Origin of the sequence: Streptomyces sp. 1331.2, from assembly GCF_900199205.1 — a bacterium.
GTDB lineage: Bacteria > Actinomycetota > Actinomycetes > Streptomycetales > Streptomycetaceae > Kitasatospora.
In genome coordinates this window covers 5,353,755-5,409,522 of record NZ_OBMJ01000001.1, presented here as the reverse complement: position 1 = coordinate 5,409,522, position 55,768 = coordinate 5,353,755, and the positions used below count along the sequence as shown (strand labels likewise).

Here is a 55,768-nt window from a genome sequence, read left to right as displayed (position 1 = left end):
TGGTTCTGGCCCTGGCCCTGGTTCTGCTCGTTGCCCTGACCCTGCTGCTGTCCGCCCTGGCCGCCGTGGCCGCCGTGCTCGCCGTGTTCCCCGTGCTCCTCGTGGCCGCCGTGCTCGCCGTGCTCGCCGTGCTCCTCGTGGCCGCCGTGCTCGCCGTGCTCGCCGTGGCCCTCGTGACCACCGTGCTCCCCGTGCTCGCCGTGGCCCTCGTGACCACCGTGCTCCCCGTGCTCCCCGTGCTCCCCGTGCTCCCCGTGTTCGCCGGGGGGGCAGATGCACTCGGGGAGCCCGTGGTTGCCGTGGGCGTCCTCGTCGCAGAACTCGCCGCCGGCCCCCTGCCCCATGGGGAGTCCGAGCGCCGACTGCTCGCCCATCGGCTGGCCGCGCTCGGGGTCGCCCTCGCCCGCCTGGCCCGGGTCACCCTGCTCGGTGGCGGCGGGCGGCTCCGTGGTGTCCGACTGCGAGATGCTGCGACCGGTGAAGGTCCAGGTTCTGGTGGAGGAGCCGGTGTCCTCCCGGGCCAGCAGCATGAGGCTGTCGACCCAGTCGCCCTGGGCCTCCGCCGACTCGGAGGCTGTGCCGTGCTCGACGAAGGTCGAAGCGTAGGCCGTGTGACCGGCACCCAGGACGAGGGTGGCCGAGGCCAGTCCGGAGAGGACCAGGGTGGTGATTCGAGTACGCATGACACTCCAGGATGATCCGCAAAACGGATCTTCTGAATACGTCCCCTCGCCACCCGGCCACGGTGCGCACCGCTGCAGAGTAATCAGATCGGCTCAACGGATTAGCGAGTACGGGCGACACTCGTCCGCACGAACAGAACGGGCCCGCTCCGACCGGAGCGGGCCCGCCTGGCGTTCGACCGACCGTCAGAGCACCTGGAGGTTCTTGCGCAACTCGAACGGGGTGACCTCGGAGCGGTACTCCTCCCACTCCTGGCGCTTGTTGCGCAGGAAGAAGTCGAAGACGTGCTCGCCCAGCGTCTCGGCGACGAGTTCGCTGCGCTGCATCAGGTCGATGGCCTCGCCGAGGTTCTGCGGCATCGGCTGGATGCCGAGGGCGCGGCGCTCGGAGTCGGACAGCGCCCACACGTCGTCGTCGGCGCCGGGCGGGAGCTCGTAGCCCTCCTCGATGCCCTTCAGGCCGGCCGCGAGGGTGACGGCGTAGGCGAGGTAGGGGTTGCAGCCGGTGTCGAGGGAGCGGACCTCGATCCGGGTGGAGCCCTGCTTGCCCGGCTTGTACATCGGCACCCGGATCAGCGCCGAGCGGTTGTTGTGGCCCCAGCAGATGTAGGACGGCGCCTCGCCGCCGGCGCCGGCGGTGCGCTGGGAGCCGCCCCAGATGCGCTTGTAGGAGTTCACCCACTGGTTGGTGACGGCGGCGGTCTCGGCGGCGTGCTTCAGCAGGCCGGCGATGAAGGATCTGCCGACCTTGGAGAGCTGGTACTCGGCGCCGGACTCGTGGAAGGCGTTGCGGTCGCCCTCGAACAGCGAGACGTGGGTGTGCATGCCGCTGCCGGGGTGCTCGGAGAACGGCTTGGGCATGAAGCTGGCGTGCACGCCCTGCTCCAGCGCGACCTCCTTCATGACCAGACGGAAGGTCATGATGTTGTCGGCGGTGGACAGCGCGTCGGCGTAGCGCAGGTCGATCTCCTGCTGACCGGGGGCGCCCTCGTGGTGGGAGAACTCCACCGAGATGCCCATCGACTCCAGCATGGTGATCGCCTGGCGGCGGAAGTCGTGGCCGACCCCCCGCGGGGTGTGGTCGAAGTAGCCGGACTGGTCGGCGGGGATCGGCGCGGTGCCGTCGCCGGGCAGGTTCTTCAGCAGGAAGAACTCGATCTCCGGGTGGGTGTAGAAGGTGAACCCCAGGTCGGAGGCCTTCTCCAGGGTCCGCTTGAGCACGAACCGCGGGTCGGCGTAGGACGGCGAGCCGTCCGGCATCAGGATGTCGCAGAACATCCGGGCGGTGCCCGGGGTCTCCGAGCGCCACGGCAGGATCTGGAAGGTCGTCGGGTCCGGCTTGGCGATCATGTCGGACTCGTACACCCGGGCGAAGCCCTCGATCGCGGAGCCGTCGAACCCGATGCCCTCCTCGAAGGCCTGTTCCAACTCGGCCGGCGCCACCGCGACCGACTTGAGGAACCCGAGCACGTCGGTGAACCACAGCCGGACGAACCGGATGTCACGCTCTTCGAGCGTCCGAAGCACGAACTGCTGCTGCTTGCCCATGGGGACAGTCTCACCTCTGCTCTTTACGCTCGTGTTACGCCCCGGAGGCCTCCCGGCGACCCCTCGCTGCGACTGCCCCCATCATGGCCGATCATCGCCCGGGACGGCAGTGCCGACCCCCTGCTCCACCCCCGGACCGACCCCCGGCCGGGACATTGCGTCAGATAGACGATTACACTTTGAGCCATGCCCAATCTCCGTCTCGCCCTGAGCCAGATCGACCCCTGGGTCGGTGACCTCGCCCGCAACAGCGATGAGGTGGTGCGCTGGACCAAGCAGGCCGTCGAGGCCGGCGCGCAGCTGGTCGCGTTCCCCGAGATGGCCCTCACCGGGTATCCGGTCGAGGACCTCGCCCTGCGCCGTTCGTTCGTGGAGGCCTCGCGCGGCGCGCTGGTCGAGCTGGCCGGGCGGCTGGCGGCCGAGGGGCTGGGCGAGGTGCCGGTGGTGGTCGGCTACCTGGGGCGCTCCGAGCACGCCTCGCCGCGCTTCAACCGGCCGGCCGGATCGCCGCAGAACTGCGCCGCCGTGCTGCACGGGGGCGAGGTGGTGACCCGCTTCGCCAAGCACCACCTGCCCAACTACGGCGTGTTCGACGAGTTCCGCTGGTTCGTCCCGGGCGACCAGCTGCCGGTGGTCCGGGTGCACGGGGTGGACGTCGCGCTGGCCATCTGCGAGGACATCTGGCAGGACGGCGGCCGGGTGACCGCGGCCCGCGAGGCCGAGGCCGGGCTGCTGCTGGTGATCAACGGCTCGCCGTACGAGCGGAACAAGGACGACCAGCGGCTGGAGCTGGTCCGCCGCCGGGCCGTCGAGGCGGGCTGCACCCTGGCGTACGTCAACATGGTCGGCGGCCAGGACGAGCTGGTCTTCGACGGCGACTCGATCGTGGTCGGCGCGGACGGCGAGGTCATCGCCCGTTCCCCGCAGTTCGAGGAGCACCTGCTGGTGCTGGACCTCGACCTGCCGCCCGCCAGCAGCGACCACACCGACGGCCTGCTGCTCAGCGACGGCCTGCACCTGGTCCGCTCCGAGCTGGGCGGCGAGCCGGGGCCCGCACCCGCGGAGAAGCTGACCGCCGAGGTCGCGCCGCGGCTGTCGGACGAGGCCGAGATCTGGGCCGCGCTGGTCTCCGGCACCCGGGCGTACGTGGAGAAGAACGGTTTCCGCTCGGTGCTCCTCGGCCTCTCGGGCGGCATCGACTCGGCACTGGTGGCCTCGATCGCGGTGGACGCGATCGGCGCCGAGAACGTGTACTGCGTCTCGATGCCCAGCCGCTACTCCTCGGAGCACTCCAAGGGCGACGCGGCCGACCTGGCCCGCCGCACCGGGCTGCACTTCCGGACCGTCCCCATCGCCCCGATGTTCGACGCCTACCTGGCCGCCACCGAGCTGACCGGCCTGGCCGAGGAGAACCTGCAGTCCCGGCTGCGCGGCACCCTGCTGATGGCGATCTCCAACCAGGAGGGGCACATCGTGCTCGCGCCCGGCAACAAGAGTGAGCTGGCGGTCGGCTACTCGACCCTGTACGGCGACTCGGTGGGCGCGTTCGGGCCGATCAAGGACGTCTACAAGTCGCTGATCTTCCGGCTGGCCCGCTGGCGCAACGAGGAGGCCGAGCGGCGCGGCGAGGTGCCGCCGATCCCGGAGAACACGATCACCAAGCCGCCGTCCGCCGAGCTGCGCCCCGACCAGGTCGACACCGACTCGCTGCCGGACTACGACCTGCTGGACAGCGTGCTGGACCGCTACATCGAGGGCGACGAGGGCCGGGACGCGATCGTGGCGGCCGGCTTCGACCCGGCCGTGGTGGACCGGGTGGTGCGGCTGGTGGACACCGCCGAGTACAAGCGGCGCCAGTACCCGCCGGGCCCGAAGGTCTCGGTGAAGAACTTCGGCCGGGACCGGCGCCTGCCGATCACCAACCGCTGGCGCCGCGGCTGAGGCTACGAGGAGTACCGGTAGGTGGCGGCCACCGCGAGGTGGTCGCTGCCGTCCCGGGGCAGGGTGCGGGAGTCGACCGGCTTGAGCCCGCCCTTGCTCATGATCTGGTCGATCCGGGCCATCGGGAAGGACGCCGGCCAGCTGAAGCCGAAGCCGTCCCCGGCGGCGCCCTGGGCCGAGCGCATCTGCGAGGTGACCGGCGCCAGGCTGCGGTCGTTCATGGTGCCGTTGAGGTCGCCGAGCAGCAGCACCTTCTTGACCGGCTCGGCCTGGATCGCGTCGCCGAGCGCCTGCGCGCTGACGTCCCGCTGGTCGACGGTGAAGCCGCCCTCGGCCTTCAGCCGCACCGAGGGCAGGTGGGCGACGTACACCGCGAGCGGGCCCTGCGGGGTGCTGACCTCGGCCCGGAAGGCCCTGGTCCAGCCCATCCTGAGGTCCACCGGCGAGATCCCCTCGATCGGGTACTTCGACCAGAGCCCGACCGTGCCCTGCACCGTGTGGTACGGGTAGGCCCCGGCGAGCCCGGTCTCGTACGAGCGCAGCGCCGTGCCGGCCAGCTCCTGCAGGGCGACGATCTGGGCGCCGGAGGCCACCAGCCCGCGGACGGTGCCCGGCACGTCGGTGTTGCCGGCGGCGACGTTGTGGCTGACCACCGTCCAGTCGCCCTTGCCGCCGTTCTTGTCGGTCAGCAGGCCGCCGAACAGGTTGGCCCAGAGCACGACGGGCAGCAGCAGGGCGAGCAGCGCGGTGGCGGAGCGGCGCAGCAGCGCGGGCACCAGCAGCACCGGGACGGCCAGGCCCAGCCAGGGCAGGAAGGTCTCCAGCAGGCTGCCGAGGTTGCCGACGCCGTTGGGCACCTCGGCGTGGAAGGCGAGCAGCGCGGCGGTGAGCACGGCCAGGGCGGCGACCACCAGGCCGCGCCGCCAGGTGGTGGCGCCGCGGGCGTCGCGGCCCCAGGTGCGCAGGCCGAGGAAGCCGCCGGGGCGGGCCGCGGGGGCCGCGTCGTCGGCTCCGCCGGGGGCCGCGATCCGTTCGGTCCTGTCCGCCTGCGCCATTCGTGGCTCCGTTCGCTCGTGCCGTCTGCCGGTCCGGAGTCCGGCCCGCGGGGTACGGGCGCAGGGCCGGACTGGTGCCGGTTCGATCGGATTCCCGGCTCAGCCTATGCCGGGACAGACGTCACGCTTTCGGAGCGGGTTCCGGCGTGGCCCGGTTTGGTGAGCCAGGCCACGTCCGAGGTGGTCAGTATCGGCACTAACGCGGTGAGAGGCCTTCGAGCAGGGAGTCGACCATCGTGCGGGCCAGGTCGGGGTCATCCAGGTCGGAGTCGTCCCACAGGATGCTGCGGTAGAGGATCGGGCCCATCAGGAGGTCTCCGAGCAGCTCCAGGTCGAGGTCGGCGCGCAGCACGCCCTCGTCCACGGCGCGGCGGATCAGGGCCAGGCCGGCCTCGCGGCGCGGCTTGATCACCCGTTCGCGGTAGGCGTTGTGCAGCTCGGGGAGGCTGTGCATCTGGCCCAGGGCGGCCTTGAGCACCCAGCGGGTGCGCTTGGCGAGGCCGCGCCGGCGCATGTAGTCGATCATCTCGATCAGGTCGTCCCGGGCGCTGGCGCCGGTCGGCTCCGGCATCGGGACCTCCAGCTTGCCGACCACGTCGACCAGCAGGGCCTCCTTGTTGGGCCAGCGCCGGTAGATGGTGGCCTTGCCGACGCCGGCGGCCGTGGCGATGCCCTCGATGGTGAGTTCGGACAGCGTCGTGCCGCCGGCCATCAGGTCCACGACCGCGGCGATGATGGCCTGCTCGGCCGCCTCGCTGCGCGGCCGGCCGCGGCGTACGGCGGCGCAGGCCTGCCCGGTGTCGGCGGTCGGGGTGTCCGTCTTCATCCCCGCTGTTCTCCCTCGCTGTCCCCGGGCGCGCGGGCGCCGTCGGTGTCGTGGGCGGTCCGTACGGCGGGCGGGGGCCCGCCGGACCGAGCCCTGCCACCCCTGGCGTGTTTCGGGGTGGCAGGGCCATTGTCACTCAGTCGTCATCGGCCGTTGGGCCGTGGGCCGTTCCGGCCCCCGTCCGGACGTCCGCGGGCGTCGGCAGACCTCCGTGGACGTGCGCCGGTCAGCGGGCGTCCGCCGGTCAGGCGTCCGCGGCCGCGGCCTGCCGGGACTGGTCGCGCTGCTCGGCGTTCGCGCCCGCCGGCTCCGCCGACCCCGCCGGGCCGCCGGGCGCGGCCGTACGGCGCGGGAGCAGGAACCAGGCGACCAGCGCACCGACCACCGAGATGCCCACGGAGACCCCGGCGACCACGTGCATGGCGTGGATGAAGGCGTCGTTCGCGGGGGTGATCAGCGCCGCGCCGCCCGGGATCCGGTCGGCGATGGCCAGGGTGGCCTCCAGCGACTCGCCGGCCTTGTCCCGCAGGTTCTCGGGCAGGTGGGTCAGCGTGTCGGCCATCCCGTCGCGGTAGACGGTGGAGAGCAGCGCGCCGAGCACGGCGACGCCCAGCGAGCCGCCGACCTGGCGGAACGTGTTGTTGACCGCGGAGCCGGCGCCGGCCTTCTCGCGGGGCAGCGAGCCCATGATCGCGACGGTGACCGGCGGCATGACGTGCGCCATGCCGGTGCCCATGACCAGGCCGAGCACCATCAGCACCCAGATCGGGGTACTGGCGGTCAGCACGGTGTAGCCGACGAAGCCGAGCGCGACCAGCAGCATGCCGCCGGCGGCGGTGGGGGCGACCCCGAGGCGGTCGACCACCAGCCGGGCCCGCGGCGCGAACAGCAGCTGGCCGAGGGCCAGCGGCAGCATCAGCAGACCGGCCTGCAGGGCGCTGTAGCCGCGCACGCTCTGGATGTAGAAGACGCCGAAGAACGAGACGCCCATCAGCGCGAAGAAGATCACGCCGACGACCACCACGGAGGCGCTGAACACCTTGTTGCGGAACCAGGTGACGTCCAGTGCGGGGAACGCGGTGCGGCGCTCGAACCAGACGAAGGCGACCAGCGCGACCACGCCGACCAGGGTCGGCGCCCAGGCCTCGGCGGCGGTGAAGTCGGCCAGTTCGCCGCCCTTGATGATGCCGTAGATCAGCGCGACCAGGCCGATGATCGACAGCAGCACGCCCACCGGGTCGAGCTTGCCCGGGTTGGGGTCCTTGGACTCCGGCACCAGGATCGCCATCGCGATCACCGCGACGATCACGACCGGGACGTTGATCAGGAAGACCGAGCCCCACCAGAAGTGCTCGATCAGCAGACCGCCGGTGATCGGGCCGATGGCGATGGCCAGGCCGACCGCGCCGGCCCAGATGCCGATCGCCTTGGGCTGCTCGGAACGCTCGAAGACGTTCATGATGATCGCCAACGTGGCGGGCATCGCGAGCGCGGCGCCGACGCCCATCAGGGCGCGGAAGCCGATGAGTTCACCGGGCGAGCCGGCCATCGCGGACAGCAGCGAGGCGATCCCGAAGACCACCATGCCGGCCAGCAGTGCGAGCTTGCGGCCGAAGCGGTCGCCGAGCAGGCCCGAGGTGAAGAGGAGCCCGGCGAACACCAGGGTGTAGGAGTTGATCGACCACTCCAGGTCGCTCTGGGTGGCACCGAGGCCGACCGGAGCGGGGGTTGCGATGGTCTTCATCGCGACGTTGAGGATCGAGTTGTCGAGCACGACGACGAGCAGGGCGAGCACCAGGGTGCAGAGGATCGCCCAGCGCCGACGGTGGATGGCTTCCGGTACGCGTGATGGCGCAGCGGCGGTGGTCATGGTCTTTCCCGTCCGTGTTGGCGTGGCACTGGCGGGCAATTCCGAGGCGCGAATTCCGAACCGCAGACGTCTCGTAACCCCCCGCACCAGAGTAGCGGGGAATACGATACGAGACGAGTCCGTTTCGTAAAAACACGGCAAAGCCCGACGGGTGTGGCACGGAGCACACCGGGACGCACGCACCCCTCTTTGCGCCCGCGCCGGGGCGTGCAAGCATGGAGGTGATCCGGGGACGCCGCACGGCGCCACGAGACGACAACCCTTCAGGAGCCCGTTCCATGAACGCTTCTTCGCCTTCGCCTGCCCAGAACCAGGCGTCGACCGCCACGCTCTACGGCGGGGTCACCAACCGCCGCGTCACCGTCCGCGACCTCGCCACCGCCAAGCAGCGCGGCGAGAAGTGGTCGATGCTGACCGCCTACGACGCCCTGACCGCGGGCGTGTTCGACGAGGCCGGCATCCCGGTCCTGCTGGTCGGCGACTCGGCGGGCAACTGCCACCTCGGCTACGAGACCACCGTGCCGGTGACCATGGATCAGATGGTGATGCTCTCCGCCGCCGTCGTCCGCGGCACCAAGCGGGCGATGATCGTCGCCGACCTGCCGTTCGGCTCGTACCAGGAGTCCCCCGCGCAGGCCATGCACAACGCGGCCCGGCTGATGAAGGAGGCCGGGGTCGGCGCGGTCAAGCTGGAGGGCGGCGAGCGCAGCGCCCGCTCGATCGAGCTGCTGGTCGAGGCCGGCATCCCGGTGATGGCGCACATCGGCCTCACCCCGCAGTCCGTGCACGCCTTCGGCGGCTACCCGGTCCAGGGCCGCGGCGACGAGGCGGCGCACCAGCTGCTGCGCGACGCCAAGGCCGTCCAGCAGGCGGGCGCCTTCTCGGTGGTGCTGGAGGCGGTGCCGGCCGAGCTGGCCGCCCAGGTCACCGAGCAGCTGGCGATCCCGACCGTCGGCATCGGCGGCGGGCCCGACACCGACGCCCAGGTCCTGGTCTGGACCGACATGGCCGGCATGACGGCCGGGCGGGTGCCGAAGTTCGTCAAGAAGTACGCCGACCTGCGGACCGTCCTGGGCGACGCCGCCCGGGCGTTCGCCGAGGACGTCCGCGGCGGCGCCTTCCCGGCGGAGGAGCACAGCTTCCACTGATGCCACGCGCACGGCCCCGTTCCGCACGCCGGAGCGGGGCCGCTGTCATGCCCGGCCGACCCGTGACAGCAGCGTGACAGCCGGCTGGCAGCGGGCCGTCCGGGCCGCCTCCGCGCTGACAGGGGGCTGACAGCCGGGGCGGACAACCTGAAGGCATGACACGAATCGCCACCGCCCGGAACGACCGGGGAAGCGCCGCGGGCAACGCCGTCGAGGTCCACGGCATCGTCAAGCACTTCGGCGCCACCAAGGCCCTCGACGGGGTCGACCTCACCGTCCGCGAAGGCACCGTCCTCGCCCTGCTCGGCCCCAACGGCGCCGGCAAGACCACCCTGGTACGGGTCCTCTCCACCCTGATCAAGCCGGACGCCGGCACCGCCTTCGTCGGCGGCTACGACGTCCTGCGCCAGCCCAAGCAGCTGCGCCGCACGATCGGCCTCACCGGCCAGTACGCCTCCGTCGACGAACTGCTCTCCGGCTACGAGAACCTCTACCTGATCGGCCGGCTGCTCGACCTCTCCAGCCGCGAGGCCAAGGCCCGCGCCACCGAACTGCTGGAGCGCTTCTCGCTCACCGACGCCGCCAAGCGGATCGCCAAGACCTACTCCGGCGGCATGCGCCGGCGCCTCGACCTGGCCGCCAGCATGATCGGCCGCCCCCGGGTGCTCTACCTGGACGAACCCACCACCGGCCTGGACCCGCGCACCCGCAACGAGGTCTGGGACGAGGTGCAGCGAATGGTCGCCGAGGGCAGCACCGTGCTGCTGACCACCCAGTACATGGAGGAGGCGGAGCAGCTCGCGAACGAGCTGACCGTCATCGACCGCGGCAGGGTGATCGCCAACGGCGGCGTCGCCGAGCTCAAGGCCAAGGTCGGCGGCCAGATCCTCCAGGTCCGCCCGGCCCACCCGGCCGAGCTGCCGGAGATGGCCCGTTGCCTGCACGAGACCGGCATCCGCTCCGCCACCTTCTCCCCCGACGACGGCCTGCTCGCGGTGCCGCTCGTCGACGAGCAGCAGCTCACCACCGTGATCGGGGTGCTCGGCGGACGCGGCTTCGCGATCGCCGGCATCGACACCAAGGTGCCCAGCCTGGACGAGGTCTTCCTCGCCATCACCGGCAAGCCCACCGCCGACGCGGCCACCGCGGCCGCCGCCGACCTCGTCAAGGAGCCCGTCGCATGACCACCGCCACGCTCGCCCCCGCCCGGGCCGGGGACACCCACGCCGAGGACCGCATCGGCCTGGCCGCCACCCTGCGCCACATCGGCGCGCTGACCCGCCGCAACCTGATGCGGATCAAGGCCGACCCGGAGTCGATGTTCGACGCCGTGCTGATGCCGATCATCTTCACCGTGCTGTTCGTCTACGTCTTCGGCGGCGCGATCTTCGCCGACGACCCGGACAGGTACAAGCAGTTCATGATCCCCGGCCTGCTCGGGCAGACCGGCATGACACTGGCGCTGGCCGTCGGCACCGGGCTGAACACCGACTTCCAGACCGGGGTGATGGACCGGTTCCGCACCCTGCCGATCGGCCGGGCCTCCGTCCTGCTGTCCAAGATGGTGGCGGAGACGCTGCGCGCCCTGCTCTCCTCGGCGATCCTGCTGACCTTCGCGTTCATCCTCGGCTTCGAGCTGAAGACCGGAATCCCGGAGCTGCTGGCCACGATCGGCCTGTCGCTGGTGTTCGGCATGTCGATCGTCTGGATCTCGATGCTGCTGGGCATGTCGCTGCGCAGCGCCCAGGCCGTCCAGGGCGTCTCCATGCTGGTCCTGATGCCGCTGCAGTTCGGCAGCTCGATCTTCGCGCCGACGAGCACCATGCCGGGCTGGCTGCAGGCCTTCACCAAGGTCAACCCGCTGTCCGCGCTGGCCGACGCCTCCCGCGCGCTGCTCAACGGGGAGGGGGCGGTGGCCCACCCGGTGATGGTGGTGCTGATCTGGTCCGCGGCCTCGACCGCGATCTTCGCCCCGCTCGCGGTCGCCCGCTTCCGCAAGCGGACCTGACCTTGCGGACCACCGTCGGCCCGCCTCCCTTCGGGGGAGGCCGACGGACGGGATGGCCGGCGCCCGGGACAGGCGCCGGCCGTCGTACGGGCCCGGCGGCCGGTGACCAGGGGACGGGCACCGGCCGCCGTGCCCACACCTACTCGATGCCTCCCGACCGGACACCTGCTAGGGCTGTCCGGCGGATCTTGCCGGGCAGGCCCTAGTCGATCAACTCCGAGAGCAGGGCCTGGGTCTGGTCCGGCGTCATCCCCACGCCGCGGGCGTACGCCTCCTCGAACACGGCGTCGCCCAGCATGTCCCGCAGGGCCACGGCCGCCCGCTCGCGCTCGACGCGGTCCAGGTAGCCGCCCTTCGGGCCGTTCAGCCCGTTGTGCGCGCCCAGCAGGAGCGCCGCGAGCCCGGCCCGCTCCAGGTCCCGGTCGCGGGCGGCGAACTCCCGCAGCACCCCGACCACGGCCGGCACGATCATGACCGTCATCTGCTCCACGAAACCGGAGGCCGTGGTGACCGACCGCAGCGTCCGCCGGCCCTCGCGGATCAGTTCGAGCCCCTGCTCCGGGTCTCCGGCCCGGGCCACGATCCAGCCCCGGGCCGAACTGAGCAGCCCCGAGACGACGCTCGGCGCGAAGAAGCCGAGCTTCGCCTCGCGCAGCCGGTCCAGTTCGGCCAGCGCCTGCGCGTACTCGCCGCGCTGGGCGTGCACGCCGCAGAGCGTCAGGTAGCCGAACAGCCAGGCGCCGGTGCTGGACTGGTTCGTGCCCGGGGAGTCGAGGGAGGCCAGGGCCTCCCGGACGATCCGCTCGCCGCGCTCCAGGTCCACCTCCAGCAGGGCGTTGCCGAGGTTCACCTGCAGCATCGGCACCTCCTGCGGCGCCCCCAGCTCCTCGGCCAGCTCGATCGCCCGCTCGTACGCGGCGGCGGCGGCCTCCGGCTCGCCCCGATTCGCCAGCGACTCGCCCTGCGCGGACAGCGCCTGGGAGATCCCCCAGAGGTTGCCGGCCTGCTGGTACAGCTCCAGGGAGCGCTCGCCGTCCCGGACGCTCTGCTCCTCCCCGCCCGGCCAGTCGTTCATCATCTTGGCCCGGAGCTGCAGGACGAACGCCATGTCGTTGGCGTCGCCGTGGCGCTCGCAGCCCGCGACCGCGTCGTCGAGCAGGTCCTTCATCACGTCCAGCCGGCCGGCCAGGAAGGCGCCGAAGACCCGCATCAGACCGGGGAAGCGGTAGGCCTGCGGCAGCTCCGGGGTGTAGACGTCCAGGAGCCGCTGGGCCACCTCGACGGCCTGCGGGTCGCCGAGCACCTCCAGGTTCCCCTCGAAGAGCCCGATCAGCCGGTACATCGCGAGCAGTCGGCGGGCCTCCTCGACGACCCCCTCCGGCATCGGCAGGCCGTACGAGAGCACGGTGCGCTCCAGCGGCACCGGCGGCGGGGCGTCCGGACCGAACGGGTCCGGGCCCAGCGCGGCCACCGCGTTGTACCAACTCCTGGCCTCCAGGCTGTAGTTGCGCAGCGACCAGTACCAGCTCATGCCGAGGGTGAGGGTGAGCGCCTGCTCCTCGTCCCGGAGGTCGACCGCGCGGCGCAGCGCGGCCCTGATGTTGTCCTGCTCGCGCTCCAGCACGGTCAGCCAGTACAGCTGCCGGGGACCGTGGATGTGCAGGTCGGAGCCGGCGACCACGGAGCGGAAGTGCGCCAGGTGGCGGGCCTCGGTGGCGGCGCGCTCGGCGGGGGAGGCGGCGAGGCGTTCGGCCGCGTACTCGTGGATGGTCTCCAGCATCCGGTAGCGCGGCAGGCTGGCGCCGTCCAGGTCGGCGACCAGCAGGGACTTGTCGACCAGCGACAGCAGCAGGTCGGCGACCTCCCCCGGCGGCACGTCGACGCCGTCGGCGCAGACCGCCTCGGCGTCCTCCAGCTGCCAGCCGCCCGCGAACACCGAGAGCCGGCGCAGCACCGCCCGCTCCCGCTTGCCCAGCAGGTCCCAGCTCCAGTCGACCACCGCGCGCAGGGTCTGCTGGCGCGGCAGCAGAGTGCGGCTGCCCGCGGTGAGCAGCGCGAACCGGCCGTCCAGCCGGTCGGCTATCTGGCGTGCCGTCATCACCCGCAGCCGGGCGGCGGCCAGTTCGATGGCCAGCGGCAGCCCGTCCAGGCGACGGCAGATCTCCGCGCAGGCCTCCGGATCGCCCGCCGGGTCGAAGCCGGGCCGGGCGGCGGCGGCGCGTTCGGCGAACAGCCGCAGCGCGACCGGGTCGGGCAGCGGCTCCACCGGCAGCACCGTCTCGCCGGGCACACCCAGCGGCTCGCGGCTGGTGGCCAGCACGGTCAGCCCGGGGCACTCGGCGAGCAGCGCGTCGGCGAGGTCGGCGGCGGCCTGGATCAGGTGCTCGCAGTTGTCCAGGACGAGCAGCATCCGGCGGTGCCCGCAGTGCTCGACCAGGCGGCGCAGCGGGTCCTCGACGCGCTTCTCGATCACCTCGGCGACCATGCTGGCACTGTGCAGCACGATCTCGCGCAGGCCGAGCGCCGAGACCACGGCGGCGGGCACCGCCTCCGGGCTCTCCAGCGGGGCGAGTTCGGCCACCCAGACGCCGTCCGGCCAGGCCCCGGAGGCCTGTTCGGCCCGGCCGGCCTCGACCGAGAGGCTGGTCTTGCCCGAGCCGCCGGGACCGGTCAGGGTCACCAGCCGGCGGTCCGTCAACAACTCGCGCAGGGAGGCGAGATCGGACTCGCGGCCGACGAAGCTGGTCAGCCGGCCGCGCAGATTGCCGGTGGCTCGCGGGAGTTGGGCGGCGGGCTGCGGCTTCGGCGCCGGGGCCGGTGCCGGTGCCGGGGCCGGACCGGGCTCCGGTACCGCCTGCGCCACCGGTGCGAGCAACTCGGCGTGGAGGGACTGGAGTTGACGCCCGGGGTCGACGCCGAGCTCATCGGCCAGGGCACGCCTGGTCCGCTCGTAGTGGCGCAGCGCCTCGGCCGTGCGGCCGCTCGCGTGCAGGGCCCGGATCATCAGCAGCTGCAGCGGTTCGTCCAGCGGCTGGCGCTCGCACAGCTCGGCCAGCTCGGCCACCAGCTCGGCCGCCCGGCCGAGCCCGAGGTCCGCGGTGATCCGGTGGCGGCGGGCCTCGTCCCGCTGGGCCTCCAACCGGGTGCCCGGGCCGGTGCGGTCCGGCAGGTCGGCGAGGGCGGGGCCGCGCCAGAGCGCCAGGGCGGCGCGCAGCCGCTCGGCTGCGAGCGCGTGGTCCCCGGCGTCCAGCGCGCGGCGGCCCTCGGTGGTGAGCCGCTGGAAGTCGGCGAGGTCGGTGGCGGGGCCGGTCAGCCAGTAGCCGGCCGGGCCGGAGCCGATCTCGTCCCGGCCGATGGTGCGGCGCAGCCGGCCGACCAGGGTCTGCAGTGCGGCGGAGGAGTCCTGCGGCGGCTCGGCGTCCCAGACCTCGTCCACCAGCACTTCGGCCGGCACCGGGCGGCCCTGCCGCAGGGCCAGCGCGGTCAGCAGCGCCCGCAGCCGGGCGCCGCCGAGGGGCACCGGGGTGCCGTCGTCGTGGTGGGCCGTGGTCGTCCCGAGGATCCCGTAGTGCACCGGACCATTCTGGTCGATCGGCGGCGATGGGGACGCACAATTGTTCCGTGCCCCGTCCGCGCGGAAGGACCGCGGAGGCCTGCCGAGGAACGCGGCCGGACGGCCGGACGTTCATCCGGAGCGGCTTGTCCGCTCACCGGCCCGCCCGGCATGATCGGGGCCGACCCGTTCCACCCGTTCCCTCTGCCCACGGAGCACCCACACCATGACCTTCGCCGCCACGCCGCGCTCCCGCAGCGAGGACCGCCGGATCAGCCCGGTGTTCTGGGTGCTCCTCGCCATACTCGGCACCTCCGGCTGGGCGGTGTACGCGGGCTACGGCAACGCGTCCTTCGGGGTGTTCCTGTTCGTCGTCGCGGGCTGGATGGTCTCGCTCTGCCTGCACGAGTACGCCCACGCCCGCACCGCGCTGCACGGCGGCGACATCACCGTCGGCGCCAAGGGCTACCTCACCCTCAACCCGCTGAAGTACACCAACGTGCTGCTCAGCTTCGTGCTGCCGATCGTCTTCGTGATCCTCGGCGGCATCGGCCTGCCCGGCGGCTCGGTCTGGATCGAGCGGCACCGGATCCAGGGCCGGCTCAAGCACAGCCTGGTCTCGGCGGCCGGCCCGCTGGTCAATCTGCTGATCGCGGCGGCGCTGCTGATCCCGATCGGTGCGGGCTGGCTGGACGACCCGACGGTGCACGCGTTCTGGAACGGCTACGAGCTGACCATCTCGCCGTTCTCCGGCGCGCTCGGCTTCCTCGGCTTCCTCCAGATCAGCGCGGCGGTGCTGAACCTGCTGCCGGTGCCCGGCCTGGACGGCTACGGCATCGTCGAGCCCTGGCTGTCGTACAAGACCCGGCGCGCGGTGGAGCCGTTCGCGCCGTACGGGATGCTCGCGGTGTTCGCGCTGCTGTGGCAGCCCGAGGTGAACTCGTTCTTCTTCGGGATCGTCCACGGCCTGATGAACCTGTTCGGCGTGGACCAGGACTACGCGACGCTCGGCCGGTACCTGTTCAGCTTCTGGAAGAACTAGCGCCGACCGGCACCGGCGCCGCCCGGTCAGCCCTGCTGAGCCGCCGCAGCAGCGTCGGCGATCTTCGCCCGGCGGCGGTTCAGCCACAGCACGTTGCTGGCCACACCGGCCAGCGGCAGCCAGATCAGGCCCAGCCAGAAGCCCTGGACCAGCGAGAAGACGGCGGCGGCCAGCGCGAGGACGACGACGATCAGGGCGAGCAGGGACGTGCGGGGCATGGCGGAAGGCTCCTAGAACGGGTGCGGCCGACCGGGTCGCGGCCGCCACCCATTGTCGCCGACCTCACCTCCGGAGCGGGCCCAGGGGTCTGTCGTCGAGATCGCGTCGTCCGCCCGGGGCGGGCGAGATTTCGGCGACAGACCCCTGAGGTGAGGTCGACACAGTGGCCTGCAGATCACACGTCGGTGATCCGCAGGCCCGCGTGGGCCTTGTAGCGGCGGTTGACCGAGATCAGGTTCGCCACCAGCGCCTCGACCTGGTGGGCGTTGCGCAGCCGGCCCGCGTAGATGCCCCGCATGCCGGGGATCCGGGCGGCCAGGGCGCGCACCACGTCGGTGGCGGCCCGCTCGTCGCCGAGCACCATGACGTCGGTGTCGATCTCCTCCACCGACTCGTCCTGCAGCAGCACCGCCGAGAGGTGGTGGAAGGCGGCAGTGACCCGGGAGTCCGGCAGCAGCGCGGCGGCCTGCTGGGCGGCGCTGCCCTCCTCCGGCTTCAGCGCGTACGCGCCCTGCTTGTCGAAGCCGAGCGGGTTGACGCAGTCGACGACGATCTTGCCGGACAGTTCCTCGCGCAGCGCGGTCAGGGTGGCGGCGTGGCCGTCCCACGGGACCGCGATGATCACCACGTCGCTCTCCCGGGCGACGGTGGCGTTGTCGGCGCCGCGCACGCCGAGGCCGAGTTCGGCGGCCGAGGCCTCGGCCCGGGCGGCGTCGCGGGAGCCGATGATCACCTGCTGGCCGGCCTTGGCCAGCCGCAGGGCGAGGCCCCGCCCCTGGTCGCCGGTGCCGCCGAGGACGCCGACCACCAGCTGCGAGACGTCCGGCAGTTCGTGGGCCGGGTTTGTCGCTGAATCGAGGGAAGTCATGGGCCGATCCTGCCAAATCTCCGGCCCCGCGCGACATCCTGGCCCGCATGGACGCGGTGAGAGTTTCGGCACTCCGGGAGCGACTGACGGGCACGGGCTGGCTGGAGGCCGTCGGCGGCTTCGCCGGATCGCTGCGGCGTTCGGTGGAGCGGCGCGGGGCCGGCGGACTGCTGCTGGTCGGCACCGAGGCGTACGAACCCTGGCACCTGGCCGCCCACCTGGAGGACGAGGCCGCCTGGTCGGCCGTCCCCCGGCTGGCGCCCACCCTGCTGCGGCACCACCCCCCGGCGGGCGCCCCGGCCCACCTGGCGCACGACCTGCGCCGGCTGGCCGCGGCCGGGCGCGGCGCCACCGTCCTGGTGGTGGCCCCGGGGGCGGCCGGCGCCCCGCTGCTGGAACGGGTGCACGACGCCCGCCGGCAGGGCGCGACCGTCCTGGCGCTGGACGGCGCGGCCCCCGCCGAACCGGGCGACCTCGGCGGGCTCGCCCACGAGCGGCTGGCCGTCGGCACCGCCGCCGAGGAGCCCTTCGACCTCGCCCAACACCTGGTCAGCACCGCCGCCGGGCAGCTCCCCGCCCGCCGCTCCCCCCTGGACCGCCTCGCCGCCCTCGCCGCCCGCCTGACCTCCGCCCCCGCGATCAGCCGCTGGTAGGTCCCGATCACGCGCGGCTGTTCACCGACGCTGCGTCATCACGTGGTGTAGGTCGTGGAACGGGGGCCGACGTGGACGATCCACACCACCAGCTGTCCGTCGTCGATCGTGCAGACGACCCGGTAGTCGCCCATGCGCAGGCGTCGACGCTCGGGCTGCGACACGAGTGCGGTGGTGTTGAAGCCGAGCGGATCGACTCCACGGGCAACGGCTGCGTCATGCGCCCAAGCACACGCAATGCTCCATGTGTACACAACGCGCCGCCGCTCGGAAACCCTTCGAAAACCCTTTGCGGGACCGGCCGCCGCCACCGCAGGATGACGGCTCGTGACCGTCGACGAACCTCCGCACACCACCGAACCCGGGCGGGCCCGGACGCTGCTGCGCTCGCTCACGCCCGACCTGGCGCCCTGGCGTGCCTCGCGCGACTTCCGCTACCTCTGGACCTCCGGCTGCATCACCAGCTTCGGCAGCTTCCTGACCCTGGTGGCCGTGCCGATGCAGATCAAGGAGCTCACCGGCTCCTCCCTCGCGGTCGGCCTGGTCGGCGCCGTCGAACTCCTCCCGCTGATCGTCTTCGGCCTCTGGGGCGGCGCCCTCGCCGACGCCCTGGACCGCCGCAAGCTGGTGCTGCGCTCCGAGGCCGCACTCGGTCTGCTGGCCGGGCTGCTGCTGCTCAACGCCCTGCTGCCGCACCCGCTGCTCTGGCCGATCTACCTGGTCGCCGCGCTGGTCGCGGCCGCCGACGGCCTGCAGCGCCCGGCGCTGGACTCGCTCACCCCGCGGATCGTCCCGCACCAGCACCTGACCGCCGCGTTCGCCCTCAAGTCCCTCTACCACAACGCCGCTTCGGTGGCCGGGCCGGCACTGGCCGGCGTCGTGGTGGCCTTCGCCGGGGTGCAGACCGCCTACGCGCTGGACGTGCTCACCTTCGTCGCCTCGCTGCTGCTGCTCGTCCGGATCGGGGCCGTCCCGCCGCCCACCGGCGCCGAGCGGCCGTCGGTACGGGCGGTGCTCACCGGCGTCCGGTACGCCTGGAGCCGCAAGGACCTGCTCGGCACCTACGCGATCGACCTCTGCGCCATGCTGTTCGCCTATCCGGTGGCCGTCTTCCCCTTCCTGGCCTCGGACTTGGGCGCGGACTGGGCGCTCGGCCCGATGTACGCGGCCTCCGCGGTCGGCGCCCTGCTGGTCGGCGCGACCAGCGGCTGGACGTCCCGGATCCACCGGCACGGGCGGCTGCTGGTGGCCGCCGCCGTCGGCTGGGGTGCGGCGATGGCGCTCGCCGGGCTGTCCGGGAGCATCTGGCTGGTGCTGCTCGGGCTGGCCCTGGCCGGCGGCGCCGACCAGATCAGCGGGCTCGCCCGGTCGACCATGTGGAACCAGTCGATCCCGGACGAGGTCCGCGGCCGGATGGCCGGGGTGGAGATGCTCAGCTACTCCGTCGGCCCCCAGCTCGGCCAGGTGCGGGCCGGCACGATGGCCGGGCTGGTCGGCGTGCGCGCCGCGGTCTGGGCCGGCGGTGTCGCCTGCGTCGTCGCCGTCCTCGCGGTCGCCGCCGCGCTGCCGCGGCTGCTCGCCTACGACGACCGGACCGACCCGCACGCCGCCGCCGTCCGCGCCGAGCACGAGCGGGTGCAGCGGGAGGCGGCCGCCACGGCGTGACGCTACTCGGCCCGGTCTTCCGGCTTGTCGCTCCAGCGCGGGTCGTTGCTCCACTCCCGGTTGCGCTCGTCCGCGATGCGCAGCGCCTGGGCGGCCTCCTCGGGGCTGTCGTACGGCCCGAGGCGGTCCTTCGCCGGGCACTCCGGGCCCTCCTCGACCTTGTTGTGCTTGATGCAGTAGAACCACTCGCCGGGCTTGCCGGTCGGCTTTCGGTGGAATCCGAGGGGCATGGCGCTCTCCCGTTCAGACGGCTGACGTTCAGGGGTCGGGTCGCTACCGATCATTCCCCGCCCCGGGCCGCCCTGCACACCGCGCACCGGCCGGGCGCCGCGATGCCCGCCGACTAGACTCGCGGCCATGGCTCTCGTACCCGGCATCCAGTCCCCCACCCGCAAGGTCCCGGCGCACATCGCGCGCCCCGAGTACGTCGGGCGGCCCGCGCCGGCGCCGTACACCGGGCCCGAGGTGCAGACCGCCGAGACGATCGAGAAGATGCGGATCGCGGGCGGGATCGCCGCCCGGGCGATGGAGGAGGCGGCGAAGCTCATCGCCCCCGGCGTCACCACGGACGCGCTGGACGCCGTCGCCCACGAGTACATGTGCGACCACGGCGCCTACCCGTCCGACCTCGGCTACCGCGGGTTCCCCAAGTCCGTCTGCACCTCGATCAACGAGGTGATCTGCCACGGCATCCCGGACTCGACCGAGCTGCAGGACGGCGACATCGTCAACATCGACGCCACCGCCTACATCCACGGGGTGCACGGCGACCTCAACGCCACCTACCTGGTCGGCGACGTGGACGAGGAGTCCCGGCTGCTGGTCGAGCGCACCCGGGAATCCCTCAACCGGGCGATCAAGGCGGTCAAGCCGGGCCGTCAGATCAACGTCATCGGACGGGTCATCGAGTCCTACGCCAAGCGCTTCGACTACGGCGTGGTGCGGGACTTCACCGGACACGGCATCAACACCTCGTTCCACTCCGGCCTGATCGTCCCGCACTACGACAGCGAGCGGGCCACCGAGGTGATCAAGCCGGGCATGACCTTCACCATCGAGCCGATGCTGACCCTGGGCACCTACGACTACGAGATCTGGCCGGACGGCTGGACGGTCGTCACCAAGGACCGCAAGCGCACCGCCCAGTTCGAGCACACCCTGGTGGTCACGGCGGACGGCGCGGAGATCCTCACCCTGCCGTGACCCCACCCGGTGGGTGCATCAGCCGATCAACCACTGTTCCTCGGCGACGGCGCCCACCTCGGTGCAGGCGTCGGTCAGCACGTCCAGGACGCGCAGCGGGTCCGGCAGCGGCTGCTCGGGCCCGCGCAGCCACCGCACCCGGGAGCCGTCCGGCAGCGCGGCCGGCGGGAGCAGGGTGTACGAGCCGCGGCAGTGCCAGCGCAGGCCGGGGTGTTCGGACATGGTGTCCGGGGTGGAGTCGAGCGCGCTCGGCCACCACTCGTCCTCGTCCTGCGGGGTGCCGCGGGTGGCGGTGAAGAACAGGTAGCGGTCCTCGCCGACGGCGGCGACCGGGCCGCCGACGCCCAGCGCGGTCAGCCGCTCCAGCGCCAGCCGTCCGGCCTCCGCCGGGACGTCCAGCACGTCGTGCACCCGGCCGGTGGCGGTGATGAAGTTGGCCTGCGGGTCGCGGGCGAGCCAGCGGGAGAGCTGCTCGGCGTCGGTGGTGGCCTGGGTCTGCCAGGCGAAGGAGACCGGGTGCTGGGCCGGGGCCGGACAGGCCACCCGGTCACAGGAACAGCGGTAGCCGGCCGGGTGTGCGGCCGGGGCGAGCGGGAATCCGGCGCGCGCGGCGCCGAGCAGCTGGTCCAGCCCTTCGGCCGGTCCCTCCGGGCCCCCCGCCCGGGCCCGCTGACGATCACGCTTCTGCCACCAGGTCGTCCACCTGCCGCCGGCTTCCATCGGGCCCCTTCCGCGCAACTGCCGTGCCTGGTGCGACACAGCGTTCGACGTACCACTCCGACGCAACGCACGGCGCCCCCCGCTGCTTCCCGGGGTGCTCGGCCCTGCCGTCCGCGCCCTGTCGGCCGTGGCCCGGGGTCACCGGACGGCCGACGCCCGGGTCACGGTACGCAGTCGCGGCAGCACGCTGTCCGCGCCAAGTCGGCCGGAGGGCACGCGGATCCGCGCCTCGCCCGGCCCGTACGGGGCCCGCTGACCCGGGTGAACCCCGAGGGCGTACAGGAAAGGATAGGGGTGCGCGGGGCCTCCGGATGACCGGGGGCGGTGCCTCTCCGGTCACACTTCCCTGCGCACCCCGGGCACACTCCCGGCACGCGGCCCTCACCAGGCCTCCCGTTCCCCCTCCCACCGGGGGTGTTCCCGGTCACCCCGGGCCACCCCCGCGGAGGTGAGACCCTGGAGGGATGAAGAGCGCGGACACCGAATTCGTCGGCGGCCCCCTGGACGGGCGGATCCTTCCCATCCCGCTGGGGCCGATGCTCGGCGTGCCCAAGAAGTACAAGGTCCCGGTCCCCGCGCACGGCGAGGCCCCCGCGCGCACACTGGTGTACGTCCGGGCCAAGCAGGTACGGGGCCTGAGCTGGTTCTGGCGCTACGAGTACGACGAGGCGGCCTCCGCCAAGGCCTCCGCCTGACGGCCGTCCGCCTCCTTCCTCCGCGCTCCCCCCGGGAGGTCGGCATGGCGAGGACGGTACGGCACCCGAGGGACCGCTCCCGGGCGGTCGCCCACCACAACCGGCAGGTCGCCGCGGTCACCGGGGTGCTGCTGCTGGTGGTCTGCCTCTACAGCGTGGTCATCGGGCCCGACGGCTGGCTCTGGTTCGGCTGGGCGGTGCTGCTGCTCGTCAGCGTGGCGCTGTTCCTGGTCCGCCCCTGAGCAGCGGCACCGCCCGTCGTGCCGGTGGCGCTCCCTCCGCGCCGGCCGGTCCCCCCGGGCCGGTCAGTCATCCCCGGCGAGGATGAGGTACAGCTTCTTGCGGGCCTCGGTCAGTACGGTCAGGCCCTTGGCGCGCTGCGCCTCGGTGCCGGTCGCCATGACCTGCCGGATCGCCTGGTCGACCGCGGCGAGCGCCTGGCCGACCTCCTGGACGGCCTCCCAGTCGACCTCCCGGCCGGCCTCGGCCCACGGCTCCGCCGGCCCGGCCTCGGCCTCGGCCCGGCCCGCCTCGGTGAGCGAGACCAGCCGCTTGCCACCGACCTCCTCCGCGGTGATCAGGCCCTCCTCCTCCAGCAGCTGGAGGTTGGGGTAGATCGAGCCCGGACTGGGCCGCCAGGCCCCGCCGGTCCGCTCGCCGATCTCGGCGATCATCTCGTAGCCGTGCATCGGCCGCTCCTTGAGCAGCGCCAGCAGCGAGGCGCGGACGTCACCGCGCCGGGCCCGGCCGCCGCGCCGCCCGTGCGGGCCACCACGCCGACCGCCGTACCCGCCGAAGCCGTGCCCGAACGGGCCGCCCATCGGCCGGCCGGGGCCGCCGCCGCCGAACGGCGGGCCGAACCCGCCGAACGCCTCCCGGCCCTCGAAGCCCTCCCCGGGCATCCCCCCGAACTCCGGCCCCGGCCCGCGCCGGCGACCGCCGCCGGGGCCCTCTCCGCGAAATCGCATTCCTGAGCGCATGGCGCCCACCTCCTGTGTTCTGACGAACCCTTCTCCGAAACAGTCGAGTCACTGTCTCGATAGTTCGACGATATATCGGTGACTGTCGCTCGTCAACGGTTCGCCGACACACCGCCGACCCGCCACCGCCGGCCCCCGACACGGTTCCTCAGGCTTCACCAGCCGGCCCGTCCAGCCGCTACGGTGGCGGGCATGGCCGGAGAACGAGACCTTGCGACGCTGCTGCGCGGGATGCGCCCGCTGCTCAACCCGGGGCGGTACGTGTACTGCACGCTCCCCGCGAAGGTGCCCGCCGGCATGCGGCCGGTGGTGACGGTCGCCGAGCCGGAGGGGGTGACGGTGGTGGTCGCCCAGGAGGAGGCGGACGCGCTCGGGCTGCGCTACGAGTACGTGGCGGCCTGGATCACCCTGCAGATCCACTCGGCACTGGAGGCCGTCGGGCTGACCGCGGCCGTGGCCGGGCGGCTCGCCGAGGAGGGGATCAGCTGCAACGTGGTGGCCGGCTTCCACCACGACCACCTGTTCGTCACCGCCGACGACGCCGAACGCGCCGTCCGCGCCCTGGAGGAACTCTCCCGGCGGTAGCGGGTCTGAACAGTCCCGCCGGGTGGCCGCCGCCGACCGGGCCTTCGACACTGGGAGCAGCCGCCCCGTCGAGGGCGGCCCCACTGGAAGGAGACGGCCGCCATGGCCATCTGCGTCACCTGCGGCAACGACTACTGGCTGGCCTTCGAGATCAAGACGGTCACCGGCGACACCTACACCTTCGACAGCTTCGAGTGCGCGATGGAGAAGCTCGCGCCGCGCTGCGAGCAGTGCTCCGTCCGCATCGTGGGCCACGGCGTCGAAGTGGCCGGGATGTTCTTCTGCTGCGCCAACTGCGCCCGGATCAACGGCGGCCTCGGCGAGCAGATCCGCGACGCCGTCGGCGCGCACCCCGCATAGCGGGTGCACGGCCCGCCCGGACACGGGCGGGGAGGGGGCGGAAGAGTCGGCCTGTACGCCGGGAACAGTCTCCGCACCGGCAGCGACCTGCGGAAACGTCGTTCCCGGCGGTCCGATCGCCACGCAATCGCCACACCTTCGGCGACCGCCGCTCACTTGGCCTCTTCAGCGGCTCCTCGACCGTCGTGAGGCTCTCGTCAGACGGTGGTGGTGCAGACGAATCCGAGGTCGGCCAGGCCCTCGCTCTGGCACAGCCGGTCGGATGCGCCCCCGGCAGCTGTCTGCAAGAGCTGGTAGTCGGCGCCGTGCGCCTTGCCCCAGTGCATCGCCGCGCGCCACAGGAGCCGCCCGAGGCCGAGGCTGCGGTATTCCGGCAGAACACCGAAGTACTGCGGGAGGAGTCGTCGCCTGCCGTTGGGGTCGGCCATGGTCTCCATGGGGCCGATTGCGCCTACTACGCGCTCGTCCTGGACGGCGACCAGCACGGGGCCGACGCTGTCGATCCGGGAGTGCAGGAACACGAAGCCCTCGCCGGCCAGCTTCTCGGCGAACTCGGGGAAGGTGGTCCGGATGGCTTCGGGCTGTTGGTCGAGGGCATCGATTCCCTCGACGGCTGGTGCGTCCTGGTCGAAGGTACGGAGCTGCACGCGGGTAGAGGCGGCCACTGGGGCGGCGGTGTCCTGGAACCACACCACACGGGCTTTGGATGCGTCGCGCCCGGCGGCGAGCTTGGCGGCCAGTTCCTCGGCCTCCTGCCGGTGCTCGCGGGCGCCGTAGAGATGGACGCGCAGGATGCCGCGACCGGTGATGGTGGGGATCAGCGTGCGGGCCTGGTCCTGAACGACGGCGTCCAGCAGGACATGCTCGTCCTTGTGGTCGGACCACCGCCGGTCCTTGTCGTGTGGCAGGAATTCTCCGGTACCGGCGACGGCGAACACCTCGGCCAGAAGCTCAGCGGAAACAGCTTCGGGATGGAGCGGCCCGAGCGTCGGAAAATACGGGACGCACATCACGGGGCGCAGCAAGTCCCAGCGCAGATCCATACCCGCACCCTACTCGCCAGCCCCGCACGGCTCAGGCCCCGACGCGGAGAGCGCCGGGGCCTGCGCACTACTGATCAGGTGCGATCAGCGGGTGGTTCAGTGGGGGTTGTCGTCGCCCGCGTTGCACGAGCACTTCACGCTGTCCATGACGTCGTCCAGGTCGCCGACGGCGATGATCTCGGTGACGGGCGGGGTCGGGGCCGCGATCGGCCGCGTGAGGTACGGCAGGCGCTGGGCCGGGCCGTCGTCCGGGAGCGGACGCCTCGGGGAGAGTTCGACAGCTACAGCGGTCATGTCACCCTGCTTTCTTGATCCCGTGCTGGCAGTAACTTGCGAGTGGTGCCTTCGCCTCCTGGTAGTGCTTGGCCAGCGGCCGGCAGACGGTGCACGCGCCGGAGAGCTGGCAGCCGGAGCATCCACCGGTGCGAAGCATGAGGCGGTCGGCGATGGCGCCGAGCCGGGCGAGGCCGTTGATCCCCTCGGTGGGGAGACTGATCTGGTCGTCACGGCCGATCTTGCAGATGGACACCAGCCCGTGTGGGTCGGTGTGGAAGAAGGTGTGTCCGGCGTTGCAGCCGCCGAACGGCTTGCGCATCCGCAGGTGCTCCTTGGACTGCGCGGTCAGCGACTCCGCCCCGCCGTAGATCGTCGGAGTCATGTTGGTGAAGACGTTGTACTCCAGCCCCCAGCCTTCACACAGGTCGATCATCGCCTGTTCCTCGGCGGCGTTGTCCTCGGTGACGATGATGCTCATCCGCAGCGGCAGCTTGGCCCGGCGGCCGGCGTTCATGCCCTGGATGAACAGGTCCCAGGCGCCCTGCCGCTGGGTCAGCTCGTCGTAGCTGGCCTTGTTCGCCCCGTACATCGACACCGTGACCCGGTAGGGCGGGCACTCGCGGAACATCTCCAGCAGGTTCTCCCGCCACAGCAACGAGGCGTTGGTGGAGACGGTGATCATCATGCCCAGCTCGAACGCGCGGCGATACGAAGGCATGAAGTCCCGGTCCACGGTGGGCTCGCCCCCGGTGATCTGGAGCCAGAGGACGCCGGCCTCGGCCATGATGCCCAGGCAGGTGAGCTTGTCCGTGAGCGGCATGCCCGAGTTGACCTTGAGCCCGAGATAGCAGTGCTTGCACGTGTAGTTGCAGCCGAGGTTGATCTCCCAGCTGGCTCGCGAGTAGCCCCACGTGGAGGGCTGCCGGACCAGCAGGACGTCACCCGCAGGACGACCGGTCACGTCCAGGTCGGCCCACTGGGCGCGCACGGCGTCCGCGAGCCACGAGGGAGCTGCCTGAGCGGGGTTGTGGGCGCGCAGCTCCTCGTAGTCGGCCTGCGGGAGCCGGAGACCACCCCGGCCACCGGGGCGCACCAAGAGGTATTCGTCCAGGAACGGGCTGGCGATCAGGTCATGCACGTGTTCCCTCCTTATCTGAGCGGTATTCGGTCGATGTGATGCCGTGCTGGCCCACCTGCCGCAGTGCGTTTGGTGGGGTCAACCGATCTCGGCCCAAACCCATTTGCCGAACGGGGCTTCGTCGACGCCCCAGCGGTTGGCGATGCTGTCGACGAGGCCCATGCCGCGCCCGGACGTCTCGGTGACCCCGGTCTTGATGACCGCGGGCAGGGTGCGTGACGAATCGCGGACCGCCAGTCGAAGCCGGTCACCGTCCAGGCCGAGTGCGACACACAGCCGGGTGCAACCGGTATGCCGGGCTGCGTTGCCGACCAGTTCCGAGACGATCAGCCGAGCATCTTCCAGCAGATCGAGACGGCCCCAATCGGTCAGCTTCTCCTGGACCAGGTGTCGGGCACTCCTCGCCGACTCGGGGGCGCAGGGCATGTGCCGCATGCAGCGGCGGCGCTGCATGGCGGGCACGTCAAGTGCGGTGGCCACCAAGGCGGTGCCGGCCTGGGTCGGGCCGTGCTTCGTGCGCAGCAGCGTCATCCTCGTCGTCACGGCGGCCTCCGGTGGTCAGGGGCCGCCCGGCGCTCCTCCATGGAGCCGAGGGGGATCGGTGATTCCTCCCGCCGGGCGGCTGTTAGTTATTGAACGGCGCGGGCATGCCGCAGGAGAGGGGCCACGAAGGGGTGCATTTTCCAGCAGGGGTCCGCCAACGGGGCCAGAATTGATGCGCTGTCAGCTTCGATCGAGAGGCCACTTGTGAGCGGTGTCAGCCCGGACGGGATCGGCCGACTGCTGCGGGAGATCCGCGAGGCGTACCCGAAGAAGACACGCGCCGAGCAGGCAGAGTTAGTCGCCGCCGCAAGTGGCGAGTGGTGCGATTGGGAGACCATCAAGCGGTGGGAAACCGAGAAGCGAATTCCGCAGAAACCCTCGTACCAGGGGATCGCCGACGCCTACGGTCTGACCGTGGGCCAGGTGGCCGAGGCCGCCGCCGCCTCCCGGCGGTACCGGAGTGAGCGCAGCACGAAGGGCAACAGCGTGGACAGGCGGAAGTTCATCGGAGCAGGGATAGGAGCAGCCACCGGCCTCGTCGCGCTGCCCGGCATCGCACAGGCCCACGAGGGGATCACCGCAGCGCTCAGGCCATCCGGAGAGGGTGATCTCGCCTACCTGGAGTCGGCGTTCGAGCGGCACCGGGGCGGCTACCGTGGCCGGGCACCGGAGGCGGTGCTGGCCGAGATGATGGGTGATCTCGATCTGCTGGGAGAGGTGCTGAACCGACCTCACCCGGCGCGCACCCGTGCGGACCTCGCCCGGACGGCGGCAGGCATCGCGGGCTTGGTGGCCATCGTCCAGCACGACCGCGGTGACCAGCGCGACGCCTACCGCTGGTTCGCCACCGCCGAGCAGGCCGCGCGGGAGTCCGGTGATCAGCGGATGATCGCGTGGGTGCTGGCCCGGCACGCCATGGTCCCGCTCAACTACGGCGCTCCTGGCGCGGCCGCTCGGATCGCCGAGCAGGCCCGGCGGGAGGCGGGGAGCGGCCCGACGGCGGCCGGAGCACTCGCTGCGGCCGTCACCGCGCGGGCTCTGGCAGCCTCCGGCGACTTCGAAGGGGCCCGGCGGGCGGTGGACGACACGCGGAATCTGGCGGAGCGCCTGGACGGCGCCGAGGCGGCCGACACCTGGTTCGGCTACCCCGAGCAGAAGCACCTCGTGCACCTGTCGCAGGCGTACACGCTGCTGGGCGACACGGGCAGCGCCTACCAGGCGCAGGAGGACGCCCTGGCGCTCACGGACTCTCCGTCGGTAATGGCGCGAGCCCTGCTGGCAGTGGACACCGCCGCATGCCTGCGCGTCGACGGCGACCCGACCGGTGCTGCCGAGATGGCGTCCGGGGTGTGGGGGCGGCTGCCGGCCGCCTACCGTGAGGGCCTGATCCGATCCCGCACCGAGACGCTGCATCGCCAGCTCACCGGTCGGCCGTACGCGCTGCTCGGGGAGGCGCTGGCCGGCTAGCCGCAACGAGGCTACCGGGGACTCCTGGACAGCTGCTTCGACCGTTCTCACCGCCACACGATCGCCACAGCACACCCAGGAACAGGCCGCAACAGGCACGAAGAGTCAGCAAGCGGTTACAGCTCTTCGAGACATGAAAAGGCCCCCTGACCTGCGAAGTTGCAGATCAGGGGGCCCTTCTCAAACCGGCGACGGAAGAGTCGACCTATACGCCGGGTTCTGTCACCCGGGTCGCTTGCGCGGCCCGGGGAGACGGCCATCCATCTAGGGCTGCCGTTGCCGACAGCCTCGTGCGGTCTACCCGCGAGCTCGGGCGAGCAGCCCTCGAACACTCGCGCACGGCGCCCGAAGGCACCGATCTTGACCTTGCTCCAGGTGGGGTTTACCTAGCCGGCCGGGTCACCCCGGTCGCTGGTGGTCTCTTACACCACCGTTTCACCCTTACCCACCACCAAAAGCGGTGGGCGGTCTGTTTTCTGTGGCACTGTCCCGCGGGTCACCCCGGGTGGGCGTTACCCACCACCCTGCTCTGTGGAGCCCGGACGTTCCTCGGCGGGTCTGGTGACCCGTCGCGACCGCCCGGCCGGCTCTTCCGCCGTAGTGGTCATCGTAGCCGCTCGGGCGGTGCCTCCCGTACACCGGACCGGACGGCCACCGGCTCACCGCCGAGGCGGGCGGCGACCCGGGCGGCCGTCCCGCCCGCCCAGGCGGTGGTGACGACCAGGCCCAGGACGAGGATCGCGCTGCCGAGGCCGACCACGATCCACCAGCCGGCGTGGCTGGCCGGGGCGAAGCCGACCGCGAGCGGGCCGACCACGGCCGAGGTGACGACCGTGCCGATCACCGCCACGCCCAGCGACTGGCCGACCTGACGGCTGGTCGAGGCGACCGCGGCTGCCACGCCCGCCTGGGCGCGCGGCATCCCCGAGACGGCGGCGTTGGTGATCGGCGCGTTGACCATGCCGAAGCCGAAGCCGAACAGCGCGTACGCGACCAGCAGCAGCCCCGACGGGGAGTCGGCAGTGAGACGGGTCAGCAGCAGCCCGCTCGCGGCGAGGCCCAGCCCGGCCGCGACCAGCGGAAGGCGTGGGCCCCGGCTGCCGACGATCCGTCCGGACAGCGGTGCGCAGACCAGCATCATCCCGGCCATCGGCAGCGTCCACAGGCCGGCCTCGACCGGGCCGTAGTGCCGGACGTCCTGCAGGTAGAGGGTGTTGAGGAAGAGGAAGCCGCCGAGCGCGGCGAAGGCGCAGACCGCGGTGACGGTGGCCCCGGTGAACGGCGCACTGGCGAAGAACCGCGGGTCCACCAGCGGCTCCGCCACCCGCCGCTCCCAGAGCGGGAAGGCGGCCAGCGCGGCCAGCGCGGTCGCGGCGAGGGTGAGGATCAGCGGGGAGGTCCAGCCGTTGGCCGGGCCCTCGATGATCGCGGCGGTGCCGCAGCCGAGCAGCACGACCATCAGCAGCTGCCCCACCGGGTCCAGCCGGCGCGGCCGGGGCGCGCGGGACTCCGGGACGAAGCGGGCGGTCAGCAGGATCGCGGCCAGCGCCACCGGGACGTTGATCAGGAAGATCGACGGCCAGCCCGCGCCGTCCACCAGGAAGCCGCCGAGCAGCGGGCCGAGCGCCATCGAGATGCCGACCACTCCGCCCCAGACGCCGATCGCCCGGGCCCGCTCCTTCGGGTCGGTGAAGGTGTTGGCGATGATCGACATCGCCACCGGGTTGAGCATCGAACCGCCCACCGCCTGCAGCGCCCGGAACGCCACCAGCCACTCCAGGCTCGGCGCCAGACTGCACAGCAGCGAGCCCAGCGCGAAGCACACCAGCCCGGTCTGGAACACCCGGCGGCGGCCGAACCGGTCCGCCACCGAGCCGAACAGCATCAACAGCGAGGCCAGCACCAGGGTGTAGGCGTCGATGATCCACTGCAGCCCGGACGCCGGAGCGTCCAGGTCCCGCTGGATCGCGGGCAGGGCGATGTTCACCACGGTGTTGTCGAGGCCGACGATGAACAGGCTCAGGCAGCAGATCGCGAGGACCAGCAGCCGGCGGCGGCGCCCGGGCGCGAGCTCGGGCGCGGCGGTGGGGGGCAGGGCTTCGGGCACGGACCGATCTTCCCACCGCGCGCCGCGGCCGGGGAGACCGGACGGACCGTACGGGTGGCGCGCCGCCCGCTACACGGCCGCGAAGCGGACGGTCCGGGTGGCCGGGTCGGCCGTCGTCAGCCGGACGTCGATCACCCGGCCGAGCGGCAGCCGGCCCGCCTCGCCGTCGGCCTTCGCCTCGCAGCGGGCCCGGACGGCCGGGTCGCGCAGCTGCACGGTGCCGGCGGCGGGCCGCTTCTCGTCCACGTCGATGACCACCGCGGAGAAGTCCTCGCCCTCCCGGCCCGCCAGCAGCTCCGCCTCCACCAGGTCAACGCAGGCGCGCTCGACCTCCCCCGCGCGGCGGTCCCCGCGCGCCATCAGCGCCGGAACGGCCGGCAGCGCCTCCCGTGCCCAGTCCGGCACGTCCTCCCCCGCCGCCACCGCCGCGCACACCTCCTGCGCGAAGCGGTCGCCGAGCCGGCGCAGCGGGGCGGTGCAGTGCGCGTACGGGGCGGCCAGGGCCGCGTGGTCCGGCTCGGCGGGCGCGGGCAGGCCGCGGGACTCGTCGAAGGCGTGGTAGCCGGCCCCGCGCAGCAGGCCCGTGCAGGCGTTGAGGAAGGCGGCGTTCAGCGGGACGTCCGGGTCCAGGGAGCGGATCAGCTCCGGGTACGGGAGCGCCTGTGGCCACTCCACGTCCAGGGCGGCGGCGATCCGGCGCAGCCGCTCGTACGCGCCGGCGGGCGCGGCGGGCAGGGTGCGCAGCAGGCCGACCCCCGCGTCCAGCATCAGTTCGGCCGCGGCCATGCCGGTGAGCAGGGAGATCTGGGCGTTCCAGCCGTCGGCGGGGTTCGGCGCGCGGTAGCCGAGGACGTAGCCGTGCAGGGTCTCCTCGACCTCCTGCTCGGGCACCGGCAGGCTGATCCCGCCACGGGCGCGCTCCTGCTCCTCGCGCAGCCGGCCGACGGTGGCGAGCAGGGCGAGCTGCTCGTCGGCGCCGCCCAGCTCGACCGCGCGCTGGACGGCGAGGTAGTCCAGGCGGCGGTGGGAGCGGACCAGGGCGCGGCGCAGGTCGGCGAGGACGACGGCGCCGTCGGCGTCCAGGTCCAGCTGCCAGAGCAGGGCGGGCCTGGGCTCGCCGGGGAGCAGGCTGGCGGCGTCCTCGGAGATCCGGGTGGGGTGCAGCGGGACGCGGTGGTCCGGGAAGTAGAGGGTCTCGACGCGGCGGCGGGCCTCGGTGTCGATCGCCCCGCCGGGGCGGACGAAGGCGGCGACGTCGGCGATCGCGTAGTACACCCGGTAGCCGCCGCCGGCGCGGTGGGTGAGGTGCATGGCCTGGTCGAGGTCGCGCGAGCCGGGCGGGTCGACGGTGAACAGCGGAAGGTCGGTGGCGTCGTGCTCGGGCAGCCGGGGACGCTCGGCCGCCTCCTCCGCCTCGGCGAGCACGGCCTCCGGCCACTCGGTGTGGATCTCCAGGCGGGTGCGGAGTTCGGTCAGCTCGGTGTTGATCCGGGCGGAGTCGGCGGCCTTGACGCGCAGTTTTCGGCGAGGCATGGAGGCAGCGTAGGGCGAATCGGGTGATTCCGGACGGAGGCCCCCGCCGGACGCGCCGTGGGCCCCGGCGCCCGGGCGGGGATCAGCGCCCGAGCAGCGACCTCAGATCCTTCGCAGCGAGTGCGACCGCGTCGTCGTACCCACCGGTGGCCAGCCGCAGCATGAACGCCACGGCGTCGTCCGGGTGCGGGTCGGCGTACGGCTCGCCGTTGTAGTCCAGGAACAGCAGCATCGCCTCGAAGGCGGTGCGCTTGTTGCGGTCGATCAGCGGGTGGTTGCGGGCCAGGCTCTGACCGAGGGCCGCCGCCTTGGACCACAGGTCCGGGTAGGCGTCGCCGCCGAACAGGCTCGCCCGGGGGCGGGCGATGGCCGAGAGCAGGCCGCCGAGGTCGGTTCCCACCGGATCGGGCGCCGGGGTGGTGGGCCGCGGCGCCGGGTGTGAGGACTCGTACGGTGGGGGCACGTGGAGTCGGGTGAGGGGATGCGAGCGATGAGCGGTGTGGTGCGGGCGACCGGGGACGTGGTCGCGGGGGCGCTGGCGGCGATGGGAGCGCTGCACGCGGTGTGGGCGGTGACGCCGTGGCCGTTGCGGACGCCGGAGGAGTTCGCGGACACCGTGGTGGGGGCCGGGGAGGGGGTGCCGCCGGCGGCGGCGTGCGTCGCGGTGGCGGGGCTGTTGGGGACGGCCGCGTACCTGGTCGGGGCGGAGGCCGGGGTGCTGCCGGCGGTGGGGCCGGAGCGGGTGCGGCGGGCCGGGGTGCGGGCGGTGGCCGGGGTGCTGCTGGCGCGCGGGGTCGGCGGGCCGGTGCTGTTCGGGCAGTTGTCCGAGCGGTCGGACCGGTTCCGGCGGCTGAACGTCCGGTACTACTCGCCCCTGTGCGTGGCCCTGGGGGTGGGTGCGGCCGCAGTAGGGTGGCGGGGTTCGTCCGCCACAAATTGTTGAGGAGTCCGCTGTGCTGGTGCTGTTGCCGCCCTCGGAGGGCAAGGCCGGGTCCGGGGACGGCGGGCCGGTGGAGCTGGACGGGCTGTCGCTGCCCGGGCTGACGGCGGCCCGCGGGGCGGTGCTGGACGCGCTGGTCGGGCTCTGCCGGGGCGACGAGGACGCCGCCGCCGAGGTGCTGGGCCTCTCCCCCGGGCTGCGCGGGGAGATCGCCAAGAACGCCGGCCTGCGGACGGCGGGCGCCCGCCCGGCGGGCGAGGTGTACACCGGGGTGCTGTTCGACAACCTCGGGCTGGCCACCCTGGACCCTGCCGCGTACGACCGGGCCGAGCGCTCGCTGCTGGTCTTCTCCGGCCTCTGGGGCGCCGTGCGGATCTCCGACCGGATCCCGTCCTACCGCTGCTCGATGGGCGTGAAGCTGCCCGGCCTTGGGGCACTGGGGACGTACTGGCGCGGGGCGACGGCCTCCGTGCTGCCGGAGGTGGCCGACGGCCTGGTGCTGGACCTGCGCAGTTCCGCGTACGCGGCGGCGTGGAAGCCAGCCGGCGAGGTGGCCTCCCGTACGGCGACCGTCCGGGTGCTGCAGGAGCGCAACGGCAAGCGCACCGTCGTCAGCCACTTCAACAAGGCGACGAAGGGGCGGCTGGTGCGGGACCTGCTGGTCGCGGGGGCCGAGCCCAAGACGCCCGGCGAGCTGATGGACGCGCTGCTGGAGCTGGGCCACCGGGTGGAGCTGGCGGCGGAGGGCACCGCGCGCAAGCCGTGGCAGCTGGACGTGGTGGTCACCGAGGTGCACTGACCGGCTGCCCCGGCCGGGTCAGCGCAGGTGCGAGGTGTCGTTGAGCAGCCGCAGCGAGGCGTTGCCGTCCGCGTAGTACTGGACGGCGCAGATCGAGGCGGCGCTCAGCTCCATCCGGTACATCGAGTCCGGCGGGGCGCCGATCGCCAGCCGGACCAGGGTCTTGATCGGGCTGACGTGCGAGACCACCAGCACGGTCTTCCCCGCGTACCGGGCGATGATCTTGTCCCGGGCGACGCCCGCCCGGTGGGTGAGGGTGGTGAAGCTTTCGGCGCTGCCGGTCGGCTTGGCCTTGGCGGAGCCGAGCCAGGCCGACAGGTCGTCCGGGTAGCGCTCCCGCACCTCGGCGAAGGTCAGGCCCTCCCAGTCGCCGAAGTCGACCTCGCGCAGCCCGTCCTCGTAGCGGACCTCCAGGCCGAGCCTGGCGGCGACGGTCTCGGCGGTCTGCCGGGTGCGGCGCATCGGGGAGGCGACGACGGCCTGGATGCTGCCGCGCGCGGCAAGCGCCTCGGCGGCCCGCTCGGCCTGCCAGCGGCCCTTGTCGGAGAGCTCCGGGTCGCTGCCGCCGCTGCCGGAGAAACGCTTCTCCGGGGTGAGCGGGGTCTCGCCGTGGCGCAGCAGGACGAAGGTGGTCGGGGTGCCGAGGTCGGCCGGGGCGGCCCAGCCGGCCTTGGGGGTGGCGGTCTCCAGCGGCGGCTCGTCCGCGACGGCGTCAGCGGAGGAGGCTGCCAAGGCGGCGGGCTTCCGGGGCTCCCACTGGCGGCCGGCCTTGCCGGCGTCCATCGCCTCGTTGGCCAGCCGGTCCGCGTCCTTGTTCCGCTCGCGCGGGATCCAGGTGTACGTGACCCGGCCGCGCGGGAGGACGGCGCGGGCCTCGGCGGCGAGCGGCTGCATGTCGGGGTGCTTGATCTTCCAGCGCCCGGACATCTGCTCGACGACCAGCTTGGAGTCCATCCGGACGTCCACCGAGGCGTCCGGGTCGAGCTCCCGGGCCGCTTTGAGGCCGGCGATCAGGCCCTTGTACTCGGCCACGTTGTTGGTGGCGTGGCCGATGAACTCGGCGGCTTCGGCGACGATCTGCCCGGTGTCCCCGTCGCGGACCACCGCGCCGTAGCCGGCCGGCCCCGGGTTGCCCCGGGACCCGCCGTCCGCCTCGACGATGAAGCGCGCCGCCACCGGATCAGACGCCCGAGTCGGCGGTGCGGACCAGGATCCGCGAGCAGTTCTCGCAGCGGACGACCTTGTCGGCCGGCTCGGCCTTGATGGCGTTCAGCTCGGTGATCGAGAACTCGGTGCGGCAGCCCTCGCAGCGGCGCTGGTAGAGGCGGGCCGCGCCGACGCCGCCCTGGGTCTCGCGCAGCTTGGTGTAGACCTTCAGCAGGTCGGCCGGGATGACGGCGGCGATGGTCTCGCGGTCGCGCTTGACCTTGTCGGCCTCGGCGTCGATCTCGGCGAAGGCGGCGTCGCGGCGGCCCTCGGCCTCGGTGAGGACGACGGTGGAGTGCTCCAGGCGGGCGGACAGCTCCTCGACCCGGCTCTTGGCGCTCTCCTGGCGCTCCATGATCTCCAGCACGACCTCCTCCAGGTCGCCCTGGCGCTTGGCGAGCGAGCCGATCTCGTGCTGGAGGTTCTCCAGGTCCCTCGGCGAGGTGATCGCGCCGGAGTCCAGGCGCTGCTGGTTGCGGGCCGCGCGGGCGCGGACCTGCTCGACGTCCTGCTCGGCCTTGGTCAGCTCGCGGGCGGTGTCGCCCTTCTGGGCCTCGGCGGCGACGACGAGGTCCTTGAGCGCGGTGTGGTCGGCGGTGGCCTTGTCGATCTCGGCGTGCTCGGGCAGGCTCCGGCGCCGGTGGGCCAGCTGGTCGAGCTTCGAGTCGATGGCCTGGAGGTCGAGCAGGCGGATCTGGTCGGCGGGCGCGGCGTTCAAGCGGAGAGCTCCTGTGAATCGGGTCAGGCGGTGAAGGACATGGGGGCGTGCGCGGTCCACGGGTCGGTGACCCGGTGGGAGACCTTGGTCTCCACGGCCCAGCCGCGCTTGTCCGCGGCGGACTGCAGGGCCCGCTCGGCCAGGGTGAGCCAGGGCCACTCGGTGGCCCAGTGGGCGGCGTCGATCAGCGCGACGGGCGCCGCCTCGGCGGCCTCTGAGGCCGGGTGGTGGCGCAGGTCGGCGGTCACGTAGGCGTCCACGCCGGCCGCCCGGACCTCGGCGAAGAGGCTGTCGCCCGAGCCGCCGCACACCGCGACCCGGCTGACCAGCCGGGTCGGGTCGCCCGCGACGCGGACGCCGGCGGCGGTGGCGGGCAGGCCCTTCGCGACCTGCGCGGCGAACGCGGACAGGGTCAGCGGGGGCTCCAGCAGGCCGATCCGGCCGGCGCCGCGGCGGCCCAGCGGGTCGGTCGGGTCCGGCACCAGCGGACCGGTCACCCGCAGGCCGACGGCCTCGGCGAGCGCGTCCGAGACGCCGGGGTCGGCGTGGTCGGCGTTGGTGTGGGCGACGTGCAGGGCGATGCCGTTGGTGATCAGCGAGTGCACCACCCGCCCCTTGAAGGTGGTGGCGGCGACGCTGGTGGTGCCGCGCAGGTAGAGGGGGTGGTGGGTGACGACCAGGTCGGCGCCCCACTCCACGGCCTCGTCGACGACCGCCTGGACGGGGTCGACGGCGAAGAGCACGCGGTTGACCTCGGCCTGAGGGTCTCCGCAGACCAGGCCGACGGCGTCCCAGGACTCCGCCCACTGCGGGGGGTAGACCTCTTCGAGCGCGGTGATGACGTCGGACAGTTTCGGCACCTGTCGAGACTACCGTGCGCGCGGGGGCGGTCGGGCCTCGGCCGTTCGGGGCCCGGCGTTCCGGCGGCTCCGGCGGCTGCGGGCGCGGGTTCGGACGGGGGTGCCGTCGGCGTACGGATGCGCGTCAACCTGCGGCGCGGGGTCGGCGAGGAGCGCCCGCCCGGGCCCGCGCGGGCCGTGCGCCCCCGCACGCCCGGCGCGCTCTGCTCACACCGCGGCCCCCGTCCGGATGCGAAACCGCATCCTGATCACCCTTACGAGTGAAGTGACCGGCTCTGCGTTGAGGCGTCGGTTTTCTCGAAACTAACTTCAGCTCTGCGAACGGGAGTTGCCCCGTCAGTAGCCCCGATCCGGGAGCGCGAGCCCCGAGCCGGGAGCGCGAGCCCCGAGCCGGGGTCGCACAAGGACACCGATCAGGCCGGGCCGTACGCCCCGGGTGCCGGAGCAGTGCGGCACCCGCGGGTGGCGGCGGCCGAGACGAAGGGATGTGGCGGCGAATGAGGGCGGGCACATCACCGCGTACGGCCGGGGACAGGGGATCGGTGGGGCGCGGGCCGGGTGCGGCCGGTTCGTGGCCGGAGACGACGCGGGCGGCGCTGGCCGGTACCGGGGGCCGGGGAGGCGACGGTGGCTGGGAGGTCACCGTCGGTGGCTTCTGGTGCACGGCCAGGCCGTCCGCGTCCTCGTCCCGGCCTTCGGTGGAACTGCCGGAGCAGGGGTGGAAGCTGCACGTGAGCGCGGCCTCGGTGGTCGGCGAGCAGGTGCTCGCGGCGGTCGTCCGGGAGCTCGCCGAGGATCCGTGCAGCTTCAAGTTCGCCGCCGGGCCGGAACGGCTGCGGGAGCTCAACTCCCGGAACAGCGACCGTGGTTCGGCGGGCAAGTTCATCACCGTCTACCCGGCGGACGACGCGCAGTTCCAGCGGCTGGCGGCCGGGCTCGACCGGGCCACCGCCGGGCTGCCGGGGCCGGTGGTGCTCTCCGACCAGCCGTACCGGCCCGGGAGCCGGGTGCACTACCGGTACGGCGCGTTCGCGCTGCCGGCGAAGCTGGGCAACGACGGGGAGTACCGGTCGGTGCTGCGCGGGCCGGGCGGGGAGCGGGCGGAGGACGTCCGCGGCGGGTCGTACCGGGCGCCGGCGTGGGTGCGGGATCCGCTGCGCGCGGAGACCGCCGGGGGCGGTGACCGCAAGGCCGGCGGCGGGCGCAAGGCCAGCAGCGGGGTGCTGCTGGCCGGGCGGTACGCGGTCACCGCCGCCGTGCGACACGGCGCCAAGGGCGGGGTGTTCCTCGGGCGGGAGACGTCCAGCGGCGCCGAGGTCGTGGTCAAGCAGGCGCGCGCACACATCGAGGTCGACCGCGCGGGCACCGACGCCCGCGACGCGCTGCGGCACGAGGCCGCGCTGCTCGACCGCCTGGCCGGGCAGGACCTGGCGCCGCGCGCCGTCGACCTGATCGAGCAGGACGACTCCGTCTTCCTGGTGCAGGAACGAATCGCCGGACAGCCGCTGGGCAGCTGGGTCGCCGCCCGGCTGCGGCGCGACGGCAGCCCCGACGTCGACTGGGCCGAAGCCGGACCGCTCGCGCACGCCCTGCTCGACCTGGTCGAGCGAGTGCACGCCCAGGGGCTGGTCCTGCGCGACCTCTCCCCCGGCAACGTCATGGTCCGCCCCGACGGCACTCTGCGGCTGGTCGACCTCGAACTCGCCGCCGAGACCGGCCGCGCCGCCGGATCGGCCGGCACCCCCGGCTACCGCGCGCCCGAACACGGGCCCGGCCGGCTCGCCGGCACGGGCAGCTGCGTCGCCGACCCGGCCGTCGACCTGTACGCCCTCGGCGGCCTGCTCTTCCTCCTGGCCACCGGGCACGACCCGCTCCTGCCGGACGACCTCCCGCAGGCCCGGCCGGTCGCCGAACGCCTCGGCCGCTGGCTCGCCCTCGCGGCGCGGACGGGGGCGACGGCGCGGCGGCTGGCGCCGGCGATCCTCGGGCTGCGGGCCGAGGAGCCGGAGCAGCGGTGGGGGATCGGGCGGGTCCGGGAGGCGCTGGGCGCGGGCGAGCCGGACAGGGCCGGTGTGGCACCGGGGCGGGGTGCCGCCGTCGTCACACCGCTGTGGCACGCGCCCGCCCGGCGGGGCACGGACAGCGGCACCGCTCGCGCCGGCGACGAGGACGCCCCGCCGCTCGACCGGCTGCTGCACGACGGCCTGCGCCACCTCGCCGCCACCGCCACCCCGGAGCGGCGGGACCGGCTCTGGCCCGTGGTGCCCGCCGGGGAACGCACCGATCCGTGCAATGTGCAGCACGGCGCCGCCGGGGTGCTGGCCGTGCTGGCCCGGGCCGTTGCGGGCGGGCGGCTGCCGGACGGGATACGGGAGGAGGCCGTGCGGACGGCGCGGACGGCCGCAGACTGGATCGAGCGGCGCATCGCCGTCGAGCCGGTGGTGCTGCCCGGCCTGCACTTCGGACGGTCCGGCACCGCCTGGGCGCTCCTGGACGCCGCCCGGGCCTTGGACGACCCCGAGCTGGCCGTTCGGGCCGCCGCACTCGCCCGTCGGATCGCCGTCGAGTGGCCCAACCCCGACGTCTGCCACGGCGCGGCCGGCGCCGGATTCACCCAACTCCGCTTCGCCGCACATGACTTCACCGCAGATGACTTCACCACCGGAGGCTTCACCGCCGGGGGTTTCACCGGTGCCGCGGCCGGGAGCCAGGACTTCCTGGACCGCGCCGCCCACGCCGCCCGCGCCCTGCTCGCCGCCGCCCGCCACGAACCGTACGGAACGGTCTGGCCGGTGCCCCTGGACTTCGACTCCGCGCTCGCCGGGATCACCCACCTCGGCTTCGCCCACGGCGTGGCCGGTGTGGGCGCCTTCCTGCTGGCCGCCGCCGAGGCCACCGGCGACCAGGCCCTGCTGGCCGGCGCCGTCGCGGCCGGGCACACCCTCGCCGCGACCGTCCGCTGGGACGACGGTCGCGAGCGCGCCTGGTGGCCGCAGAGCGCGAACGACCCGGCCCACATCCGGCTCTCCCACTGGTGCAGCGGCTCCTCCGGCGCGGGCAGCTTCCTGCTGCGGCTCTGGCGGGCCACCGGCGACGCCGACACCCTCGACCTGGCCCGCGCCGCCGGACGTGCCGTGTCCGCCGCCCGCTGGCACGGCGGGGTGAGCGCCTGCCACGGACTGGCCGGCGACGGCGAGTACCTGCTGGACCTCGCCGAGGCCACCGGAGAGCCCGAATTCCGCTGCGCCGCCGAGCAGTCGGCCGCCCTCATCGCCACCCGGACGGCCCGGCGCGACGGCCTCCTGGTGCTCCCCGACGAGACCGGTACGGGCTGCGCCCCCGCCTACGGCACCGGCACGGCAGGCCCGTTGGCCTTCCTGCTACGGCTGCGTGACGGCGGCCCCCGGCTCTGGCTGGACCCGGTGCCGCCCACCGTACGCCGACTCCCCTCCGGCAGCGGCGGGGTGAGTGGAGCATGAACGTGGCCACCCGGACCATGACCCAGGCCCTGCGCCGACTGAGCTTCACCTTCGCCCCCGACGGCAGCCATGCCGCCTGCCTCGCCTCCTCCGCCGACAGCGGCTGGTACGCGGAGAGTTGGCGCCTGCCACCGGACGGCACCCCGGCCGTGCCGCTCGCGCTGCCGCTGTCCGGCAACCGTTCGGAGAGCCTGCGCTCGCAACTGGTCGCGCTGCCGGACGGTTCGGTGCTGGTCTGCCGGCACGACGGCGAACGGCACGACCTGGTCCGCCTCTCCTGCGGCGAACACGGCGAGGGCGGTTCGTACGGTGCCGCAGAGGAGCCCCTGGCCTCGCTCCGGATGGCCGGGCTGCGCCTGGTGCCGCTCCCGGTCCCGGCGGGCGCCGGCCCGCGGACGCCGGTGGCGCTCGCCCTCGGCACCGACACCCGCCCGGCGACCACCGCCTGGCTGGTGCGCACCGACGGCAGCGCCCCCGAACAGGTCGCCGAACTCCCGGGGTTGCACGGCGGCGGCGTCTGGCTGGACCACGCGGGCGCGCTGCTCGCACTGGACCGGGTCCACGCCGGCCTGGTGCGCAGCGTGGTGCTGGACCTGCGCACCGGTGCCGCCACCCCGCTGCTGGAGATCGGCGAGCGCAGCAACGACCGCCTGGTGCTGTTCGACCCGGACAGCCGGTTCGCGATGGTGCGCAGCGACGCGCCCGGCACCGACCGGCTCGGCTGGGGCGTCCTCGGCGGCGGCGAGCCGCTGCGGTTCCCGGAGTGCCTGCACGTCGCGGGCATGGTCCTGCGGCCGGTCGCGCTGCGGCGCGGGGCGGGGGCGGACGGCCCCCGGGTCGCGGTGCAGATCGACCACGGCGCCGGCTCGGCGCTCGCCCAGTGGCAGCCGTCCGCCGGACGGTTGGACCCGCTGCCGGTGCCGCCCGGGCGGCTCGGCGCGGTCGGCCACTGGGACGGGGCGGGGCTGCGGATGCCGTACTCCTCGCCCGACCACCCGGCGGCGCTGGCCACCCTGGACGTGGACGCCCTGCTGGCCCACGGCCCGCTGCCCGCCGGTACCGTCCCGATGCCGCTGCCGCTCCAACTCGCGCCGCTGGGCTCCGGGTTGCCCGGGCCCTGGCGGGACACCGTGCTGCCCTGGCAGCCCGGCGGGGTGCGCACCGTACGGACCCCGCCCGCCGGTTGGCGGCTGGACGGCAGCACCCCGCCCGGGGACGGCGGCCGCTGGTTCCCCGCGCAGAGCCTCGAACTGGCGGGCCCGGCAGGCCCGTTGGAGGCCGTGGTGTACGGCGGGGACGCCTGGCTGAGCAGCCCGCACCTGGTGCTGGCGCTGCACGGCGGCCCGGCGGACGCCTGGCGGCTGGAGTTCGACCCGGCGCTGCAGCGGATGGCCGCCGAGGGCCTGGCCGTGGTCGCCCCCAACCAGCGCGGCTCGACGGGCTACGGGGTGCCGCACGCGATGGCCATCCGGGGCGCCTGGGGCGGGCCCGACCTCGACGACGTGCTGTACCTGCTGGACGGCATCGCGGGCCAGCGCGCGGCGCTCGGCCTGGAGCCGCCCGCACTGTTCGGGGTCAGCTACGGCGCGTTCCTGGCCCTGCTGGCGGCCGCGCACGCGCCCGCCGGGCAGGTCGCCCGCTGCGCCGTCGTCGCACCGTTCCTGTCCGGCGCCCGCCTGCTGGCCGAAGCGGCGCCCCCCGTACGGGCGTTGACCACCCGGCTGGGCGCCGGCGAGCCGATCACCGACGCCCGCGGACCGCGCGACGTCCTGCAGCTGGCGCACCGGCTGACCGCGCCGCTGCTGATGGTGCACGGCAACCGGGACGAGGTCGTTCCGGTGAGCCAATCCCGCTCCCTGCGGCACGAGTTGCTGCGGATCGGGCGGGTCGAGGGCGCCGACTTCCGGTACGTCGAGGCGGCCGGCTCCGGGCACGAGGTGCTCGCCGAGGAGGGCGGCGCCGTGCTGCACGAACTGCTGGCCGCCTTCCTGCGGACCGGCCGGCCGGGCTGAGCCCGCCCGCACCCCAGACTCCCGGGCCCGTCGAGGCCCGGGCACACCCCCGGCGCGGTGGATGGAGGCCGCCCGGGGGGGCAACACCCGATGCCCGCACGCAGATCGCTGCGGGCGGCACCTTCAAGGGGAGGAAACACTCATGGAGAACATGGTGGACTTCGAGACCGACCTCGCGGCGCTGCAGAACCTGCCGGAGACCGAGTCCGTCGAGCTGACCGGCCACGGCAACGGCTGCCAGTACACCTGTCTCATCCTGACCTGCCTGCTCTTCACCGTCAGCTGAGCCACCGGCTCGGCCGACCGCTGATCGGGCGGTAGCCACCGGGTGCCGTCCCTGCCTGTCCGGACAGGCGGGGGCGGCACCCGTCTTCCCTCCTTTTCCTCCGACTCTTCGACGGGAGCCCGCCGTTGCCCTGCCGCCCCACCGGCTGGACCCTCGCGCTCGGCATCGCCCTGCCGGTCGAGGCCGCCACCGCCCTCGCGCTGCCCGCCGTGCTCGCCGGGGCCGTCGACGCCGCCCTCGGCCGGCGGTCCGGGCCCGGCGCGCTCCTGCTGCTCGCCCTCCTCCTGGGCGCGGCGGCCGCCGCCCATGCCACCGCCGCCGCGGCCGGACCGGCCTGCTCCGCCGAGGCCACCGCCGCCCTGCGCGGACGCCTCGTCCGCCATCTGCTCGCTCTGGGGCCCGGCGGCCGGCTGCGCGGCGGACCCCCTCCCGGCGACCTCGCCGCCCGGCTGCTGGGCTCGGCCGGCGACGCGGGCGGGTGGCTGCCCGCCGTCCTGGGCGCCGCCACCGCGCTGCTCACCTCGGTCGGCGCGATCGTCGGGCTCGGGGTGCTCTCGCCGTGGCTGGCGCTCGCCTTCTTCGCGGGCGTGGTGCCCGGTGTGGTGCTGATCCGGCTCTTCCTGCGGCAGGCCGGGCCGGTGTTCGCCCGCTACCAGGAGGTCCAGGCCGCACTCGCCGCCCGGCTGAGCGGCGCCCTCACCGGGCTGCGCAGCATCCACGCGGCGGATGCCGAACAGCGCGAGGCTGCAAGGGTGTTGGCGCCGCTGCCGGAGCTCTCGGCGGCCGGCCGCGCGCTCTGGGCGGCGCAGCGGCGCACCGCCTGGCAGGCGACCCTGCTGATCGCCCTGGTCGAGGTGGCGGTGCTCACCACCGCCGGCTTCCTGCTCGCGGGCGGCGCCCTCGCCCCCGGCGCGCTCGCGGCGGCGGCCGGCTGGGCGGCGCTGGGCGCGGGGCTGTTCGAGCAGGTCGAGGCGCTGGTCGGGGTGGCGCACGCGCGGACCGGGCAGGCCCGGGTGGACGAGCTGCTGGCGCTGGCGCCGGCGCCCTGCGGTACGCAGGCGCTGCCAGGGGCCGGCAGTGGGGAGGTCGAGCTGCGCGGCGTGGTGGTGCGCGACGGCGACCGGGTACTGCTCGGCCCGCTCGACCTCACCGTTCCCGGCGGCCGGACGCTCGCCCTGGTCGGGCGCTCCGGCTCCGGCAAGTCCCTGCTGGCCGCGCTGCCCGGGCGGCTGCGCGACGCCGACGAAGGGACCGTGCTGATCGACGGCGTCCCGGTGGGCGCGCTGGCGCCGTCCGAGCTGCAGCAGGCGGTCGGCTACGCCTTCGCCCGGCCCGAGCTGGTCGGCCGTACCGTCCGCGACGCCCTGGCGGGCGCGGGACCGGCCGAGGCGGCGGCCGCCCGCACCGACGGGCTGCTGCGCCGGCTGCCGCACGGATGGGACACCCCGCTCGACGAACTCCGCCTCTCCGGCGGCGAGTTGCAGCGCCTCGGGCTCGCCCGGCTGCTGGCGCGGCGCACCCGGGTGGTCGTCCTGGACGACGCCACCTCGGGCCTGGACCTGGCCACCGAGTACCAGGTCAGCCAGGCCCTCGACCAGGCCACCCACGGCCGTACCCGCCTGGTGGTCGCCCACCGCGCCGCCGTCGCCGCGCGCGCCGACCTGGTCGCCTGGCTCGACGCCGGCCGGCTGCGTGCCCTGGCCCCGCATGCCGTGCTCCTCGCCGATCCCGACTACCGCGCCACCCTCGCGGACAGCGCCCTCCAGGCGGCGGCCCGCTGACGGCCCGCTGACGGCCCGCACGGGAAGTCGGCCGGGCCGACTTCCTGCACAGACTCCCGCGCCCGCCCCTCACAGAAAGCCCGCGGATCCGACCTCCCATGCACCCCACACCGCCCCTGCGCACCGACCACCCCGCCCGATCACTCCGCGCGGGACGTCGACCGGGCCGACGTCCCGCGCTCGGCTCCGCGCTCGGCTCCGCGCTCGGCTCCGCGCTCGGCTCCGCGCCCGGATGGCAGCTGCTGCAGCCACAGTTGACGGCCACCCGGGGCCCGCTGTTGCGGCTGCTCGCCTGGTCCGGGGTGGAGGCGCTGCCGCCGCTGGTGTCCGGGCTGTTCGTCTCGGCCGCCGTCGACCAGGGTTTCCTCCTCGGCCGACCCGGCGTCGGGGTGGCCTGGCTGGGCGGGTTCGGCGCGGCCATGGCCGTACGGGCGTACGCGACGCGCGCCGGGTTCCCGCACCTCGCCGGGGTGGTGGAGCCGCTGCGGGACGCCCTGGTCGAACGGGTGGTCCGCAGTGCGCTCCACCGCCCGTCGGCGGATCCGGCCGAGCTCGCCCGCCTCACCGAACAGGTCGAAGCCGTACGGCAGTTGACCGCGACGCTGCTGCGCACCCTGCGTGGGGTCGGGGTCACCCTGGTCGCCGCCCTGATCGGCCTGACGCTGCTCGCACCCGCCGTCCTGCCCCTGGTGCTGCTGCCGCTGTCGGCCGCCGGGCTGCTCTTCGCCCGGCTGCTGCGCCCGCTGGTGGCGCGGCGGCGGGCCGTCGTCCTGGCCGAGGAACGGCTCGCCGCCGAGGCCGGCCGGGCGCTGCACGGGCTGCGCGACGTCCAGGCCACCGGCACCGCGGACGAGGTGGCCCGGGCGCTGACCGCGGCTGCCCGGGAGAGCGCCGCCGCCTCCCGGGCACTCGGCCGGGCCTCCGCCCTGCGGGCCCTCGTCGTCGCCGTCGGCGGACGGCTGCCCGTGCTGGCCGTCCTCGCGGCGGCACCGTGGCTGCTCGCCCGGCACGCCCTGACCCCGGGCGAACTGCTCGGCGTCGCCACCTACCTCGTCCAACAACTCGACCCGGCCGTCCGGACCCTGGCCGGCACGGTCGGCGGCTGGCTGCTCGACCTCGCCGTCGTCCTCGACCGCCTGGCCACCACCACGGCCGCTCCCGCCGTCCCGGTTCCGGCCCGCGCCGGCAGCTCGGCCCCACCCGGGGACACGGCGGCCGAGGTGCGGCTGACGGGCGTCCGGTTCGGGCACGGCGGCGGGGCCGTACCCGTCCTGGCGGGCCTCGACGCGAGCCTCCGGCCCGGCGAGCACGTGGCGGTGGTGGGCCCGAGCGGGGCGGGGAAGTCGACGCTCGCCGCACTGCTGGCCGGGGTGCTGGAGCCGACGGCGGGGCGGGTGACGGTCGGCGGGGTACGGCCGGAGCCGGCCCGGCTGGTGGCGCTGGTGCCGCAGGAGGCGTACGTGTTCCCTGGCTCGGTACGGGACAACCTGCTCTGGCTCGCCCCGGACACCGACGACGCCCGGCTCGCCGCGGCGGTGGCGCTGCTGGGCGCGGAGGAGTTGGTGGCGCGGTTGGGCGGGCCGACCGCCGTCCTGGCGGCGGCCCTGGGCGATTCGGGTGAACTCTCGTCAGGTGAGCGCCAGTTGCTGGCGCTGGTACGGACGTACCTGTCCCCCGCCCCGGTCGTCGTGCTGGACGAGGCGACCTGCCACCTGGACCCGGCCGCCGAGGAGCGGGTCGAGCGGGCCTTCGCCGCCCGGCCGGGGACGCTGGTGGTCGTGGCACACCGCATCAGTTCCGCGCTGCGGGCGGACCGGGTGCTGCTGCTGGACGGCGGGCACGGGCTGCTGGCCCGGCACGGCGATCTGCAGGTGCTGTCCCCGCTCTACCGCGAGCTGGTCGGCCACTGGCTCGGTTCCGCGCCCCGGACCGGCGCCGGGCTCGCGTCGTGATCTCGATAGGATCTCGTCCGCCGCGGCCGTTATGGTGGCCGGGGCACGGGCCGCGATCACCGGCCAGGCCCGAAGACGGACCCTCGAAGCGCGTACCGAGCGCTCGATCGGGGACCCGGCCGTGTGCCTCCGGCGCCGGGCGGGCGCCGATGACCAGCACCCTCCGCACGGAAGACGATTTCTCATGTCCGACACCCTCACCGACATCACCGGACCCGCGGTCAACGGGACCGACGCCGACGAGAAGACGGCCGATGACAGCGCGCACGGCCGTCACCGCGGCCGGTCCGCCGCCGACGACAGCTCGAAGTCCGACGCGCACGGCCGCCACCGCGCGGCCGGGTCGCAGGGCTGACCCGCACCCGCGAACCCGCGAACCCCCGGCACGCGAGGCCACCCGCGGCTCGCGACCGGCAGCAGCAGCACGCAGAGGGCCCGCCGAGGGGAGCAGCGCTCCCCGGCGGGCCCTCGCTCGTCGGCGCACTCGTCAGCACACTCGACGGCGCATCAGGAGCAACCCGAGAGCCCTCGGCCCGCCGTCAGTCCATCGTCACCACGGTCCGCAGCGCCTCGCCGCTGCGCATCTGCGCGATCGCCTCGTTGACGTCCGCCAGCCCCACCCGGTGGGTGACCATGCCGTCGAGGTCGATCCGCCCGGCCCGCCAGAGGTCCACCACCAGGGCGACGGTGCGCCCCACCGTCGCCCCGCCGTAGAGCGAGGGCAGCAGGCGCTTCTCGTTGAAGAACAGCTCGCCCATGGTGAACTGCGCGAGGTCGTCCTGGGCGCCCGCGCCGATGACGACCACCGCGCCGCCGCGCCGGGCCGCGTCGTAGCCGGCCCGGACGGTGGCCGCGCGGCCGACCGCCTCGAAGACGTAGTCGAAGCCGCCGCCGGGCACCTTCTTGGCGACGGCCTTCAGCTCCTCGGGGGCAATGGCCTCGGTGGCGCCGAAGGTGAGGGCGCGCTCGCGGCGCGAGGCGACCGGGTCGACGACGGTGATCCGGCCGGCGCCGCAGACCCGGGCGCCCTGGACGGTGGCCACGCCGACGCCGCCCGCGCCGATCACCGCGACGGAGGCCCCCGGCTCGACCCTGGCGGTGTTCACCGCGGCGCCCACCCCGGTGGTCACCCCGCAGCCGATCAGCGCGGCGGCCTCGTACGGCAGGTCGGCGGGCACCTTGATGACGGCGTCGGCGGAGACCACGACCTCCTCGGCGAAGGCGCCGGTGCCGTAGAAGCCGGAGGCGGTCAGACCGCCCTCCTCGATCCGGAAGCCCGGGGCACCGAGCCGGCGCAGGCTGGCGATGCACAGGTGCCCGCGGTCCCGCCGGCAGTGGTCGCAGAGGCCGCACGGGGCCATCCAGCAGAGCACCACGCGGTCGCCGACGGCGAGGCCGGTCACGTCCTCGCCGACCTCCAGCACGTCCCCGGCGCCCTCGTGCCCGGGCACGAACGGCGCCGGCTGCGGGAGGACGCCGCTCATCGCGGAGAGGTCGGAGTGGCACAGGCTGGCGGCCCGCATCCGGACCCGGACGGTGCCCTTCCCGAAGCCGACCGCGGTCACGTCCTCCCGGACGTCGAGGGTGTCCTGTCCGGTCTTGTGCAGGACGGCTGCGCGCATCTGGCTGCTCCCTGGGTGCATCGGGTGACGCGGTGGATGGATCCTCGGACGGCCGATTCTGGCATTCCCGGCACGGCCGGAGTAGAACGCGTTCCACAAGAACCGCGCGGCAGAACTGTGGACATTCCCCGGGCCCCGACCGGGCGGTCCCCGCCGATGCCCCCGCCGCTACCGTCGAGTAGGGTCCGAGCCACGTCCGTCCACGTCCCACCCCGAGGAGCACCGCATGTCCGACCTGCTGCAGAGCGCCCACCCGGCGCCCGAGGTGCTGGCGGCGTTCGAGGCGGCCACCGGGTTCATGCCGGTGGACGAGGGGCTGGCGCTGTACGCGGCGGCGGTCGCGGCGGCCCGCGACACCGGCCTGCCGGTGCTGGAGATCGGCACCTACTGCGGCCGCTCGGCGATCCTGCTGGCCGCGGCGGCCCGGGAGGCCGGCACGGTCGCGCTGACCGTGGACCACCACCGCGGCTCGGAGGAGCAGCAGCCCGGCTGGGAGTACCACGACCCGACCCTGGTCGACCCGGAGGTCGGCCTGATGGACACCCTGCCGCGCTTCCGCCGCGCGCTGCACGCCGCCGGGCTGGAGGAGCACGTGGTGGCGCTGGTCGGCCGCTCGCCGCGGATCGCCGCGCTGTGGGGGCGCCCGCTGGGGCTGGTGTTCATCGACGGCGGGCACACCGACGAGCACGCGACCGGCGACTACGAGGGCTGGGTCCCGCACCTGGCGCCGGAGGGCCTGCTGGTGGTGCACGACGTCTTCCCGGACCCGGCGGACGGCGGCCAGGCCCCGTACCGGGTGTACCTGCGGGCGCTGGCCGAGGGCTTCGAGGAGGTCTCGGTGACCGGCTCGCTGCGCGTCCTGCGCCGCCCCGCCCGCTGACACCCGGCGCCCGGACCTGACCTCGGACGAATCCGCCGAGCCACCCCACGGGCCCCGCACCGATGTCCCGACGTCGTGCCAGGGCGGGGGGTCGAACGGTACGGTGGCCGCGCAGCACCAGGCAGAGCATCGGCGGACGGTGGGGGCCAGCAGCGACATGACCGACCAGCAGAACACCGCTCCGGCGGTCTGGGATCCCACGGCGCGCGGCGGCGCCGGCGGCTGGGTGCGCGGCCCGCAGCACCCGGCCGGCGCCGGTCCCGCCCCGGAGGCGGCGGCCGCGGCGCCGCAGCCGCCCGTCGCCCCGCAGTCCCCCGCCCCCGCCGATCCCCGCCCCGGCCCGGTCGCTCCGCCGCCCGGGCCCGGCGCCGTCGGCGACCAGGGCCCGCCGCTGGGCGCCCGCCCGTACCTGGCCACCGCGCCCGGCTACGACCCGCCGACCGCCCCGTTCCCCCGCGCCGCCGCCCCGCAGCCCCCGACCGGCCCTCCCGCGGCCTCGCCGTTCCCCGCCCACGCGACCGCGCAGCAGGCCCCCTCGTACCAACCCGCCCAGCCCCCGGCCCCCCCGTACCGAGCCCCGGAGCAGCAGGACCACGGCTACCCCCTCCAGCCCCCCGCCGCCCCGCCGCAGCCCCCGTACGGCGCCCAGCCCGGCTACCCGACCGGCTACCCCGCCGACTACCCGACCGCCTACCAGGACGACGAGGACGACGACCGCCCGGCCAACCGCCGGACGCCGCTGCTGATCGGCTTCGCCCTGCTGCTGGTGCTGGCGATCGGCGGCGGCCTGCTGTTCGCCGCCCGGGGCGACGGCGACAAGGGCGCCCAGGCCGCACCCGCCCCCACGACCGCGCCCGCCACCGGCGCCGGCAATCCGCCGCCCGCCACTGCCCCCACCGGTACGGACGCCGCCTCGGGTGCCCCGGCCTCGCCCACCGCGGCGCCGTCCCCGACCGCGACCGGCGCCGGGCCCAACGCACAGGCCCAGGCGCAGGCGCTGGACGGCCTGCTCAGCGAGGGCGAGAGCGCCAAGGCCCCGATCGGCAACGCCGTCGCGAAGGTGAGCAGCTGCCCGTCGAAGGCGGACATCGAGGGCGCGGCGCAGGTGTTCGACAGCGGTGCCACCCAGCGGGCCGCACTGCTGACCAAGCTCGCCAAGCTGAGCGTGACGGACGTGCCGGGCGGCACGGACGCGGTGAACTCGCTGAAGTCGGCCTGGCAGTTGTCCGCCGACATCGACAAGGCGTACGCGAGCTGGGCGCGCGCCGTCGCCGCCCAGGGCTGCTCCGGCAAGGCCCCGACCACCCAGGACAAGAAGCACGCGGACGAGCTCAACCCGCAGGCCACGCAGGCGAAGACGGACTTCATGACCAAGTGGAACCCGATCGCGAACAGCTACGGCCTGACCCCGCGGACCCAGGACAGGATCTGACCAGCCCGTGACCGGAACCACCTCCCGACCGCCCCGCCGCTCCGCCCTGCTGCGCGTCACCACGGTGGTGGCCGCGGTCGTTCCGCTCTGCACGGCGGGCTGGCTCGGCTGGCGGGCCCTCGACGACTCCGGCCCGGCGGGCGCCACGGCCGCCACGGCCTCCGCCACCGCCACCGCCCCGGCGGGCACCGCCGACCCGGCCGCGACGCCGCTCACCCCGCCCGTCGCCCCGCCGCCCACCGGCGGCACCCCGACCGCCGACGCCCCGACCGCCACCCCCGCCCCGGCCGACCCGACCACCGCTTCCGGCCCCACCACCGCCCCCGCGGCGACCGGCCTCGCCGGCCGTACCGTCGTCCTCGACCCCGGCCACAACCCCGGCAACGTCGCACACCCCGCCGAGATCAACCGTCAGGTGGACATCGGCAACGCCCGCAAGGAGTGCGACACCACGGGGACGGAGACCAACGCCGGCTACACCGAGGCCGAGTTCACCCTGGACGTCTCCCGCCGGGCCCGCGCCATCCTGGCCGCCCGGGGCGCCCACGTGGTGCTGGTGCAGGACGGCGACCGCCCCTGGGGTCCGTGCATCGACGAACGCGCCAAGGCCGGCGCCGACGCGCACGCCGACGTCGCGGTCTCGGTGCACGGGGACGGCGGCCCGGGCAGCGGCAGCGGGTTCCACGTGATCATGCCCGCCAAGGTGGTGGCCGGGAAGGCGGACAACTCCGCGATCGTCGAACCCTCGCACCGGCTCGGCCTGCTGCTGCGCGACCACTTCCACACCGTGACCGGCGAGCCGTACGCGGACTACATCGCGAACCAGGGCCTGGACACCCGCTCCGACCTGGGCGGCCTCAACCTCTCCGGCGTCCCCAAGGTGTTCATCGAGTGCGGTAACATGCGCAACTCGACGGACGCGAAGCGGATGACGGACCCTCAGTGGCGCCAGCTGGCGGCCCAGGGGATCGCCGACGCGCTGACCGCGTTCCTGACGACCCAATAGAAGATCTCGGGGACCCAGTACGGAAGTTGGGCCGCACGCCCCGGCGGAGGGCACTACGCCCGGCCCGCGTGGTTTGCAACGACTTCGCCCCGTTCCCGGTCCCGCCGTGCGCCGGCAGGACGGTTGGCCCTAGGCTTCTGGTCCGTTCGGGAGTTTCGGCCGGTCAGCCCGACCGCACGAACCACCGTCCACGACACGTCAACGAGGGGAACGTTAGTGAATCTGCGCGCTCTCACCAGGGGAGACGCCGCCGTCGCAGGCGCGGCCGTCCTGCTCTTCATCGCCTCCTTCCTGCCCTACTGGACCGTGAGCTGTGCCGGTAGGTACTGCGGGCCCGACGCCTCGCAGAACGCGTGGAGCACCCAGCTGTTCCCCATCCTGCCCTCGATCTACCTGCTGGGCATCGCTGCCGCGGTGCTGATCCTGGTGCAGCGCTTCCAGGGCCAGGCCGCGACCAACCGCCAGGTGCTCGGCCTGCGGCTGGACCAGTGGGGCATCGCCTTCGCGGTCGCCGCGCTGTGGACCTCGATCTGGGCGCTGGGCGGCGGCTACGACGGCGCCGGCATCAGCCACGGCTTCGGCGCCTGGCTCGGCCTGATCTCGCTGATCGTGCTCGCCGGTGCGGCCGCGGCCGGCCCGCTGGTGCCCGCGCTGAAGGCGCCGCTGGTCTCCGACCGCCCGGCCGTCCCGTACCAGGGCGGCTACCCGGGCGCCGGCCAGCCGGGCGCCCCCGGTCAGCCCGGCCAGTACGGCTACCCGGCCCAGGGTCACGACCCGGCGTTCGGCGCCCAGGGCGGCTACGGCTACCCGGCCGCCGGCCAGCCGCAGCCCGGTCAGCCGGCCCAGGCCGGTCAGCCGCAGGACGCCGGTGTCCCGGCCCCGCAGCCGGCCGCCCCGGTCGCACAGCAGCCCGCCCCGGCGGCGGACTTCCAGCCGTTCTGGTTCGCCGTCCCGGCCCCGCGCCAGCTGGCCCCGAAGGACAACCCGGCCGGCGCCCCGATCGGCGAGGTCGTGCCCGGCACCTGGTACCTGGCCGTCGAGCAGCGCGGCACCGCGCTGGTCGCGCAGCTGCCGGACGGCACCCAGGGCGTGCTGGCCGACACCCAGGGCATCCAGCGCGGCTGACGCACCGCAGGCAGGACGAAGGGGCGGGACCGGATTCTCTCCGGTCCCGCCCCTTCGCCGTGGGTTCCGCCTCGCCGCACGTGCCGGCTCGCCGTACCCGCGACCGCTGTCAGCAGCAGTCCTGGACCACCAGTCCGACAGGCAGCTGCTCCCCGCCGAAGACCGCGACCGTCGCCGGATCCCCGCCGAGCGCGGCCACGGCGAGCAGCAGCGCCCCGGCCGTCCAGGTGGTGCGCTCCTCCGGCCAGATCGCGTCGTCCTCGAAGACGTACCCGGTCCAGTACGAGCCGTCCTCGTGCCGCAGGTGCTTCTGGATCCAGCGCAGGATGTCCACCGCGCGGTCGGACTGGCCGATCGCCCAGAGCGCCAGGGCCAGTTCGGCGCTCTCGCCGCCGGTCACCCACGGGCGGTCGCTGACGCAGCGCACGCCGAGGCCGGGGACGACGAAGCGCTCCCAGTCCCGCTCGATCCGGGCCAGCGCCGCGTCGCCGCGCAGGCCGGTGCCGAGCACCGGGTAGTACCAGTCCATCGAGTAGCGGTCCTTGTCCAGGAACCGCTCCGGGTGGTGGGCGACGGCGTGCCCCAGCCGGCCGGCCGCGAGCTCCCAGTCGGGCTGCGGCTCCTCCAGGTAGTCGGCGATGGCCAGGCCGCAGCGCAGTGCGTGCAGGATGCTGGACGAGCCGGTGAGCAGCGCCTCCTCGGTGGCGGTGCCGTCCTCGTCGACCCGCCAGGCGATCGGACCGCCGGGCAGCCGCAGGGCGGTGATGAAGTCCAGGGCGCGCCGGACGACCGGCCAGATCCACTCCAGGAAGGCGTCGTCACCGGTGCTGAGGTGGTGGTGCCAGACCCCGACCGCCACGTAGGCGCAGAAGTTGCTCTCCTTGGCCCGGTCGGTGACCACGCCGTCGGTGTACGCGGCGTACCAGGAGCCGTCCGGGTTCTGGTGGGCGGCGAGCCAGCGGTAGGCGGCCTCGGCGGCGGCGTGCTCGCCGGCCGTGTCGAGGGCCATCGCGGCCTCGGTGTGGTCCCACGGGTCCAGGTGGTGGCCGGCGAACCAGGGTATGGCGCCGTCGGGGCGCTGCTCGGCGAGGATGCTGCGCACGGTGTCGGCGGCCTGCTCGGCGTCGAGCACCCCGTCGAGCAGCAGCACCTCGGGGACGGCGGCGGTCATGCGCCCGCCCGCCGCGGCTTGGAGGCGTAGGCGACGAAGCTCTTGCCGATGACCGGGTTGAGCGCCTTCTCTGCGGCCTTGGTGAGGGTGCTGATCACCGGGGTGCCGACGATGTCCCAGACCAGCAGCTGGTGGTAGGCCTTGACCGGCAGCGCCTTGTCGTTGTTCACGCCGACCGCGCACTTGATCCACCAGTACGGCGAGTGGAGCGCGTGCGCGTGGTGGGTGCCGTACGGCTCCAGGCCGGCGTCCTTGAGCTTGCCGAGCAGTTCGTCGCCCCGGTAGATGCGGATGTGGCCGCCCTCGACCTCGTGGTACTCGTCGGACAGCGCCCAGCAGATCTTCTCCGGGAGCCAGCGCGGCACGGTGACGGCGAGCAGGCCGCCCGGCTTGAGGACGCGGAACATCTCGTTGAGCACGCCCTTGTCGTCGGGGATGTGCTCCATCACCTCGGAGATGATGATCTTGTCGAAGTACTCGTCCTCGAACGGCAGCGCCAGCGCGTTGCCCTCCATCGCGACCGCCGACGCGCCCTCGGGGGCCTCACCGGCCTGCTCCATCGCCGCGAACCACTTCGTGACCTCGGCGATCTCCTCGGCGTTCTGGTCGAGGGCGATCACATTGGCGCCGCGGCGGTAGCACTCGAACGCGTGCCGGCCCCCGCCGCAGCCCAGGTCGAGCACCCGGTCGCCGGGGGCGAGCGGGAACCGCGAGAAATCGACGGTCAGCACTGCAGGACTCCCATTCCTATTGCTACCAAGCGTTCTTGACGCTTCGTCACGCATCGTCGGCCTGTGCACGCCGCCTCGGGCGGCGAATCCGCACCGACCGACCCGGGCCGCACCGGCCCACCCGGGGCCGGGCCCCGGTTCAGGCCACGTACCGCCAGCCCGGCCCCGAGCGGGCCCGGGCGCCAACGCCGGTGGCGATCGCCGCACGGTACGCCTCGGCGGTCAGCTCGGCGGCCCGCTCCCAGGTGAACCGGGCCAGCACCCGCTCCCGGCCGGCCGCGCCCAGCTCGGCGCGCAGCTGCGGGTCGTCCAGCAGCCGGCCGAGCGCGGCGGCCAGCATGTCCGCCTCCCCCGGCGGCACGGCCACACAGGTCTCCCCGTCCGGCCCGGCCACCTCGGGGATCGCCCCGCCGGTGGTGGCGACCAGCGGGGTGCCGGTGGCCATCGCCTCGGCGGCGGGCAGCGAGAAGCCCTCGTACAGCGACGGGACGCAGGCCACCTCGGCCGAGCGGTAGAGGTCGACCAGCTCCCGGTCGGTCAGACCGCTGCGGAACTCGATGTGCTCCGCCAGCCCGAAGCGGCGCACCGCCTCGGCCACCGGCCCGTCCTCCTTCTGCGGCTTGCCGACCACCACCAGGTGGGCGTCCCGCTCGGTGCGGACCTTGGCGAGCGCCTCCACCAGGAAGACCAGGCCCTTCAGCGGGACGTCCGCGCTGGAGGTGGTGACGATCCGGCCGGGCACCCGGGCGATCTCCTCGGAGGGCGACCAGAGCCGGGTGTCGGCGCCGATCGGCACCACCGAGATCGCGCCGGGCGCCGCCCCCAGGTGCTCGGCGATCTCGCGCTGCGAGGTGCCGGAGACGGTGATCACGTGGTCCAGCCGCGCGGCGACCCGCCGCTGCATCCGGGTGAAGGCGTACCAGCGGCGCAGCGAGAGCCGCTTGAGCCGGGTGCCGGCGGCGTCCAGCTCCAGCTGCCGGTCCACGGTGATCGGGTGGTGGATCGTGGTGACCAGCGGGAATCCGTGCCGGGCCAGGCCCAGCAGGCCGTAGCCGAGGGTCTGGTTGTCGTGCACGACGTCGTAGCGGCCCTTGTGCGCGGCCAGGTACTGCCGGGCGCGCAGCGAGAAGGTCAGCGGCTCGGGGAAGCCGCCGGTGCGCATGGTGGCGAACTCCAGCACGTCCACCGGGCCGCGGAACTCGCTGCGGGCGGGGGTGCGGAAGGGGTCGTCGGCGCGGTAGAGGTCCAGGCTGGGCAGCTCGACCAGGCGCACCGAGCCGGGTCCTTCGACCTCGTCCAGCACCGGGAAGGGCTGCGCGCCGATCACGTCCACGTGGTGGCCGAGCCTGGCCAGTTCGCGGGAGAGGTGCCGTACGTAGACGCCCTGACCACCGCAGAAGGGGTCCCCCCGGTACGACAGCAGGGCAATCCGCAGCGGCTGCGCGGTCATCCTGGGCCCTCTTCTCTAGCTGCGATCTTCACTGCCGGTCGGTGCTGCCGGTCGCTAAAGTAGATCAGGTTTCAGTGGCCCTGGAACACGCCGTCGACCACGTGAACAATGAGAGACCTCGAAGATACCGGCCCGTAGCTTTACCTCGGCTGCCAGGGTTGGTGATTCCCGCCACGCCCGACCGGCCGACCGGTCCTGTCCGTTGCCTGCACCGATCCCACCGACCCTGCCGATCTCGTGGAGCACGCCGCCACTCTCGCCCGCCCGGGAGCACCCTTGCCGTCGACGACCGAACCCCTCACCCCGAGCCCCGTCCTGCCCCGGGCCGCCGAGCTGCCGCTGACCGCGCGCCAGGCCGAACGCCGGCGGCGGATCCTGCGGGCGGCCACCGCGCTGGCCTCGCGGGGCGGGTACGAGGCGGTGCAGATGCGGGAGGTCGCGGAGAGCGCGCAGGTCGCGCTCGGCACGCTCTACCGGTACTTCCCGTCCAAGGTGCACCTGCTCGTCGCGGTGATGCTGGAACAGCTGCAGGGCCTGCACGAGCACATCCGGCGCCACCCGCCGACCGACGCGGAGCCCGCGCTGCGGG

At 74.0% G+C, this 55,768-nt stretch carries 51 protein-coding genes, 1 other RNA gene and 1 pseudogene (2 of these 53 only partly in view); 26 read left to right on the top strand and 27 right to left on the bottom strand.

What is annotated here, in order from left to right; all coding sequences use genetic code 11:
* Both CRP52_RS23305 and glnA read right to left on the bottom strand, forming a co-directional pair.
* A protein-coding gene (locus CRP52_RS23305) for a hypothetical protein (RefSeq protein ID WP_097238168.1) crosses the window boundary here: on the bottom strand, positions 1-683 show its 5' portion. 574 nt of this gene lie to the left of the window's left edge; the window shows 683 of its 1,257 coding nt (coding positions 1-683); it begins with the start codon at positions 681-683; its stop codon lies off the left edge, out of view.
* A gap of 186 nt (positions 684-869) precedes the next feature.
* Positions 870-2,231 (bottom strand): type I glutamate--ammonia ligase, encoded by a 1,362-nt coding sequence (gene glnA / locus CRP52_RS23300; protein ID WP_097238167.1) that lies wholly within the window; start codon positions 2,229-2,231, stop codon positions 870-872.
* 186 nt (positions 2,232-2,417) lie between these two features.
* Here glnA and CRP52_RS23295 point away from each other — a divergent pair, with 186 nt between their 5' ends.
* Positions 2,418-4,172 carry an NAD+ synthase gene (locus CRP52_RS23295; RefSeq protein ID WP_097238166.1) on the top strand — a complete coding sequence of 585 codons (1,755 nt, stop codon included), beginning with the start codon at positions 2,418-2,420 and terminating at the stop codon, positions 4,170-4,172.
* Between the two features lie 2 nt (positions 4,173-4,174).
* Here CRP52_RS23295 and CRP52_RS23290 read toward each other — a convergent pair whose 3' ends face one another.
* The 3 genes from CRP52_RS23290 to CRP52_RS23280 all read right to left on the bottom strand — a co-directional run bounded on the left by CRP52_RS23290 (position 4,175) and on the right by CRP52_RS23280 (position 7,923).
* The gene (locus CRP52_RS23290; RefSeq protein WP_097238165.1) at positions 4,175-5,227 is read right to left on the bottom strand and encodes an endonuclease/exonuclease/phosphatase family protein; all 1,053 of its coding nucleotides are present in this window, start codon (positions 5,225-5,227) and stop codon (positions 4,175-4,177) included.
* Between the two features lie 196 nt (positions 5,228-5,423).
* Positions 5,424-6,053 carry a TetR/AcrR family transcriptional regulator gene (locus tag CRP52_RS23285; protein ID WP_097238164.1) on the bottom strand — a complete coding sequence of 210 codons (630 nt, stop codon included), beginning with the start codon at positions 6,051-6,053 and terminating at the stop codon, positions 5,424-5,426.
* Between the two features lie 244 nt (positions 6,054-6,297).
* The gene (locus tag CRP52_RS23280) at positions 6,298-7,923 is read right to left on the bottom strand and encodes an MFS transporter (RefSeq protein ID WP_097238163.1); all 1,626 of its coding nucleotides are present in this window, start codon (positions 7,921-7,923) and stop codon (positions 6,298-6,300) included.
* A gap of 278 nt (positions 7,924-8,201) precedes the next feature.
* On the opposite strand from CRP52_RS23280, the gene panB reads away from it, so the two are divergent.
* The 3 genes from panB (at position 8,202) to CRP52_RS23265 (ending at position 11,079) form a co-directional block, all read left to right on the top strand.
* Complete coding sequence (panB, locus tag CRP52_RS23275; protein ID WP_030056941.1) at positions 8,202-9,071, top strand: 3-methyl-2-oxobutanoate hydroxymethyltransferase; 870 nt, start codon at positions 8,202-8,204, stop codon at positions 9,069-9,071.
* A gap of 155 nt (positions 9,072-9,226) precedes the next feature.
* A complete protein-coding gene (locus CRP52_RS23270) occupies positions 9,227-10,255 on the top strand; it encodes an ATP-binding cassette domain-containing protein (RefSeq protein WP_097238162.1) in 1,029 nt (342 codons plus the stop codon).
* Positions 10,252-11,079: an ABC transporter permease gene (locus tag CRP52_RS23265; protein WP_097238161.1), complete on the top strand. Its 828-nt coding sequence runs from the start codon at positions 10,252-10,254 to the stop codon at positions 11,077-11,079. The genes CRP52_RS23270 and CRP52_RS23265 overlap by 4 nt, the downstream gene beginning before the upstream one ends.
* A 202-nt stretch (positions 11,080-11,281) precedes the next feature.
* Here CRP52_RS23265 and CRP52_RS23260 read toward each other — a convergent pair whose 3' ends face one another.
* The gene (locus tag CRP52_RS23260) at positions 11,282-14,653 is read right to left on the bottom strand and encodes an AfsR/SARP family transcriptional regulator (protein WP_097238160.1); all 3,372 of its coding nucleotides are present in this window, start codon (positions 14,651-14,653) and stop codon (positions 11,282-11,284) included.
* 205 nt (positions 14,654-14,858) lie between these two features.
* Here CRP52_RS23260 and CRP52_RS23255 point away from each other — a divergent pair, with 205 nt between their 5' ends.
* Entirely contained in the window at positions 14,859-15,674 is an 816-nt protein-coding gene (locus CRP52_RS23255) for a site-2 protease family protein (RefSeq protein WP_097238159.1), read from the top strand.
* A 26-nt stretch (positions 15,675-15,700) separates the two neighbouring features.
* Here CRP52_RS23255 and CRP52_RS23250 read toward each other — a convergent pair whose 3' ends face one another.
* Both CRP52_RS23250 and npdG read right to left on the bottom strand, forming a co-directional pair.
* Positions 15,701-15,892: a hypothetical protein gene (locus CRP52_RS23250; RefSeq protein WP_097238158.1), complete on the bottom strand. Its 192-nt coding sequence runs from the start codon at positions 15,890-15,892 to the stop codon at positions 15,701-15,703.
* Positions 15,893-16,068: 176 nt separating this feature from the next.
* Positions 16,069-16,761, bottom strand: coding sequence for an NADPH-dependent F420 reductase (gene npdG, locus CRP52_RS23245; RefSeq protein ID WP_097238157.1), 693 nt, complete (start codon positions 16,759-16,761; stop codon positions 16,069-16,071).
* A gap of 47 nt (positions 16,762-16,808) precedes the next feature.
* Between npdG and CRP52_RS23240 the strand changes: the two genes are divergently transcribed.
* Positions 16,809-17,414 carry a hypothetical protein gene (locus CRP52_RS23240; RefSeq protein WP_097238156.1) on the top strand — a complete coding sequence of 202 codons (606 nt, stop codon included), beginning with the start codon at positions 16,809-16,811 and terminating at the stop codon, positions 17,412-17,414.
* A 38-nt stretch (positions 17,415-17,452) separates the two neighbouring features.
* Here the strand turns inward: CRP52_RS23240 and CRP52_RS37150 are convergent.
* A pseudogene (locus tag CRP52_RS37150) lies at positions 17,453-17,670 on the bottom strand (type II toxin-antitoxin system RelE family toxin).
* 71 nt (positions 17,671-17,741) lie between these two features.
* Between CRP52_RS37150 and CRP52_RS23230 the strand changes: the two are divergent.
* Positions 17,742-19,079 carry an MFS transporter gene (locus CRP52_RS23230; protein ID WP_097238154.1) on the top strand — a complete coding sequence of 446 codons (1,338 nt, stop codon included), beginning with the start codon at positions 17,742-17,744 and terminating at the stop codon, positions 19,077-19,079.
* A gap of 2 nt (positions 19,080-19,081) precedes the next feature.
* Here the strand turns inward: CRP52_RS23230 and CRP52_RS23225 are convergent, their stop codons facing one another.
* Complete coding sequence (locus CRP52_RS23225) at positions 19,082-19,309, bottom strand: hypothetical protein (RefSeq protein WP_097238153.1); 228 nt, start codon at positions 19,307-19,309, stop codon at positions 19,082-19,084.
* A 127-nt stretch (positions 19,310-19,436) separates the two neighbouring features.
* Between CRP52_RS23225 and map the strand changes: the two genes are divergently transcribed.
* The gene (map, locus tag CRP52_RS23220) at positions 19,437-20,282 is read left to right on the top strand and encodes a type I methionyl aminopeptidase (protein WP_097238152.1); all 846 of its coding nucleotides are present in this window, start codon (positions 19,437-19,439) and stop codon (positions 20,280-20,282) included.
* Positions 20,283-20,300: 18 nt separating this feature from the next.
* Here the strand turns inward: map and CRP52_RS23215 are convergent, their stop codons facing one another.
* Entirely contained in the window at positions 20,301-21,002 is a 702-nt protein-coding gene (locus CRP52_RS23215; protein WP_097238151.1) for a bifunctional DNA primase/polymerase, read from the bottom strand.
* A 464-nt stretch (positions 21,003-21,466) separates the two neighbouring features.
* On the opposite strand from CRP52_RS23215, the gene CRP52_RS37145 reads away from it, so the two are divergent.
* Positions 21,467-21,697: a hypothetical protein gene (locus tag CRP52_RS37145; RefSeq protein ID WP_101948236.1), complete on the top strand. Its 231-nt coding sequence runs from the start codon at positions 21,467-21,469 to the stop codon at positions 21,695-21,697.
* 44 nt (positions 21,698-21,741) lie between these two features.
* Positions 21,742-21,939, top strand: coding sequence for a hypothetical protein (locus CRP52_RS23205; protein ID WP_097238150.1), 198 nt, complete (start codon positions 21,742-21,744; stop codon positions 21,937-21,939).
* A 63-nt stretch (positions 21,940-22,002) separates the two neighbouring features.
* On the opposite strand, the gene CRP52_RS23200 is transcribed toward CRP52_RS23205, so the two are convergent.
* Positions 22,003-22,665: a PadR family transcriptional regulator gene (locus tag CRP52_RS23200; RefSeq protein WP_373560512.1), complete on the bottom strand. Its 663-nt coding sequence runs from the start codon at positions 22,663-22,665 to the stop codon at positions 22,003-22,005.
* Between the two features lie 204 nt (positions 22,666-22,869).
* Between CRP52_RS23200 and CRP52_RS23195 the strand changes: the two genes are divergently transcribed.
* Both CRP52_RS23195 and CRP52_RS23190 read left to right on the top strand, forming a co-directional pair.
* Complete coding sequence (locus CRP52_RS23195) at positions 22,870-23,262, top strand: ACT domain-containing protein (protein WP_097238148.1); 393 nt, start codon at positions 22,870-22,872, stop codon at positions 23,260-23,262.
* 102 nt (positions 23,263-23,364) lie between these two features.
* Positions 23,365-23,622 (top strand): Prokaryotic metallothionein, encoded by a 258-nt coding sequence (locus CRP52_RS23190; RefSeq protein ID WP_097238147.1) that lies wholly within the window; start codon positions 23,365-23,367, stop codon positions 23,620-23,622.
* 197 nt (positions 23,623-23,819) lie between these two features.
* Here the strand turns inward: CRP52_RS23190 and CRP52_RS23185 are convergent, their stop codons facing one another.
* From CRP52_RS23185 to CRP52_RS23170, 4 genes are all read right to left on the bottom strand, one after another.
* Positions 23,820-24,665, bottom strand: coding sequence for a GNAT family N-acetyltransferase (locus CRP52_RS23185; protein WP_097238146.1), 846 nt, complete (start codon positions 24,663-24,665; stop codon positions 23,820-23,822).
* 96 nt (positions 24,666-24,761) lie between these two features.
* On the bottom strand, positions 24,762-24,959 hold the full coding sequence (locus CRP52_RS23180) for a hypothetical protein (protein ID WP_097238145.1): 198 nt from the start codon (positions 24,957-24,959) through the stop codon (positions 24,762-24,764).
* 1 nt (position 24,960) lies between these two features.
* On the bottom strand, positions 24,961-26,079 hold the full coding sequence (locus CRP52_RS23175; protein ID WP_097238144.1) for a radical SAM protein: 1,119 nt from the start codon (positions 26,077-26,079) through the stop codon (positions 24,961-24,963).
* A 78-nt stretch (positions 26,080-26,157) separates the two neighbouring features.
* Complete coding sequence (locus CRP52_RS23170) at positions 26,158-26,622, bottom strand: ATP-binding protein (protein ID WP_097238143.1); 465 nt, start codon at positions 26,620-26,622, stop codon at positions 26,158-26,160.
* Positions 26,623-26,826: 204 nt separating this feature from the next.
* On the opposite strand from CRP52_RS23170, the gene CRP52_RS23165 reads away from it, so the two are divergent.
* Positions 26,827-28,089 (top strand): transcriptional regulator, encoded by a 1,263-nt coding sequence (locus CRP52_RS23165; protein ID WP_097238142.1) that lies wholly within the window; start codon positions 26,827-26,829, stop codon positions 28,087-28,089.
* A 192-nt stretch (positions 28,090-28,281) separates the two neighbouring features.
* On the opposite strand, the gene rnpB is transcribed toward CRP52_RS23165, so the two are convergent.
* The 4 genes from rnpB to CRP52_RS23145 form a co-directional block, all read right to left on the bottom strand.
* Positions 28,282-28,680, bottom strand: an RNA gene (gene rnpB / locus CRP52_RS23160) — RNase P RNA component class A.
* Between the two features lie 13 nt (positions 28,681-28,693).
* Positions 28,694-30,196, bottom strand: coding sequence for an MFS transporter (locus tag CRP52_RS23155; RefSeq protein WP_257032812.1), 1,503 nt, complete (start codon positions 30,194-30,196; stop codon positions 28,694-28,696).
* Positions 30,197-30,265: 69 nt separating this feature from the next.
* Entirely contained in the window at positions 30,266-31,729 is a 1,464-nt protein-coding gene (locus tag CRP52_RS23150) for an RNB domain-containing ribonuclease (RefSeq protein ID WP_097238141.1), read from the bottom strand.
* Positions 31,730-31,811: 82 nt separating this feature from the next.
* Positions 31,812-32,129 (bottom strand): type II toxin-antitoxin system death-on-curing family toxin, encoded by a 318-nt coding sequence (locus tag CRP52_RS23145; RefSeq protein WP_097238140.1) that lies wholly within the window; start codon positions 32,127-32,129, stop codon positions 31,812-31,814.
* Positions 32,130-32,219: 90 nt separating this feature from the next.
* On the opposite strand from CRP52_RS23145, the gene CRP52_RS23140 reads away from it, so the two are divergent.
* A complete protein-coding gene (locus tag CRP52_RS23140) occupies positions 32,220-32,672 on the top strand; it encodes a DUF3995 domain-containing protein (RefSeq protein WP_179852894.1) in 453 nt (150 codons plus the stop codon).
* A 10-nt stretch (positions 32,673-32,682) separates the two neighbouring features.
* Complete coding sequence (gene yaaA / locus CRP52_RS23135; protein ID WP_097238138.1) at positions 32,683-33,468, top strand: peroxide stress protein YaaA; 786 nt, start codon at positions 32,683-32,685, stop codon at positions 33,466-33,468.
* A gap of 18 nt (positions 33,469-33,486) precedes the next feature.
* On the opposite strand, the gene CRP52_RS23130 is transcribed toward yaaA, so the two are convergent.
* From CRP52_RS23130 to CRP52_RS23120, 3 genes are read right to left on the bottom strand one after another with little or no spacing between them, the layout of a single operon-like run.
* The gene (locus CRP52_RS23130) at positions 33,487-34,644 is read right to left on the bottom strand and encodes a bifunctional RNase H/acid phosphatase (protein WP_097238137.1); all 1,158 of its coding nucleotides are present in this window, start codon (positions 34,642-34,644) and stop codon (positions 33,487-33,489) included.
* Between the two features lie 4 nt (positions 34,645-34,648).
* Positions 34,649-35,392, bottom strand: coding sequence for a zinc ribbon domain-containing protein (locus tag CRP52_RS23125; protein WP_179852893.1), 744 nt, complete (start codon positions 35,390-35,392; stop codon positions 34,649-34,651).
* A gap of 23 nt (positions 35,393-35,415) precedes the next feature.
* Complete coding sequence (locus tag CRP52_RS23120; protein WP_097238136.1) at positions 35,416-36,252, bottom strand: Nif3-like dinuclear metal center hexameric protein; 837 nt, start codon at positions 36,250-36,252, stop codon at positions 35,416-35,418.
* 485 nt (positions 36,253-36,737) lie between these two features.
* On the opposite strand from CRP52_RS23120, the gene lanL reads away from it, so the two are divergent.
* The 6 genes from lanL to CRP52_RS38425 all read left to right on the top strand — a co-directional run bounded on the left by lanL (position 36,738) and on the right by CRP52_RS38425 (position 46,117).
* Positions 36,738-39,731: a class IV lanthionine synthetase LanL gene (gene lanL, locus CRP52_RS23115; RefSeq protein WP_097238135.1), complete on the top strand. Its 2,994-nt coding sequence runs from the start codon at positions 36,738-36,740 to the stop codon at positions 39,729-39,731.
* Complete coding sequence (locus tag CRP52_RS23110; RefSeq protein WP_097238134.1) at positions 39,728-41,743, top strand: S9 family peptidase; 2,016 nt, start codon at positions 39,728-39,730, stop codon at positions 41,741-41,743. The genes lanL and CRP52_RS23110 overlap by 4 nt, the downstream gene beginning before the upstream one ends.
* A 142-nt stretch (positions 41,744-41,885) precedes the next feature.
* On the top strand, positions 41,886-42,029 hold the full coding sequence (locus tag CRP52_RS38430) for a VenA family class IV lanthipeptide (RefSeq protein ID WP_179852891.1): 144 nt from the start codon (positions 41,886-41,888) through the stop codon (positions 42,027-42,029).
* A 125-nt stretch (positions 42,030-42,154) separates the two neighbouring features.
* Positions 42,155-43,810 carry an ATP-binding cassette domain-containing protein gene (locus tag CRP52_RS23105; protein ID WP_257032811.1) on the top strand — a complete coding sequence of 552 codons (1,656 nt, stop codon included), beginning with the start codon at positions 42,155-42,157 and terminating at the stop codon, positions 43,808-43,810.
* Between the two features lie 98 nt (positions 43,811-43,908).
* Positions 43,909-45,762 carry an ATP-binding cassette domain-containing protein gene (locus CRP52_RS23100; protein ID WP_097238133.1) on the top strand — a complete coding sequence of 618 codons (1,854 nt, stop codon included), beginning with the start codon at positions 43,909-43,911 and terminating at the stop codon, positions 45,760-45,762.
* Positions 45,763-45,946: 184 nt separating this feature from the next.
* Positions 45,947-46,117, top strand: a complete 171-nt coding sequence (locus CRP52_RS38425) for a hypothetical protein (RefSeq protein WP_179852626.1) — start codon at positions 45,947-45,949, stop codon at positions 46,115-46,117.
* 184 nt (positions 46,118-46,301) lie between these two features.
* On the opposite strand, the gene CRP52_RS23095 is transcribed toward CRP52_RS38425, so the two are convergent.
* Positions 46,302-47,384 carry an alcohol dehydrogenase catalytic domain-containing protein gene (locus tag CRP52_RS23095; RefSeq protein ID WP_097238132.1) on the bottom strand — a complete coding sequence of 361 codons (1,083 nt, stop codon included), beginning with the start codon at positions 47,382-47,384 and terminating at the stop codon, positions 46,302-46,304.
* 226 nt (positions 47,385-47,610) lie between these two features.
* Between CRP52_RS23095 and CRP52_RS23090 the strand changes: the two genes are divergently transcribed.
* The 4 genes from CRP52_RS23090 (at position 47,611) to CRP52_RS23075 (ending at position 51,827) form a co-directional block, all read left to right on the top strand.
* A complete protein-coding gene (locus CRP52_RS23090; protein ID WP_097238131.1) occupies positions 47,611-48,264 on the top strand; it encodes a class I SAM-dependent methyltransferase in 654 nt (217 codons plus the stop codon).
* 157 nt (positions 48,265-48,421) lie between these two features.
* The gene (locus tag CRP52_RS23085; RefSeq protein WP_097238130.1) at positions 48,422-49,696 is read left to right on the top strand and encodes a hypothetical protein; all 1,275 of its coding nucleotides are present in this window, start codon (positions 48,422-48,424) and stop codon (positions 49,694-49,696) included.
* 7 nt (positions 49,697-49,703) lie between these two features.
* Positions 49,704-50,702 carry an N-acetylmuramoyl-L-alanine amidase gene (locus CRP52_RS23080; protein WP_179852890.1) on the top strand — a complete coding sequence of 333 codons (999 nt, stop codon included), beginning with the start codon at positions 49,704-49,706 and terminating at the stop codon, positions 50,700-50,702.
* Positions 50,703-50,918: 216 nt separating this feature from the next.
* Entirely contained in the window at positions 50,919-51,827 is a 909-nt protein-coding gene (locus tag CRP52_RS23075) for a hypothetical protein (protein WP_097238129.1), read from the top strand.
* 109 nt (positions 51,828-51,936) lie between these two features.
* Here the strand turns inward: CRP52_RS23075 and CRP52_RS23070 are convergent, their stop codons facing one another.
* The 3 genes from CRP52_RS23070 to CRP52_RS23060 form a co-directional block, all read right to left on the bottom strand.
* Positions 51,937-52,998: a prenyltransferase gene (locus tag CRP52_RS23070; protein WP_097238128.1), complete on the bottom strand. Its 1,062-nt coding sequence runs from the start codon at positions 52,996-52,998 to the stop codon at positions 51,937-51,939.
* On the bottom strand, positions 52,995-53,729 hold the full coding sequence (locus CRP52_RS23065; protein WP_097238127.1) for a class I SAM-dependent methyltransferase: 735 nt from the start codon (positions 53,727-53,729) through the stop codon (positions 52,995-52,997). The genes CRP52_RS23070 and CRP52_RS23065 overlap by 4 nt, the downstream gene beginning before the upstream one ends.
* A 139-nt stretch (positions 53,730-53,868) precedes the next feature.
* Positions 53,869-55,179, bottom strand: a complete 1,311-nt coding sequence (locus CRP52_RS23060; RefSeq protein ID WP_097238126.1) for a glycosyltransferase family 4 protein — start codon at positions 55,177-55,179, stop codon at positions 53,869-53,871.
* 276 nt (positions 55,180-55,455) lie between these two features.
* Here CRP52_RS23060 and CRP52_RS23055 point away from each other — a divergent pair, with 276 nt between their 5' ends.
* On the top strand, positions 55,456-55,768 hold the start of the coding sequence (locus tag CRP52_RS23055; protein WP_257032810.1) for a TetR family transcriptional regulator. Its footprint extends 314 nt past the window's final position; the window shows 313 of its 627 coding nt (coding positions 1-313); the start codon lies at positions 55,456-55,458; the stop codon falls past the right edge of the window.

Excerpts from the sequence above, each read along its gene's own strand:
- CRP52_RS23110 (WP_097238134.1), top strand. The coding sequence starts at position 39,728 with ATGAACGTGGCCACCCGGACCATGACCCAGGCCCTGCGCCGACTGAGC.
- CRP52_RS38425 (WP_179852626.1), top strand. The coding sequence starts at position 45,947 with ATGTCCGACACCCTCACCGACATCACCGGACCCGCGGTCAACGGGACC.
- CRP52_RS23140 (WP_179852894.1), top strand. The coding sequence starts at position 32,220 with ATGAGCGGTGTGGTGCGGGCGACCGGGGACGTGGTCGCGGGGGCGCTG.
- CRP52_RS23270 (WP_097238162.1), top strand. The coding sequence starts at position 9,227 with ATGACACGAATCGCCACCGCCCGGAACGACCGGGGAAGCGCCGCGGGC.
- CRP52_RS23185 (WP_097238146.1), bottom strand. The coding sequence starts at position 24,665 with ATGGATCTGCGCTGGGACTTGCTGCGCCCCGTGATGTGCGTCCCGTAT.
- CRP52_RS23295 (WP_097238166.1), top strand. The coding sequence starts at position 2,418 with ATGCCCAATCTCCGTCTCGCCCTGAGCCAGATCGACCCCTGGGTCGGT.
- CRP52_RS23095 (WP_097238132.1), bottom strand. The coding sequence starts at position 47,384 with ATGCGCGCAGCCGTCCTGCACAAGACCGGACAGGACACCCTCGACGTC.
- glnA (WP_097238167.1), bottom strand. The coding sequence starts at position 2,231 with ATGGGCAAGCAGCAGCAGTTCGTGCTTCGGACGCTCGAAGAGCGTGAC.
- CRP52_RS23250 (WP_097238158.1), bottom strand. The coding sequence starts at position 15,892 with ATGCCCCGCACGTCCCTGCTCGCCCTGATCGTCGTCGTCCTCGCGCTG.
- CRP52_RS23070 (WP_097238128.1), bottom strand. The coding sequence starts at position 52,998 with ATGACCGCCGCCGTCCCCGAGGTGCTGCTGCTCGACGGGGTGCTCGAC.
- CRP52_RS23285 (WP_097238164.1), bottom strand. The coding sequence starts at position 6,053 with ATGAAGACGGACACCCCGACCGCCGACACCGGGCAGGCCTGCGCCGCC.
- CRP52_RS23085 (WP_097238130.1), top strand. The coding sequence starts at position 48,422 with ATGACCGACCAGCAGAACACCGCTCCGGCGGTCTGGGATCCCACGGCG.
- panB (WP_030056941.1), top strand. The coding sequence starts at position 8,202 with ATGAACGCTTCTTCGCCTTCGCCTGCCCAGAACCAGGCGTCGACCGCC.
- CRP52_RS37145 (WP_101948236.1), top strand. The coding sequence starts at position 21,467 with ATGAAGAGCGCGGACACCGAATTCGTCGGCGGCCCCCTGGACGGGCGG.
- CRP52_RS23195 (WP_097238148.1), top strand. The coding sequence starts at position 22,870 with ATGGCCGGAGAACGAGACCTTGCGACGCTGCTGCGCGGGATGCGCCCG.
- CRP52_RS23180 (WP_097238145.1), bottom strand. The coding sequence starts at position 24,959 with ATGACCGCTGTAGCTGTCGAACTCTCCCCGAGGCGTCCGCTCCCGGAC.
- CRP52_RS23265 (WP_097238161.1), top strand. The coding sequence starts at position 10,252 with ATGACCACCGCCACGCTCGCCCCCGCCCGGGCCGGGGACACCCACGCC.
- CRP52_RS23100 (WP_097238133.1), top strand. The coding sequence starts at position 43,909 with ATGCACCCCACACCGCCCCTGCGCACCGACCACCCCGCCCGATCACTC.
- CRP52_RS23060 (WP_097238126.1), bottom strand. The coding sequence starts at position 55,179 with ATGACCGCGCAGCCGCTGCGGATTGCCCTGCTGTCGTACCGGGGGGAC.
- map (WP_097238152.1), top strand. The coding sequence starts at position 19,437 with ATGGCTCTCGTACCCGGCATCCAGTCCCCCACCCGCAAGGTCCCGGCG.
- CRP52_RS23150 (WP_097238141.1), bottom strand. The coding sequence starts at position 31,729 with ATGCCTCGCCGAAAACTGCGCGTCAAGGCCGCCGACTCCGCCCGGATC.
- CRP52_RS23290 (WP_097238165.1), bottom strand. The coding sequence starts at position 5,227 with ATGGCGCAGGCGGACAGGACCGAACGGATCGCGGCCCCCGGCGGAGCC.
- CRP52_RS38430 (WP_179852891.1), top strand. The coding sequence starts at position 41,886 with ATGGAGAACATGGTGGACTTCGAGACCGACCTCGCGGCGCTGCAGAAC.
- CRP52_RS23200 (WP_373560512.1), bottom strand. The coding sequence starts at position 22,665 with ATGCGATTTCGCGGAGAGGGCCCCGGCGGCGGTCGCCGGCGCGGGCCG.
- CRP52_RS23255 (WP_097238159.1), top strand. The coding sequence starts at position 14,859 with ATGACCTTCGCCGCCACGCCGCGCTCCCGCAGCGAGGACCGCCGGATC.
- CRP52_RS23090 (WP_097238131.1), top strand. The coding sequence starts at position 47,611 with ATGTCCGACCTGCTGCAGAGCGCCCACCCGGCGCCCGAGGTGCTGGCG.
- CRP52_RS23240 (WP_097238156.1), top strand. The coding sequence starts at position 16,809 with ATGGACGCGGTGAGAGTTTCGGCACTCCGGGAGCGACTGACGGGCACG.
- CRP52_RS23205 (WP_097238150.1), top strand. The coding sequence starts at position 21,742 with ATGGCGAGGACGGTACGGCACCCGAGGGACCGCTCCCGGGCGGTCGCC.
- CRP52_RS23215 (WP_097238151.1), bottom strand. The coding sequence starts at position 21,002 with ATGGAAGCCGGCGGCAGGTGGACGACCTGGTGGCAGAAGCGTGATCGT.
- npdG (WP_097238157.1), bottom strand. The coding sequence starts at position 16,761 with ATGACTTCCCTCGATTCAGCGACAAACCCGGCCCACGAACTGCCGGAC.
- CRP52_RS23280 (WP_097238163.1), bottom strand. The coding sequence starts at position 7,923 with ATGACCACCGCCGCTGCGCCATCACGCGTACCGGAAGCCATCCACCGT.
- CRP52_RS23225 (WP_097238153.1), bottom strand. The coding sequence starts at position 19,309 with ATGCCCCTCGGATTCCACCGAAAGCCGACCGGCAAGCCCGGCGAGTGG.
- CRP52_RS23190 (WP_097238147.1), top strand. The coding sequence starts at position 23,365 with ATGGCCATCTGCGTCACCTGCGGCAACGACTACTGGCTGGCCTTCGAG.
- lanL (WP_097238135.1), top strand. The coding sequence starts at position 36,738 with ATGTGGCGGCGAATGAGGGCGGGCACATCACCGCGTACGGCCGGGGAC.